Annotated in this window: 59 protein-coding genes (1 of these 59 running past the window's edge); 20 read left to right on the forward strand and 39 right to left on the reverse strand. The window is 64.6% G+C overall.

All coding sequences use genetic code 11. The features are described 5' to 3' along the window. Both XH87_RS25900 and XH87_RS25905 read right to left on the reverse strand, forming a co-directional pair. Positions 1-350: the 5' portion of a DUF1007 family protein gene (locus XH87_RS25900; RefSeq protein WP_035707032.1), read on the reverse strand. 289 nt of this gene lie to the left of the window's left edge; only the first 350 of its 639 coding nucleotides appear in the window; the start codon lies at positions 348-350; its stop codon lies beyond the left edge, outside the window. Then, on the reverse strand, positions 350-2,431 hold the full coding sequence (locus tag XH87_RS25905) for a M3 family metallopeptidase (RefSeq protein WP_271589422.1): 2,082 nt from the start codon (positions 2,429-2,431) through the stop codon (positions 350-352). Before XH87_RS25905 ends, XH87_RS25900 begins: the two co-directional genes overlap by 1 nt. A 136-nt stretch (positions 2,432-2,567) precedes the next feature. On the opposite strand from XH87_RS25905, the gene XH87_RS25910 reads away from it, so the two are divergent. From XH87_RS25910 to XH87_RS25930, 5 genes are all read left to right on the forward strand, one after another. Further along, positions 2,568-2,822: a hypothetical protein gene (locus XH87_RS25910; protein ID WP_035707037.1), complete on the forward strand. Its 255-nt coding sequence runs from the start codon at positions 2,568-2,570 to the stop codon at positions 2,820-2,822. A gap of 688 nt (positions 2,823-3,510) precedes the next feature. Next, positions 3,511-4,653, forward strand: coding sequence for a type III PLP-dependent enzyme (locus tag XH87_RS25915; RefSeq protein ID WP_271589423.1), 1,143 nt, complete (start codon positions 3,511-3,513; stop codon positions 4,651-4,653). Positions 4,654-4,785: 132 nt separating this feature from the next. Further along, on the forward strand, positions 4,786-5,373 hold the full coding sequence (locus tag XH87_RS25920; RefSeq protein WP_271589424.1) for a GNAT family N-acetyltransferase: 588 nt from the start codon (positions 4,786-4,788) through the stop codon (positions 5,371-5,373). Between the two features lie 142 nt (positions 5,374-5,515). Continuing rightward, positions 5,516-5,905 carry a RidA family protein gene (locus XH87_RS25925; protein ID WP_271589752.1) on the forward strand — a complete coding sequence of 130 codons (390 nt, stop codon included), beginning with the start codon at positions 5,516-5,518 and terminating at the stop codon, positions 5,903-5,905. Between the two features lie 86 nt (positions 5,906-5,991). After that, positions 5,992-7,434 (forward strand): homospermidine synthase, encoded by a 1,443-nt coding sequence (locus XH87_RS25930; RefSeq protein WP_271589425.1) that lies wholly within the window; start codon positions 5,992-5,994, stop codon positions 7,432-7,434. Positions 7,435-7,597: 163 nt separating this feature from the next. On the opposite strand, the gene XH87_RS25935 is transcribed toward XH87_RS25930, so the two are convergent. The 11 genes from XH87_RS25935 to XH87_RS25985 form a co-directional block, all read right to left on the reverse strand. Continuing rightward, positions 7,598-7,930 carry a hypothetical protein gene (locus XH87_RS25935; protein WP_271589426.1) on the reverse strand — a complete coding sequence of 111 codons (333 nt, stop codon included), beginning with the start codon at positions 7,928-7,930 and terminating at the stop codon, positions 7,598-7,600. A 100-nt stretch (positions 7,931-8,030) separates the two neighbouring features. Then, positions 8,031-8,747: an MgtC/SapB family protein gene (locus XH87_RS25940; protein WP_271589427.1), complete on the reverse strand. Its 717-nt coding sequence runs from the start codon at positions 8,745-8,747 to the stop codon at positions 8,031-8,033. Positions 8,748-8,777: 30 nt separating this feature from the next. Further along, positions 8,778-9,797 carry a WD40 repeat domain-containing protein gene (locus tag XH87_RS25945; protein WP_271589753.1) on the reverse strand — a complete coding sequence of 340 codons (1,020 nt, stop codon included), beginning with the start codon at positions 9,795-9,797 and terminating at the stop codon, positions 8,778-8,780. Further along, on the reverse strand, positions 9,797-10,846 hold the full coding sequence (locus XH87_RS25950; protein ID WP_271589428.1) for a CobW family GTP-binding protein: 1,050 nt from the start codon (positions 10,844-10,846) through the stop codon (positions 9,797-9,799). Before XH87_RS25950 ends, XH87_RS25945 begins: the two co-directional genes overlap by 1 nt. A gap of 56 nt (positions 10,847-10,902) precedes the next feature. Then, positions 10,903-11,766 (reverse strand): metal ABC transporter substrate-binding protein, encoded by an 864-nt coding sequence (locus XH87_RS25955; protein WP_271589429.1) that lies wholly within the window; start codon positions 11,764-11,766, stop codon positions 10,903-10,905. A gap of 2 nt (positions 11,767-11,768) precedes the next feature. Next, positions 11,769-12,638 (reverse strand): metal ABC transporter permease, encoded by an 870-nt coding sequence (locus XH87_RS25960; RefSeq protein ID WP_271589430.1) that lies wholly within the window; start codon positions 12,636-12,638, stop codon positions 11,769-11,771. A 6-nt stretch (positions 12,639-12,644) separates the two neighbouring features. Next, positions 12,645-13,400, reverse strand: coding sequence for a metal ABC transporter ATP-binding protein (locus tag XH87_RS25965; RefSeq protein WP_035707065.1), 756 nt, complete (start codon positions 13,398-13,400; stop codon positions 12,645-12,647). Between the two features lie 2 nt (positions 13,401-13,402). Then, complete coding sequence (locus tag XH87_RS25970; RefSeq protein WP_271589431.1) at positions 13,403-13,639, reverse strand: hypothetical protein; 237 nt, start codon at positions 13,637-13,639, stop codon at positions 13,403-13,405. Between the two features lie 154 nt (positions 13,640-13,793). Beyond that, positions 13,794-14,294 (reverse strand): hypothetical protein, encoded by a 501-nt coding sequence (locus XH87_RS25975; protein ID WP_035707069.1) that lies wholly within the window; start codon positions 14,292-14,294, stop codon positions 13,794-13,796. Beyond that, positions 14,291-14,902 (reverse strand): permease, encoded by a 612-nt coding sequence (locus tag XH87_RS25980; protein WP_035707071.1) that lies wholly within the window; start codon positions 14,900-14,902, stop codon positions 14,291-14,293. The genes XH87_RS25975 and XH87_RS25980 overlap by 4 nt, the downstream gene beginning before the upstream one ends. Positions 14,903-15,142: 240 nt before the next feature. Next, positions 15,143-15,739 (reverse strand): superoxide dismutase, encoded by a 597-nt coding sequence (locus tag XH87_RS25985; RefSeq protein ID WP_027573470.1) that lies wholly within the window; start codon positions 15,737-15,739, stop codon positions 15,143-15,145. Between the two features lie 245 nt (positions 15,740-15,984). On the opposite strand from XH87_RS25985, the gene XH87_RS25990 reads away from it, so the two are divergent. From XH87_RS25990 to XH87_RS26000, 3 genes are all read left to right on the forward strand, one after another. Then, on the forward strand, positions 15,985-16,512 hold the full coding sequence (locus tag XH87_RS25990) for a GNAT family N-acetyltransferase (RefSeq protein WP_035707073.1): 528 nt from the start codon (positions 15,985-15,987) through the stop codon (positions 16,510-16,512). Between the two features lie 82 nt (positions 16,513-16,594). Further along, entirely contained in the window at positions 16,595-17,980 is a 1,386-nt protein-coding gene (locus tag XH87_RS25995) for an MATE family efflux transporter (protein WP_271589432.1), read from the forward strand. A 106-nt stretch (positions 17,981-18,086) separates the two neighbouring features. Then, positions 18,087-18,521, forward strand: coding sequence for a DUF2147 domain-containing protein (locus XH87_RS26000; RefSeq protein WP_271589433.1), 435 nt, complete (start codon positions 18,087-18,089; stop codon positions 18,519-18,521). A 169-nt stretch (positions 18,522-18,690) separates the two neighbouring features. On the opposite strand, the gene XH87_RS26005 is transcribed toward XH87_RS26000, so the two are convergent. Next, entirely contained in the window at positions 18,691-19,836 is a 1,146-nt protein-coding gene (locus XH87_RS26005) for a DUF3095 domain-containing protein (RefSeq protein WP_271589434.1), read from the reverse strand. Between the two features lie 209 nt (positions 19,837-20,045). On the opposite strand from XH87_RS26005, the gene XH87_RS26010 reads away from it, so the two are divergent. Further along, positions 20,046-20,444, forward strand: a complete 399-nt coding sequence (locus XH87_RS26010; protein WP_271589435.1) for a hypothetical protein — start codon at positions 20,046-20,048, stop codon at positions 20,442-20,444. A gap of 4 nt (positions 20,445-20,448) precedes the next feature. Here the strand turns inward: XH87_RS26010 and XH87_RS26015 are convergent, their stop codons facing one another. From XH87_RS26015 to XH87_RS26040, 6 genes are all read right to left on the reverse strand, one after another. Further along, entirely contained in the window at positions 20,449-20,658 is a 210-nt protein-coding gene (locus XH87_RS26015) for a hypothetical protein (RefSeq protein ID WP_271589436.1), read from the reverse strand. 129 nt (positions 20,659-20,787) lie between these two features. Next, positions 20,788-21,510 (reverse strand): SDR family NAD(P)-dependent oxidoreductase, encoded by a 723-nt coding sequence (locus tag XH87_RS26020; protein ID WP_271589437.1) that lies wholly within the window; start codon positions 21,508-21,510, stop codon positions 20,788-20,790. Continuing rightward, the gene (locus XH87_RS26025; RefSeq protein ID WP_271589438.1) at positions 21,503-22,885 is read right to left on the reverse strand and encodes a class I adenylate-forming enzyme family protein; all 1,383 of its coding nucleotides are present in this window, start codon (positions 22,883-22,885) and stop codon (positions 21,503-21,505) included. The genes XH87_RS26020 and XH87_RS26025 overlap by 8 nt, the downstream gene beginning before the upstream one ends. Further along, a complete protein-coding gene (locus XH87_RS26030; RefSeq protein WP_008135396.1) occupies positions 22,872-23,117 on the reverse strand; it encodes an acyl carrier protein in 246 nt (81 codons plus the stop codon). Before XH87_RS26030 ends, XH87_RS26025 begins: the two co-directional genes overlap by 14 nt. A 143-nt stretch (positions 23,118-23,260) precedes the next feature. Then, a complete protein-coding gene (locus XH87_RS26035) occupies positions 23,261-25,075 on the reverse strand; it encodes a long-chain-acyl-CoA synthetase (RefSeq protein WP_271589439.1) in 1,815 nt (604 codons plus the stop codon). Between the two features lie 79 nt (positions 25,076-25,154). Beyond that, complete coding sequence (locus tag XH87_RS26040; RefSeq protein WP_271589440.1) at positions 25,155-25,340, reverse strand: hypothetical protein; 186 nt, start codon at positions 25,338-25,340, stop codon at positions 25,155-25,157. Positions 25,341-25,444: 104 nt separating this feature from the next. On the opposite strand from XH87_RS26040, the gene XH87_RS26045 reads away from it, so the two are divergent. Continuing rightward, positions 25,445-26,212, forward strand: a complete 768-nt coding sequence (locus tag XH87_RS26045; RefSeq protein ID WP_271589441.1) for an SGNH/GDSL hydrolase family protein — start codon at positions 25,445-25,447, stop codon at positions 26,210-26,212. Here XH87_RS26045 and XH87_RS26050 read toward each other — a convergent pair. The 6 genes from XH87_RS26050 to XH87_RS26075 form a co-directional block, all read right to left on the reverse strand. Beyond that, positions 26,209-26,451: a DUF3551 domain-containing protein gene (locus XH87_RS26050; RefSeq protein ID WP_271589442.1), complete on the reverse strand. Its 243-nt coding sequence runs from the start codon at positions 26,449-26,451 to the stop codon at positions 26,209-26,211. The genes XH87_RS26045 and XH87_RS26050 overlap by 4 nt on opposite strands. Positions 26,452-26,508: 57 nt before the next feature. After that, positions 26,509-26,790, reverse strand: a complete 282-nt coding sequence (locus XH87_RS26055) for a DUF3551 domain-containing protein (RefSeq protein WP_271523076.1) — start codon at positions 26,788-26,790, stop codon at positions 26,509-26,511. Between the two features lie 128 nt (positions 26,791-26,918). Beyond that, positions 26,919-28,796 carry a molecular chaperone HtpG gene (htpG, locus tag XH87_RS26060; protein WP_271589443.1) on the reverse strand — a complete coding sequence of 626 codons (1,878 nt, stop codon included), beginning with the start codon at positions 28,794-28,796 and terminating at the stop codon, positions 26,919-26,921. Positions 28,797-28,909: 113 nt separating this feature from the next. Continuing rightward, the gene (locus XH87_RS26065) at positions 28,910-29,317 is read right to left on the reverse strand and encodes a hypothetical protein (protein ID WP_271589444.1); all 408 of its coding nucleotides are present in this window, start codon (positions 29,315-29,317) and stop codon (positions 28,910-28,912) included. Between the two features lie 1,006 nt (positions 29,318-30,323). Beyond that, positions 30,324-30,545, reverse strand: a complete 222-nt coding sequence (locus XH87_RS26070; RefSeq protein WP_271589445.1) for a hypothetical protein — start codon at positions 30,543-30,545, stop codon at positions 30,324-30,326. 55 nt (positions 30,546-30,600) lie between these two features. Then, complete coding sequence (locus XH87_RS26075) at positions 30,601-31,419, reverse strand: Crp/Fnr family transcriptional regulator (protein WP_271589446.1); 819 nt, start codon at positions 31,417-31,419, stop codon at positions 30,601-30,603. Between the two features lie 160 nt (positions 31,420-31,579). Between XH87_RS26075 and XH87_RS26080 the strand changes: the two genes are divergently transcribed. The 3 genes from XH87_RS26080 (at position 31,580) to XH87_RS26090 (ending at position 35,225) form a co-directional block, all read left to right on the forward strand. Next, positions 31,580-33,610, forward strand: a complete 2,031-nt coding sequence (locus XH87_RS26080; RefSeq protein WP_271589447.1) for a sensor histidine kinase — start codon at positions 31,580-31,582, stop codon at positions 33,608-33,610. Beyond that, a complete protein-coding gene (locus tag XH87_RS26085) occupies positions 33,607-34,269 on the forward strand; it encodes a response regulator (protein ID WP_271589448.1) in 663 nt (220 codons plus the stop codon). The genes XH87_RS26080 and XH87_RS26085 overlap by 4 nt, the downstream gene beginning before the upstream one ends. A 668-nt stretch (positions 34,270-34,937) precedes the next feature. Next, positions 34,938-35,225: a BA14K family protein gene (locus XH87_RS26090; protein ID WP_442868316.1), complete on the forward strand. Its 288-nt coding sequence runs from the start codon at positions 34,938-34,940 to the stop codon at positions 35,223-35,225. 158 nt (positions 35,226-35,383) lie between these two features. Here XH87_RS26090 and XH87_RS26095 read toward each other — a convergent pair whose 3' ends face one another. The 3 genes from XH87_RS26095 to XH87_RS26105 form a co-directional block, all read right to left on the reverse strand. After that, a complete protein-coding gene (locus XH87_RS26095; protein ID WP_271589449.1) occupies positions 35,384-35,569 on the reverse strand; it encodes a hypothetical protein in 186 nt (61 codons plus the stop codon). Between the two features lie 144 nt (positions 35,570-35,713). After that, complete coding sequence (locus XH87_RS26100) at positions 35,714-36,313, reverse strand: nuclear transport factor 2 family protein (protein WP_271589450.1); 600 nt, start codon at positions 36,311-36,313, stop codon at positions 35,714-35,716. 163 nt (positions 36,314-36,476) lie between these two features. Continuing rightward, the gene (locus XH87_RS26105) at positions 36,477-37,283 is read right to left on the reverse strand and encodes a response regulator (protein WP_199763028.1); all 807 of its coding nucleotides are present in this window, start codon (positions 37,281-37,283) and stop codon (positions 36,477-36,479) included. 228 nt (positions 37,284-37,511) lie between these two features. Here XH87_RS26105 and XH87_RS26110 point away from each other — a divergent pair, with 228 nt between their 5' ends. Further along, positions 37,512-37,745: a NepR family anti-sigma factor gene (locus XH87_RS26110; RefSeq protein WP_024337325.1), complete on the forward strand. Its 234-nt coding sequence runs from the start codon at positions 37,512-37,514 to the stop codon at positions 37,743-37,745. After that, positions 37,745-38,293, forward strand: coding sequence for a sigma-70 family RNA polymerase sigma factor (locus tag XH87_RS26115; RefSeq protein WP_018316216.1), 549 nt, complete (start codon positions 37,745-37,747; stop codon positions 38,291-38,293). Before XH87_RS26110 ends, XH87_RS26115 begins: the two co-directional genes overlap by 1 nt. An 89-nt stretch (positions 38,294-38,382) precedes the next feature. Here the strand turns inward: XH87_RS26115 and XH87_RS26120 are convergent, their stop codons facing one another. The 8 genes from XH87_RS26120 to XH87_RS26155 form a co-directional block, all read right to left on the reverse strand. Continuing rightward, a complete protein-coding gene (locus XH87_RS26120) occupies positions 38,383-39,096 on the reverse strand; it encodes a nitroreductase (protein ID WP_271589451.1) in 714 nt (237 codons plus the stop codon). A 112-nt stretch (positions 39,097-39,208) separates the two neighbouring features. Continuing rightward, positions 39,209-40,453, reverse strand: a complete 1,245-nt coding sequence (locus XH87_RS26125) for an acyl-CoA dehydrogenase (protein ID WP_035707115.1) — start codon at positions 40,451-40,453, stop codon at positions 39,209-39,211. Positions 40,454-40,589: 136 nt separating this feature from the next. Then, the gene (locus XH87_RS26130) at positions 40,590-41,837 is read right to left on the reverse strand and encodes an acyl-CoA dehydrogenase (protein ID WP_271589452.1); all 1,248 of its coding nucleotides are present in this window, start codon (positions 41,835-41,837) and stop codon (positions 40,590-40,592) included. Positions 41,838-41,951: 114 nt separating this feature from the next. Further along, positions 41,952-43,079 (reverse strand): acyl-CoA dehydrogenase family protein, encoded by a 1,128-nt coding sequence (locus tag XH87_RS26135; RefSeq protein ID WP_035707118.1) that lies wholly within the window; start codon positions 43,077-43,079, stop codon positions 41,952-41,954. Positions 43,080-43,178: 99 nt separating this feature from the next. Next, positions 43,179-45,050 (reverse strand): AMP-binding protein, encoded by a 1,872-nt coding sequence (locus XH87_RS26140; protein ID WP_271589453.1) that lies wholly within the window; start codon positions 45,048-45,050, stop codon positions 43,179-43,181. 45 nt (positions 45,051-45,095) lie between these two features. Next, entirely contained in the window at positions 45,096-45,902 is an 807-nt protein-coding gene (locus XH87_RS26145; protein WP_271589454.1) for an enoyl-CoA hydratase/isomerase family protein, read from the reverse strand. 188 nt (positions 45,903-46,090) lie between these two features. Beyond that, on the reverse strand, positions 46,091-46,849 hold the full coding sequence (locus XH87_RS26150) for an SDR family NAD(P)-dependent oxidoreductase (protein ID WP_025033612.1): 759 nt from the start codon (positions 46,847-46,849) through the stop codon (positions 46,091-46,093). Between the two features lie 67 nt (positions 46,850-46,916). After that, positions 46,917-47,519: a TetR family transcriptional regulator gene (locus XH87_RS26155; RefSeq protein WP_271589755.1), complete on the reverse strand. Its 603-nt coding sequence runs from the start codon at positions 47,517-47,519 to the stop codon at positions 46,917-46,919. A gap of 210 nt (positions 47,520-47,729) precedes the next feature. On the opposite strand from XH87_RS26155, the gene XH87_RS26160 reads away from it, so the two are divergent. Together XH87_RS26160 and XH87_RS26165 are read left to right on the forward strand one after the other, a co-directional pair. Then, positions 47,730-48,902, forward strand: coding sequence for an acetyl-CoA C-acetyltransferase (locus XH87_RS26160; RefSeq protein ID WP_271589455.1), 1,173 nt, complete (start codon positions 47,730-47,732; stop codon positions 48,900-48,902). 120 nt (positions 48,903-49,022) lie between these two features. Beyond that, entirely contained in the window at positions 49,023-50,567 is a 1,545-nt protein-coding gene (locus tag XH87_RS26165; protein WP_271589456.1) for an acyl-CoA synthetase, read from the forward strand. Positions 50,568-50,705: 138 nt separating this feature from the next. Here the strand turns inward: XH87_RS26165 and XH87_RS26170 are convergent, their stop codons facing one another. Next, positions 50,706-51,248 (reverse strand): methylated-DNA--[protein]-cysteine S-methyltransferase, encoded by a 543-nt coding sequence (locus tag XH87_RS26170; protein WP_158669311.1) that lies wholly within the window; start codon positions 51,246-51,248, stop codon positions 50,706-50,708. A gap of 133 nt (positions 51,249-51,381) precedes the next feature. On the opposite strand from XH87_RS26170, the gene XH87_RS26175 reads away from it, so the two are divergent. Further along, positions 51,382-52,200 carry an alpha/beta fold hydrolase gene (locus XH87_RS26175; protein WP_271589457.1) on the forward strand — a complete coding sequence of 273 codons (819 nt, stop codon included), beginning with the start codon at positions 51,382-51,384 and terminating at the stop codon, positions 52,198-52,200. Positions 52,201-52,203: 3 nt separating this feature from the next. Further along, entirely contained in the window at positions 52,204-53,016 is an 813-nt protein-coding gene (locus XH87_RS26180; RefSeq protein WP_271589458.1) for an alpha/beta fold hydrolase, read from the forward strand. Between the two features lie 67 nt (positions 53,017-53,083). On the opposite strand, the gene XH87_RS26185 is transcribed toward XH87_RS26180, so the two are convergent. Continuing rightward, on the reverse strand, positions 53,084-53,539 hold the full coding sequence (locus XH87_RS26185; RefSeq protein ID WP_271589756.1) for a carboxymuconolactone decarboxylase family protein: 456 nt from the start codon (positions 53,537-53,539) through the stop codon (positions 53,084-53,086). A 99-nt stretch (positions 53,540-53,638) separates the two neighbouring features. Between XH87_RS26185 and XH87_RS26190 the strand changes: the two genes are divergently transcribed. Further along, the gene (locus tag XH87_RS26190; protein WP_271589459.1) at positions 53,639-54,496 is read left to right on the forward strand and encodes a sigma-70 family RNA polymerase sigma factor; all 858 of its coding nucleotides are present in this window, start codon (positions 53,639-53,641) and stop codon (positions 54,494-54,496) included. Positions 54,497-54,545 lie beyond the last annotated feature (49 nt).

Below are 54,545 nucleotides of genomic sequence, written 5' to 3' on the forward strand. Positions count from 1 at the left end.
TAGTCGAGGAAGTAGTCGACCGGCTCCTGGAATCGCTCCTTCTTGCCGTCGGCTCGCGCGAAGGTGAAGTAGGCATATTCCTTCAGCGACTCGACATTGGTCTGCGCCAGCGGCGTCAGCTCCTCGCGCGTATAGGCGCCCTTGGTCTTGCTCTCGAGCCCCTGCACCGCATAGGCCGAGAACATGTCGTCGAAGGTCCAGGCATGGCGCACGCCGGTAATGGTTCCGTCAGCGGCGTAAAGAAGTTCGCTGGTCGCGGTGATCCAGACATGCGGATGCGCGCTCGCCGCCCCCCCTGCGAGCGTCATCGCGGCGACGAACAGCCATCCGAACGGAGTGCGCATGCCCATCAGGCCGCCTTGGCGTCGTCGAGCAGGCCGCGACGGCGCAGCAGCGCGTCGGGCTCGGGCGGGCGGCCGCGGAAGGCCTCGTAGGCAGCTTCGGGATCGACCGATCCGCCGCTCGAATAGATGTCGTCGTGCAGGCGCTTGGCGACGGCGGGATCGAAAATGTCGCCGGCCTCCTCGAATGCGCCGAAGGCGTCGGCGTCCATCACCTCCGACCACATGTAGCTGTAATAGCCCGCGGCATAGTGATCGCCGGTGAAGATATGGCCGAACTGCGTGGGCCGGTGACGCAGCGCGATCTCCTCGGGCATGCCGATCTTCTCCAGCTCGCGTCTCTCGAAGGCGCGGACGTCCTGCGCGGCCGCGGCCGGCTGGGTGTGGAATTCGAGGTCGATCAGGGCCGAGGAGACGAACTCGACCGTGGCAAAGCCCTGGTTGAATTTCCGCGCGGCAAGGAAGCGCTGGAGCAGGTCGTCCGGCAGCGGCTCACCGGTCTGGTAGTGGCGGGCGAACTTCTGGAGCACCTCGGGCCGCTCCTGCCAGTGCTCGTAGAGCTGCGAGGGCAGCTCGACGAAGTCGGTGAACACCGAGGTGCCCGACAGCGAAGGATAGGTCACGTTGGAGAGCATGCCGTGCAGGCCGTGGCCGAACTCGTGGAACAGGGTGCGGGCATCGTCGGGCGACAGCAAAGAAGGCTCGCCGCCGGCGCCCTTGGCAAAATTGCAGATGTTGAGAACGAGCGGCGCAACGTCGCCGTCGAGCTTCTGCTGGTCGCGCAGCGAGGTCATCCAGGCGCCGGAGCGCTTCGACGGGCGGGCGAAGTAGTCGCCATAGAACAGCGCCTTATGCTTGCCGTCCGGCCCCTTCACCTCCCAGACCCTGACGTCCGGGTGCCAGACTGGAACGTCCTTGCGCTCCTCGAAAGCGATGCCGAATAGGCGCGTGGCGCAGTCGAAGGCAGCAGCAATCATGTGGTCGAGCGAGAGATAGGGCTTGATCGCAGCGTCGTCGAAATTGGCCCGCTCAAGGCGCAGCTTCTCGGCATAGAAGCGCCAGTCCCAGGGCGCGAGCTTGAAATTGCCGCCCTCGGCCGTAATCAGCGCCTGCATCTCGTCGCGGTCGGCGAGCGCGCGTGCCCGCGCCGGCTTCCAGACCCGCTCCAAAAGGCCCCGCACCGCTTCCGGCGTCCTGGCCATGGAGTCCTCGAGCCGGTAGGCGGCGAAAGTCGGGTAGCCCAAAAGCTTGGCGCTCTCCTCGCGCAGCTTCAGGATCTCGACAATGGTTCCGTTATTGTCATTGGCGTTGCCGTTGTCGCCGCGCGCGATGAAGGCCTTGTAGACCTTCTCGCGCAGGTCGCGCCGGGCCGAGCTCTTCAGGAACTGTTCGACCGAGGAGCGCGACAGCGTGACGATGGCCTTGCCCTGCATGCCGCGCTCTTCTGCCGCGGCCTTGGCGCCGGCGACAAAGCTCTCCGGCAGGCCCTGGCAGTCGGCCTCCCCCAACTCCATGACCCAGTCCTGCTCGTCCCCGAGCAGATGGTGGCTGAAGCTGGTGCCGAGCTGGGCGAGCCGCTCGTTGATCTCGGCCATCCGCGCCTTGGCATCCTCGGAGAGACCGGCACCGGAGCGGTGGAAGCGGGTGTAGGTGCGCTCCAGCAGGCGAAGCTGCTCGGGAGCGAGCCCGAGATTGGCGCGGTTCTCGTGCAGCTGGGCGATGCGGCCGAACAGCACGGCGTTCATCATGATCGGATTCCAGTGCCGCGCCATCCGCAAGGAGACCTCCTTGTCGATCTCCAGGATGACCGGATTGGAATGCGCCGAAACGAGGTCGTAGAAGACCGCCGCGACCTTGCTCAGCAGCTTGCCCGAGCGCTCCAGCGCCGTGACGGTGTTCGCGAAGTCGGGCGCCGCCGGATCGTTGGTGATCGCCGCGATCTCGGCGGAATGGTCCGCGAAAGCCTGCTCGAAGGCGGGCAGGAAGTGCTCCGGCTTGATCTCGTCGAAGGGCGGGGTCGCGAACGGCGTCACCCAGGCTTTCAGCAGCGGGTTGGCCTCGGCTTCCGTATTTTGGCGGGTTTCTGACATCACAAGTCCCGAATTCGTGGCTCGATTGTTGCGGCCAGCTATAGCACGCGATGGGGCTTTTTTGGGCCGTTTGCCCTTGCTCCCGGCCGGCTTTTCGGGGAGATTGCGGCCCTCGCAGACCACGGACCCTGAGCTCATGAACGCGTCTTCCTCGTCTTCCCGTCAGATCGTCTGGCCGAGCGTCATCACCGTCATCAGCGCCGCCATCCTGATCGGCGCGGAGGTGTTCGGCGCGGCCTTTGCCGGCGGCTGGGCGCTCGCGATCCTGTTCGGGCTCGGCGACCAGGGCGCCCACATCCTCCAGGCCGTGCTGTTCGCACTCGGCGTGCTGGTGATGACCGCGTTCATCCGCGGAGCGCAGCGCGTCGAGCCGTTCACGAAGCGCGGCTGAAGCTCGCGCGCGACGGACGCGCGCGCTGCATGGAAAAGCTTAACGCGCGTTCATCTTCCGCGTCGCTCGCGCAACACTGCGCAAGCGGATGTTAGGCAATTCCGTTCTCAGCCTAAAAAAATTCTTGCGAAGCAGAGTCAAAACGCTTATGTGCGCTCTTGCCCAATTTCGCACGTGCCTGTGGTCGTGTGTCAGTCGGTAGGTATCCGGACAAGAGGCCGGACAGCCGCCAAGGGGTGAAGAAGCCGAGGGGCTCTTCGGAAGTGCAGAAATCGGAAGACCGAAAGTCGCAAGACATGAAGGTCAGACGATGAAGCAAACCCGAAGCGCCCAGCATCTCTCTCAAAGAGATGCCATGTCGAAGGTGACTTTGCTCCTTGCAACCGTGACTGGCAGCCGGAGGCGAACCGGCGCACCCCGCTCTCAACGGGGGACGCGACTTAAAGCAACGACGGATCGGGCTTTTTTGGTCTCTACCGGCAGTCCAACGCCGGCGCGGGCTACTGAAAAGGCTTGTCCTTCATTGCCAGGTGTGCGGGCGGGAAAATTCCCAACCAATCCACGGCAGCACAATTCGGTCTAGGGTTCTTGGCCCTGTCGCGTCTCCATCGTGCGGCAGCGCCATTGCACCCTCGTCCGAGAACCACTTTGAACGAGCTCCGTCGCTGGGGCCGCTTTGGAGAGTGCTATGACCGAACGAATCCAGGAATTCCTGCGCAACCGCCGCAAGGATGGCCTCGACACCGAGCCGTGCCTCGTCGTCGACCTCGAGGTCGTGCGCGACAATTACCAGAGCTTCGCCAAGGCACTGCCCGACAGCCGCGTGTTCTATGCCGTCAAGGCGAACCCGGCGCCGGAAGTGCTGGCCCTGCTCGCCTCCATGGGCTCCTGCTTCGACACCGCGACCGTCGCCGAGATCGAGATGGCGCTGGCTGCTGGTGCGACGCCCGACCGCATCTCCTTCGGCAACACGATCAAGAAGGAGCGCGACATCGCGCGCGCCTTCGCGCTCGGCATTCGGCTGTTCGCGGTCGACTGCGCCGCCGAGGTCGAGAAGGTCGCCCGTGCCGCCCCCGGCGCCAAGGTGTTCTGCCGCATCCTCTATGACTGCGCCGGCGCCGAGTGGCCGCTGTCGCGCAAGTTCGGCTGCGACCCGGAGATGGCGGTCGAGGTGCTCGACCTCGCCAAGCGCCTTCGCCTGGAGCCGTACGGCATCTCCTTCCATGTCGGCTCGCAGCAGCGCAAGGTGAAGGCGTGGGACCGTGCGCTGGCAATGGCCTCGCAGGTGTTCCGCGACTGCGCCGAGCGCGGCATCAACCTGTCCATGGTCAACATGGGCGGCGGCTTTCCGACCAAGTACCTGAAGGACGTGCCGCCGGTCGTGACCTACGGCCGCTCGATCTTCCGCGCGCTGCGCAAGCACTTCGGCAACCGGATCCCGGAGACCATCATCGAGCCGGGCCGCGGCATGGTGGGCAACGCCGGCATTATCGAATCCGAGGTCGTGCTCATCTCGAAGAAGAGCGACGAGGACGAGGTGCGCTGGGTCTATCTTGACATCGGCAAGTTCGGCGGTCTCGCCGAGACCATGGACGAGTCGATCCGCTACGCCATCCGCACCCGTCACGACGGCGCGGACATGACGCCGTGCGTGCTCGCGGGTCCGACCTGCGACAGCGCCGACGTGCTGTACGAGAAGGCCCCGTATCCGCTTCCCGTCACGCTCGAGATCGGCGACAAGGTGCTGATCGAAGGCACCGGGGCCTATACGTCGACCTACTCGTCGGTGGCGTTCAACGGCATCCCGCCGCTGAAGACGTATCACATCTGATCGCCTCCTGCTTCTGAGGCCTGACGAACCCGGGAGCCGGCCTGCCGGCTCCCTTCCAGAAATCCCAATTTTGACGACGTCTTGAACGGACGTGCCTTCCGGCGCGTCCGTCCAAGCGGGGACTGACGCGCCATGACTGCTTTTCGGAAGCCACAAGTCACCCTCACTTCGAAAGCCGCTCCGTTCGCGATCCGCGCGGAGCGTGCTGCCGACGTCGCGATGCGTGAAGCGCTGCTGGATGCCTGCTTTGGCGAGAACCGCCATGGCCGCACCTGCCAGCGCCTGCGCGACGGACGCGCACCTGCCGCCGGCCTCGCGCTGGCCGCCGTGCGCGAGGGCAAGCTCGTGGGAACCGTGCGGCTGTGGCACGTCAGCGCCGGAGGCAGGCCCGCTCTGGTCCTCGGACCGCTGGCGGTCGACCCTGCCTGCCGCGAGCTCGGGATCGGCGCCGCGCTGATGCATCAAGCGCTGGCCGCCGCCCGGGCGCGCGGGCATGCCGCCGTGATCCTGCTCGGCGACGCGCCTTATTACGCCCGCTTCGGCTTCTCGGCGGAGAAGACCGGCGAGCTCTCGCTGCCCGGCCCGTTCGAGCGTGACCGCCTGCTGGCGGTCGAATTCACCGATGGCGCGCTCGATGGCGCCGAAGGGCCGATCGTCCCGACCCGCGCGGCCCTGCCCAAACGGAGGGCGGTTCGCGCACCTGTGGCGCACGCGGCCTAGGAGATCGCCTTCATAGCGAAGAGCGAAGCCGCACTGAGCGGCGGCGTCCAAACGCGCCTGCGCTGGCTTCCTTTGGGGTTGCGCAGCCGCAAGAAACGCCCTTTAACCCCGCGAAACGTCCCTTCCGTCGAGGCCCATGACCATGTCCCGTCGCCTGATCTCCACCGGCTCTCCCCTCGAAAAGACCGTCGGCTACAGCCGCGCCGTGATCGACGGCGAGTTCGCCTTCGTCGCGGGAACCACCGGCTATGACTACACCACGATGACGATGCCGGCCGATGTCACGAGCCAGTCACGCAACTGCTTCAAGACCATCGAAGCCGCCCTGCAAGAGGGCGGATTCGAGATGGCCGATATCGTCCGTGCGACCTACTACGTCACCGATGCCGGCTACATCGATGCCCACTTTGCCGTCTGCGGCGAGGTTCTCGGTGACATCAGGCCGGCCGCGACGTTGCTGGTCGTCACCGCTCTCGCCAAGCCCGAGATGAAGGTCGAGATCGAAGTCACCGCCAAGCGCCGCGGCGTCTAAAAAGCGCCGCAGCATCTGACAAGCGCCGCAGCGCCTGATCCACCCATCACCCCTTGTCCGCCAGCACGTTCCGGAGAAACCATCCCATGAGCCCCGCCTCGCAGATCTACGCGAAGATCACCGGTCCCATCGTCATGGTCGGCTTCGGCTCCATCGGCAAAGGCACATTGCCGGTGATCGAGCGGCATCTCGACTACGACAAGTCGCGCATCACCGTGCTCGATCCCAAGGACGAGGGCCGCAAGGCGCTTTGCGAGAAGCACAATGTCCGCTTCATCCAGAAGGGCCTGACCAAGGACAATTATCGCGAGGTGCTGACCCCGCTGCTCACTGAAGGCGGCGGTCAGGGTTTTTGCGTCAATCTCTCGGTCGACACCGGCTCGACTGACATCATGGAGCTCTGCAACGAGCTCGGCGCTCTCTATATCGACACCGTCAACGAGCCCTGGCTCGGCTTCTACTTCGATGCGTCGAAGGGCCCGGAGGCGCGCTCCAACTACGCGCTCCGCGAAGTGACGCTCGCCGCCAAGAAAGCGCGGCCCAAGGGCTCGACGACGGCCGTCTCCTGCTGCGGCGCCAATCCCGGCATGGTCTCCTTTTTCGTCAAGCAGGCGCTGCTCAATGTTGCCGCCGACCTGAAGCTCAACGCCCCCAGGCCGAAGACCAAGGCCGAATGGGCAGACCTGATGCGGCAGGCCGGTATCAAGGGCATCCACATCGCCGAACGCGACACCCAGCGCTCCAGGAAGCCGAAAGAGCCTGACGTCTTCGTCAACACCTGGTCGGTGGAAGGTTTCCTGTCGGAAGGCGTGCAGCCCTCCGAACTCGGTTGGGGCACCCATGAAAAATGGATGCCCGAGAATGCGCATACCCACGAAGCCGGCTGCGGCGCCGCTATCTATCTGATGCAGCCCGGCGCCAACACGCGCGTGCGCACCTGGTGCCCGACCCGCGGGGCGCAATATGGCTTCCTCGTCACCCACAACGAGTCGATCTCGATCGCCGACTACTTCACGGTGCGCGACGCCTCGGGCAAGGCGATCTACCGGCCGACCTGCCACTACGCCTACCATCCGGCTGACGATGCCGTGCTGTCGCTGCATGAAATGTTCGGCCGCGCCGGGAAGATGCAGGAGAAGCACCACATCCTCGACGAGAACGAGATCGTCGATGGCATCGACGAGCTCGGCGTGCTGCTGTTCGGCCATGACAAGAACGCCTACTGGTACGGCTCGCAGCTCTCCATCGAGGAGACCCGCAAGCTCGCGCCCTATCAGAACGCCACGGGCCTGCAAGTGACCTCCGCCGTGCTCGGCGGCATGGTATGGGCGTTGGAGAATCCCAACGAAGGCATCGTCGAAGCCGACGAGATGGATTTCGATCGCCTCTTGGAAATCCAGCTGCCGTATCTCGGCCCGGTGAATGGCTTCTACACCGACTGGACGCCGCTGACCGATCGTCCGGGACTGTTCCCGGAAGACATCGACACGAGCGATCCCTGGCAGTTCCGGAATATTCTGGTGCGGTGAGGGGCGACACGTCTCGCCTCACCCACCGCCGTCATGCCCCGCGCAGGCGGGGCATCCAGTACGCCGCGGCTTATCCGTATCCACGCTCCGTCTCTAGAACACTGGATCCCCCGCCTGCGCGGGGGATGACACCGAGTGCGCGGCCAGAAGCGCGGCCGCCAGCTTACTTCCTCTCGATCGGCGGCGCGATCTTCTCGGCTGGCGCCGCCGGCAGCGCCGGCTTCGTGGCCGCGCCCTGAGTCTGCGATTCGGGGCGCGCGGGCTCCGGCGCCGGCGTGGTCGGCCGGTCGCCGCCGGGCTTCGCCTCCGCCGGCGTCTTGCCCTGGTCGTCGGACGGCGTGCCCTGGAGCGGCTGCGTCGCCTGCGCCAGTTCCGACCGGCCCTGCGCGCGGATTTGCGCCAGCGACAGGCCCGACACCACCACGCCTGCCGCGAACAGCGACCCGGCGATCATCAGATCGAGCTTCAGTCTGCGCTTGTCATCTTGGCCGGGCATATCGATCACCGCCTTTGTCCGCGGAATCAACGAAACCGAGGCGCGCCGGTTCCGGACCGAAGACGCGGGAACCCATCCCTTGCGCGCCAAAACGGCGCGCTCACTCGGTCGTGCTGACTTCCCACGTGGCGTGGCGCACGCCCGGCAGATGCTGAAGGTCGGTCGCCAGCGTGTTCAGTTCGTTCGGATCGACAGCGGTCGCCACCAGCTTTGCGGCAATCTCCAGAATGTCGTCACCGATTTCGACCACATCGATATCGGCCACCGAATATTTCGCAGTCTCGAGCTTCTCGACCAGCCGGTCGCGCATATCCGGAAGAGCGTCGGCCGCAACCGCCAGCTTGAAATAATAGGTCGCCTCCAGTGCCTTCTCGTTCAGGGGAATGCGGTTGATGGCATTGACCAGCGGGCGCAGCATGGTGTTGCCGGCGATGACGAACACAGTCAGCGCGGCGGCCTGCGCGATCATGTCGGCCCCGGCACAGGAGCCAACCGCAGCCGAGGCCCACAGCGTCGCGGCGGTGTTGAGCCCGCGCACGTCCATGCCCTGCTTCATGATGACGCCGGCCCCCAGGAAGCCGATGCCAGACACGACGTAGGCGATCACACGCACCGCACCGTCCGCGTCTGCCAAATTCATGGCGAGATCGACGAAGGCGGCGGCACCGACCGCGACCAGCACGTTGGTGCGCAGGCCCGCAGTGCGCTGACGGTATTGCCGCTCGGCGCCGATCAGCGTGCCCAGCACGAAGGCCGTGGTCAGGCTGACCAGCGTGTCGGCGAAATCCGCAAGCTGGAAGGTCGTCAGAAACCGCATGGCTCCCTATACGGCCGGAACCATGACAGATTAAAGCTCCAGCAGACCGCCGTCCCCATTTTCATCGGCAAAGGCCAGCAGCGTGCCCTTGGCGTTCCAGCCGAGCGCGGCCACGGCCGGAGTGCCGTTACGGCGCACCAGGATCTCCGCGCCGTCCTCCAGCCGCACCATCAGCACAGTGCCGTCGCTGTAACCGGCGGCGAGGATGTCGTTCTTCGGATGGCAGGCGACGACCGACACGCGGGCCTGGAGCGGCGCCAGCATCGCGGGCTCCTTGCCCATCGGACCGTCCTTGCTGCCGAACGGCCAGATGATGACGGTGTCGGCGCCTGAGGTGGCGAGGCCCTTGCCGCCCGCGCTCCAGGACATCGAGCGGACACGGCCGGGATAGCCGGTCATGCGCATGTGCCTGTTGTCGGCCAGCCGCCAGCCATGCAGCGCCGGCTCGTGCATCGCGGTGACCAGAAACTTGTTGTCCGGGCTGAAGCTGACGCCATGATGCGAACCGGCCCAGGGCAGGAATTCGGCCGATCCCGCCATGTTCGGAAACCACAGCGTCACGCCGTTGTAATGCGCGATCGCGAGCCGCAGGCCCTTCGGCGCGAACGCAAGTCCACCGACGGTCGAGGGCGCCTCGATCGACTTCTCCTCGGCCTTGCCGCTCTTGACGGTGGCCGTCTTGCCGGCCGACCAGGCGAAGGCGCCGTCGGCGTGCAGCGCCACCGCATCGATCCAGCGCCGCTTCGGGTCGGTGGCGAGCAGCGTCACCTCGCCCTTGGCATCGAGCGACACGACCTTGCCGTCGTCGCCGCCCGTCACGAGGCGCTTGCCGTCGGAAGCGGCGGAAAGAATGCCGCCGCCATGCACGGCGACGGTGGCGGTCTCGCCCTTGCCATCGACAAACGCGACGTTTTCCTCGCCACCGACGAAAGCAGCGCGGGAGCCAAGGAAATGCACCGAGGTCACGGCCATGCCGAGCGCAACAGGCTTGACGCGGTCGGTGACGGAGACGATCGAGGCGGAATCGGGAGGCGGCGTAAACTCTTTCATCACGAGACGATGCAGCTCTCGAAACCCTTGCGGATCGCCTCTTCCGGCAATTCGCGGCCGATGAACACGAGACGACTCTCGCGCGGCTCACCCTCCTTCCACTTCCGCTGGTGATTGCCCTCCAGCATCATGTGGACGCCCTGGAAGACGTAGCGGTCGTCGTCATCGTGGAAGGCGAGGATGCCCTTGGAGCGCAGGATCTTGCCGCCCTCGACCTGCACCAGATTCTGGAGCCAGGGCATGAACACGTTCGGATCGAGCGGCTTGTCGGACTTGAGCGAGAGCGACTGCATCTCCTCGTCGTGATAGTGCTTCAGGCCGTGGCCGTGATCATGGTGATGATGGTCGTGGCCGTGATGGTGGTGATGATCATGGTCGTGGTCATGATCGTCGGCCTCCAGGAAATCCGGCTCGATGTCGAGGATGCGGTCGAGATCGAACGCGCCGCGATCGAGCACGTCGGTCAGCGCCACCGAACAGCGCTCAGTGCGGTGGAGTTTCGCATAGGGGTTGATGCCGCGGATCCGGGCCTCGACCTCGGCGAGTTCGCCCTTGTTGACGAGATCGGTCTTGTTCAGAACGATGACGTCGGCGAAGGCGATCTGGTTCTTGGCCTCGGGTGCATCCTTCAAACGGTCGGACAGCCACTTTGCGTCGGCCACCGTGACCACCGCATCGAGGCGTGCGTTCTTCTGCACGTCCTCGTCGACGAAGAAGGTCTGCGCGACGGGCGCCGGATCGGCGAGGCCGGTGGTCTCGACGATGATGGCGTCGAACTTGCCCTTGCGCTTCATCAGGCCGTCCATGATGCGGACGAGGTCGCCGCGCACGGTGCAGCAGATGCAGCCATTGTTCATCTCGAAGACTTCCTCATCGGCGCCGATGATGAGGTCGTTGTCGATGCCGATCTCGCCGAATTCGTTGACGATGACGGCGTACTTCTTGCCGTGGTTTTCGGACAGGATGCGGTTCAGGAGCGTGGTTTTGCCGGCACCGAGATAGCCGGTCAGGACAGTCACGGGAATCTTTTGGGAGGTCGCTTCAGACATAACAACTCCGAACTTTAAGGCTTATTCGCGCGACGCGAGGCGGGGTGGCCCCTGCCCTATTGGTCAAGCGCGCTGGTCAGGGCCTTTATATTGTGCCTGACCATGTCAATGTAAGTGGGTGCAGTCCCCTTTTCGCCGGTCAAACTGTCCGAAATCAGGGTGCCGCCGACCCTTGCCCCGGTCTCGGCCGCGATCCGCCGGATCAGCCGGTCGTCGCTGATATTTTCCAGGAATACGGCCGGGATCTTCTGGGCCTTGATCTGGCCGATGATGGCCGCAATGTCGCGCGCGCTGGGTTCGGTTTCCGTGGAGACGCCCAGGGGAGCGATGAAGCGGATACCGTATTCGGCTGCGAAATAGCCGAAGGCGTCGTGGGTGGAGATCACCTTGCGCCGCTCCGGCGGGATTTTCGCCACGGCGTCGCGGACCTCGCGGTCCAGCGTTTCGAGCTTTTCCAGATAGGCCTCGGCTTGGGTGCGGAAGTAGTCCGCCTCACTCGGGACGGCGCCGGCCAACGCTTTGGCAATGTCGGTCACGTAGATCTTGGCGTTGGGGATGGACTGCCAGGCGTGGGGATCGGCCCCTGAGCCGAGTTTCAACGTCGCAATGCCGGCGCTTGCCGTGATCACCTGCGCCTTGCTGCCCGCGGACTGCACGAGGCGCGGCAGCCAGCCCTCGAGCCCGAGCCCGTTGACGATGACGAGCTTTGCATCGGCGATCCGCTTCGCATCGGCCGGCGCCGGCGTATAGACGTGGACGTCGCTGTCGGGGCCGACCAGCGTCGTCAGATTGACGCGGTCACCGCCAACGTTGCGGACGAAATCGCCGAGAATCGAGAAGCTTGCGACGACGTTGAGCCGTTCCGCGGCATGCAGCGGCGGGGCGATCAGCAACAGCGCACAAAGAAGGATGAGCCGCATCGTCACGCTTCCAGATGCCGGCCGGGAAACAATTGCCGGACGATACCGCCGATGCGGCCGAACAGGACGGAGACGATGTAGAGCACCGTCGCCACGAGAATGATCGCGGGACCTGACGGCACACGGGTCTGGAACGACAGCACGAGGCCTGCATAGCCCGAGACCGCAGCAGCAACGACGGCGATGCAGATCATCGCGGTGAGATCGCGCGACCAGAACCGGGCAATGCCCGCGGGCAGGATCATGAGGCCGACCGCAAGCAGCGTGCCGAGCGCCTGAAAGCCGTTGACGAGGTTGATCACGACGAGCGCGAGGAAGGCGAGATGCGCAGGGCCCCCGGCGCGGCTCACCGTGCGCAGGAACAGCGGATCGACGCTCTCGATCACCAGCGGACGGTAGATCACCGCGAGCACCAGTAGCGTGATTGTGGCGTTGAAGGCCACCACCAGCAACGTCTGGTCGTCCATCGCGAGGATATTGCCGAACAGCACGTGCAGCAGGTCGATATTGGTGCCCTTGATCGAGACGATGGTGACGCCGAGCGCCAGCGAGGCCAGATAGAAGGTCGCCAGCGAAGCATCCTCCTTCAGCCCGGTCGACCGAGCGACCACACCAGCGAGGATCGCGACGGCAAAGCCGGCGATCAGGCCGCCCGCCGTCATCGCGAACAGATTGAGGCCCGACAGCAGGAATCCGACGGCCGCACCGGGCAGGATCGCGTGCGCCATGGCATCGCCGACGAGGCTCATCCGCCGCAGCATCAGGAATACGCCGATCGGCGCGCCCGCCAGCGCCAGCGCGATCACGGCGGCGAGCGCCCGCCGCATGAACTCGAATTCGGTGAACGGGCCGATCAGTGCGTCATGGATCATCGGATATCAGGCCGCCCGCGAGCCGATGTCATCGGCCGCGCAGGCCGCGGCGGTGTCGTCGAAGGCCTCGCACATCCGCATCGCAACGATCAGATTTTCCGGCGTAAGCACCTCCGCCGTGGGCCCCCACGCCACCGGACCGCGCGCCAGCACCAGCGTCTCGCTGAAATGGTTGCGCACCATCTCCATGTCGTGCAGCGCGGCGAGCACGGTGCGGCCCTCGGCGTGCCAGCGCTTCACCAGCGCGAGCAGATCGGCCGTGGTCTTGCTGTCGATGGCGTTGAAGGGCTCGTCGAGCACGATCAGGCTAGCGTCCTGAAGCAGCACACGCGCGAACAGTACGCGCTGCATCTGACCGCCCGAGAGCGTGCCGATCGGGCGGTTCTCGAATCCATTGAGGCCAACGGAGGCGATCGCACGGAGTATCCTTTCGCGAGCGGCCTTGCCGATGCCGCCGAACAGGCCGGCACCGCGCCACAGCCCGGTGCCGACGAAGTCGAACACCGAGATCGGAAAGCTGCGGTCGATCTCCGCGCTCTGCGGCAGATAGGCGATGTCTCTGCTGTCGAGCCCGCCGAGATGGATGCTGCCGTCGAGCGGCTTCAGGATGCCGACGATGCCGCGCAGCAGCGTCGACTTGCCGGCGCCGTTCGGGCCGATCACAGCGACCAGCGCCCCTCGCGTGATCTCGCCGTTGAGATGATGCACGGCCGGATGCCGGTCATAGCCCAGCGTGACGTTGTGGAAATGCAGCGCCGCCATGGTCACCTCATCGCCAGGAAGACGATTCCCCAGAGCACGGCGCAGACGGCGAGCGCGGCCGCGAGACGGCCCGCCATGGTCATGCGCAAAATCGACCAGGGCGCCGCCTGGGCCGGATGCGGCGAGGCCGCATCGTGGACATGGGCGTGGGTGTGGTCGTGCCCATGCGAATGCCCGTGGCCATGGGAGTGGCCGTGGGCATGGTCGTGCTGAGGGGCGTGGGTCGCGGTGGGAACCATCCCGAAACGTTATATTATAACATTACGCATGTCCACGCCGGGTAACGTCATCCCGAGGCGATACGCAGCATCGAACTGCGGTGCACAGTTGCGCACCTGAGAATCTCCAGATTCCGGGTTCGGCTTCGCCGCCCCGGAATAACGGTCCCCCGCCTTACGGCTTCCCGATCACCATCGCGATGGCGGCCGCCACGAACGGAAACGGCACCGAAACGGCGCAGCGGAACCAGACGAAACGGGCCGGCATGAACGGGATCTCCCACAAGATCACCCGCTGGAAGGCGAACAGTGCCCAGGCAACGACATAGGCCACCACCTGAGGCACGCCCCCGCCGGACTTGAGCGCCACGGTGCCAATGGAGAAGCCGATCACGGGTCCTCCGGGCGTGGCGGCGCCGGCGATCACGGCGCTGGCAACCCCGAGCCAGCCGCTGTCCGGGCCGAGCCAGCCAGTGATCACCTCCTGCGGGATGATCGCGGCGATGTAGCCGGAGCCGATCACGCCGAGCGCAATCCGAGGCACGATGTTGATGAAGTCCATCGAACCTTCGCGCAGGGATGCCTTGAACACGGGAGGGCCGCGACGGAACGCGATCAGGCCGACGCCGAGTACCGAGCTCCATAACAGGATGTCGATGAGAAGTGCGGCGCTCAATTCTCGTCGTCCCTCGCGAACGGCTTCGGATAGAGCCTGACATAAACGAAGCGGCCGAGGGCGCCTGCGAGCACCGGCAGCGGCAGCGAGATCACGATCCGCCACAACGTGAAATCGGTGCCCATGATCGGGATTTCCCAGGCGACCGCCCGGCCGTAGCCGATCAGGGTCCAGCTCACGACCATGGCGATGGTGGCGCCGAAATCGGCGCCAACCGCGAGCAGCGCGCTCGCCACCGGATAGGCGGTGAAGGGACCGCCGGGAAGGATCGCACCGAAGGCAGTGCCGATCAGAAGGCCCATCAGGCCGGATTTCGGCCCGAGCGAGCGCGAGACCCTTTCGTGCGGCAGGATCTCGGAGATGAAGGCCCCGAGCAGGCAGCCGGCCAGCACACGCGGCAGGATGCCGCCGAACAACGAGAGATCGTGGGTGAGAATGGCGAGAACGCCGTCGGCGCCGTCACGCCGCCAGACCAGACCTGCGCTCACCGCCACCAGGACCGCAATGATGATGGTCGACCAGCCGATCGGCTTGCGCACGCGCCCCGGCCGCGGCTCGGACTCCGCGTCCTCGGCAGGCGCCGGGTCTTTCGGGGAAGGTTCTGACAACGGGTGTGGAGCGGCTCGAGGGGGTGCTTGATCTGATTAAGGGCGCCGCCCGGGCGATGCAAACGGAACGATGACAGGCCGATACGCGCGCCGCGCAGGGCAATTCCGCACAGCAAAAAAGGCGGCCGCTGATGCGACCGCCTTTTTTACGTCCGTCATTCCGGGGCAGCGCAGCCGATCCCGGAAACTCGAGATCCCGGGATCGATGTTGCGCATCGCCCCGGGATGACGGAGCAAGCCTCAGGCCTTCTCGAACAGGGACTCGACGTATTCCCAGTTCACGAGGTTCTCGACGAACGCCTTGAGATAGTCGGGGCGGCGGTTGCGATAGTCGATGTAGTAGGAGTGCTCCCAGACGTCGCAGCCGAGGATCGGGGTGGCGCCGTGCACCAGCGGATTCTCGCCGTTCGGGGTCTTGGAGATCTCGAGCTTGCCGTTCTTGACTTGGAGCCAGCACCAGCCGGAGCCGAACTGGCCGACGCCGGCCGCCTGGAAGTCGGTCTTGAACTTCTCGAAACCGCCGAGGTCCTCGTTGATCTTCTTCTCGAGCTTGCCCGGCAGCTTGGTGCCGCCGCCATTGGGCTTCATCCAGCTCCAGAAGTGGATGTGGTTGTAATGCTGGCCGGCATTGTTGAACACCGCGGGGTTCTTGCCGAACGAGCCCTTGACGATCTCTTCAAGGGACTTGCCTTCCCATTCGGTCCCCTTGAGCGCGTTGTTGCCGTTGGTGACGTAGGCCTGATGATGCTTGTCGTGGTGATATTCCAGCGTCTCCTTCGACATGTACTGGCCGAGGGCGTCATAGGCGTAAGGGAGTGGGGGCAGCGTAAAGGTCATGGGTTCTTGTCCGCAACTGGTGGGGAACGAGTTCTAACGGTTACCCCTTATAGAAGGTTCCGCCGCCGTTAAATACCTCAGAATCTCGAAAACCCGTGATGGGGACGCTTGGCACGATTGCATAAAGTCGTCGCAGCACGCGGACAACCGCGCGGTCATGGTAGGTTGATGCAAAATATCGTTGCCTTTGAGGTGCTTATGGCAGAACGAATTCCCTGCGCACCGACGTTGCGAAAGGCAAGGCAATGAGCATCGAAATCGACATTTTGAACGGCGACGCTTCGTGGCCGATTGCGGAGCCGCTGCATCAGGCGGTCTGGGGACCGCATATGGTCGCGAACAAGCCTTGGGCTCACATCAAATGGGAAAACGCCCATCTTCGTGTGCTGCTCGAAACGCCCGAGGACGGCCTCGTCTGCCATGTCGGCATCTACTTCCGGACCGTCAGCTGGAACGGACAGAAGGTCCACATTGGCGGTATCGGCGGCGTCTGCACGCGTGAGGACCGGCGCGGCCGCGGCTACGCGACGATCGCGATCGACGCGGCGGTGCATACCATGCGCGCCAACGAGGCGGTCCGCTTCGGGCTGCTGTTCTGCGAGCCGCACAATTTCGCGTTTTACGAGGCCCGCAAATGGCAGCCCTTCAGGGGCGAGGTCTATTGCGAGCAGCCGCAGGGGCGGATCCGCTTCGACTCCATGACGCCGTACGTCTTCGACATCGTCCGCGCGCCGACGCTGGGCACGATCGACCTATGCGGCCTGCCCTGGTGAGCCCTGCGTGAGCAAGGGCTGCGCCGGCCCGTCTCACGCCCTATGATATGTCGGTCATCATTCAATATTCCGTCCGGTGAACATGACGATCGACGCCCCTGCAGACGCCGTCCCGCCGGTCGCGCCGGTCGCGTCCCCCATCACCAGCCTCCTGACGGCGCCAATCCTGCCGACATTGCTGCGGCTCGCGGTCCCCAACATGATCGCGATGGTCGGCAGCACGCTGGTTGCGGTGGCCGAGACCTCCTATATCGGCCGGCTCGGCACCATCCCGCTCGCCGCGATCGCGCTGGTGTTCCCGTTCGCGATGCTGACGCAGATGATGAGCGCGGGCGCGATGGGCGGCGGCGTCTCCTCCGCAATCAGCCGCGCGCTCGGTGCGGGGAATCGCGACCGCGCCGCGACGCTGGCGCTGCATGCCGCCATCATCGGACTCTGCGGCGGGCTGTTCTTCACGGGGATGATGCTCGTCTTCGGTCGGTCGTTCTTCGCACTGCTCGGCGGCCGCGAGCGCGTGCTGGAAGAAGCCAGCGGCTATTCGCAGGTGCTGTTCTCCGGCGCAGTCGCGATCTGGCTCGTCAACACGCTGGCCTCGGTGATCCGCGGCACCGGCGACATGCGCCTGCCCTCGATGACGCTGATCGGAGCGAGCGTGCTCCAGATCACGCTCGGCGGCACGCTTGGGCTCGGCCTGTTCGGAGCGCCGCAATTCGGCATGCCGGGCGTCGCGAGCGGCCAGCTGATCGCGTTCAGCTGCGCGGCGATCTTCTTCCTCTGGTATCTGTTGTCCGGGCGCAGCCGGCTGCCGCTCGATTTCCGCGCGTTTCATTTCGAGCGCGCGATGTTCCTGGACATCCTCAAAGTCGGCGCGGTGGCCTGTTTGTCGCCGCTCCAGACCGTGCTCACCATCCTGATCTTCACAAAAATTCTCGCGACCTTCGGCACCGAGATGCTGGCAGGCTACGGCATCGGATCGCGGCTGGAATTTCTGCTGATCCCGATCACCTTCGCCTTCGGCATCGCCTCGGTGCCGATGGTCGGCATGGCGATCGGCGCCGGACATGTGAAGCGCGCGCGGCGTGTGGCCTGGACTGCGGCTGCAGCCTCCGGACTCACGGTCGGCCTGATCGGCCTCACTGTTGAGCTCGCTCCGTCGCTGTGGGTCGGGCTCTTCACGCGGGATCCCGGCGTCACCGCCGCCGCGCACAGCTATTTCCACTGGGCAGGTCCGGCCTTCGTGTTCTTCGGCATGGGCGTGTCGTTATACTTCTCGTCGCAGGGCGCGGCGCGTGTCGGCGGACCCGTGCTCGCCTCCACGGCGCGGCTCCTGATCGTCGCGATCGGCGGCGTCGCACTCATGACCGCGCAAGCTCCGGCCTGGACCCTGTTCGCGCTGGTTGGCGGCGCCATGGTCGTGTTCGGTCTGTCGACCGCGGCCTCGGTCGCCTTCGTGCGATGGGGCAAATGATCGCAGGCGAATATTCAAGCAGGTTAACGCAGGAATGTGATTCCAGCCAGCGTTGCACTATCCTGCCGGGCTGCTATGGAGGCGCTCCATTTTCAGGGCCTTCTCCATGACTTCCAGATTCGCAACTCTCGTCGTCCTCCTCGCCGCACTGCTCGGCGCATCTGCCGCTCGTGCGCAGGAGGCCGACGGGACCTGGCTGACCCAGGCGGGTGATGCACGCGTCAAGATCAGCAAATGCGGCGGCGGCATCTGCGGTCATATCGTCTGGCTGCGGGAGCCCTATGACACCTCGACCGGCCAGCCAGCCACCGACAGCAAGAATCCCAATCCCGCACTCGCCAGGCGTCCGATGATCGGCTTGCCATTGTTCAGCGGCATGGAGCCCGCGGGACCGAACAAATGGGCGGGCCAGATCTACAATGCCGACGACGGCAGCACCTATGCCAGCAACATCAGCCTGACTGGCGCGGACTCGCTGCGGGTCGAAGGCTGCGTCGGCGCGCTCTGCGGCGGCGAAACCTGGACACGCGCGGGACGCTAAGATCGACCAACTCTCGTGCCCCGGATGCAGCGCATCACAAAGTGATGCGCTGCAGAGCCGTGGCCCATCGCAATGTGGGTCCCGGCTCTGCGCAGCGTCACCATAGCGCGTCGAAGACGCGCGTGAACGCGCTTTCGGTGCCGCAGCGCGTCCGGGACACGAAAATCTTTCACGCGGCCATCGCCTTCAACGCCGTCGCCGCCGAGGCATAGCCGCCCTGCGCGCCGTCGATAAAGTGCACGTGGTCGCTGCGCAGTAGCGACGGCGTGAAGCAGGTCATCATGGCGGCGTCCTGCCGGTGGAGGCCGTAGCGCACGATGCCCTCGCGCGCGGCCGCCTCAAGACGATCGCTGAGGGCGCGTTCGAGATCCGGCGTGCAGTCGAGGATCATGCGCAATCCATCGTCGTATTTCCTGAAGTCCGAGTTCTCCACCACCTGACGCCTGTAGACGTTTGGCGCGAAGCGGCCGACATTGATGTCGAAGCGCATGATCAGATAAGCGAACAAGGTGTAGGCCAGGACGGCGGCGCGGCGCGCAAGCAGCGGACCGCCGCGCCTGGTGCGGGCTTCGAATTCCAGCCCCTGCGGCGGCCATTTCAGCGGCGGCCCCTGCGGCGGCACCGGGCGGCTGCCCTCCGGGCTGCGCTCGACGAGATGGATGATGTCCTCGATCACCTTGCGGAAGGCGTGCGGATCGCCGCCGCGCGCGGGCATCGCCAGCACCGACAGGATCAATCCACGGGAGGCTGGAATCACCTCGAAGCGGCAGGACAGGCCGGAGAGATCCGGCTGCGTGCCGGCGGGCGCCTCCGTGACCGCAAACTCGCCGCGCTTCATCGCAGCGTCGGCCCAGGCGAGTCCGCCACCCGAGAACATCGCATAGGACAGGTTTGCCGACGGCCCAAAGCGGGCGACGCGCACGTCAAGGCCCTGAGCGCGAATGACGCTGACCGGCACCAGGGCGACGCGCATGGTCAGATCGAGATATTCCCGCACCCAGGTCGCGGTCGCGGCCAGCGCCTCGCGGGCAAGTTCGACATCGTCCGGCGCCACCGCGAAGCTTGCGCCGTCGCCGCCGAACACGAAGGGGAATTCACGTCCCGCCAACGCGTTCGTCACCGATGCGATCACGGCGGCACCGGCCATGTTGACCGCCTTGTAGCGCTGCGCCGCGATCGCCTTGGTCGAATCGACGATGTCGGCAACACCGATGCTCCAGTCGTCCGGCAGCGGCGAATAGAGCGTGGGATCCATCAGGCTGGTGAAGCCTCGGAAGACGGGAATGCCGCCATAGAAGGATGGGCCTGAGGTCATCGGGGACGCCGGATGGTTGGAATGCGAAATAAATACGTGGCAGGATCGATCCGGGTTCGCTGGCCGGCGCCCTCGTTCAATCATTGGCCGAAACGGCCCCGGACGACAAGATGCGGCCGCGTTGCAATGCCGCGGCGGGTCATTGATCGGCATCAAACGACCGCCGCGGAAGAGCGGCTATCGTCGGTTAGCTCCAAGGGTTGCATGGGATGATCGAGGTGCCCGACTTCGGCAGCAGGGACTCCACTTCTCCGGTCCGCCGGCGCACGGGCATCGACCCGATCAGCGCGGTGAAGATGCCCGAAAGACTGACGGCAGCCGTCGATGCCTGGGCTGAAGCTCATCACATGACCCGCGCGGATGCGATCTGCAAGCTGATCGAGCTCGGCCTCGACATCGCGCCCCCGGCCCTCACATCGGTGCACCCGATCACATCGGACGCCACCAGGAGCGAAGAGATCGCAGTCCACGAGATCGAGACGCTGCTCGATCCCGCATTGCCGGTGGACGAACGTGAGCGCCGCATCCGCCGCCTCACCGAAGGGCCGCCGGAATTTTCGCACGAACGCATCGACCTGCCGAAGGACTTGCCGAAACAGCGGACGTGAGCGGCTAGTGCAGCTTCTCGTCTTGACGCTTGCGCAAGGTATCGAGAGAGGCATCATGGCAGCCGATCAGGCGGACGAATTGCTGCGGGTACATTTCATGCCCGTGACTGCCGGAATTCTGGTGCGTCATTGGCGTGCAGCGGACATCATCCGGGTTCGCACGGGAGTGCTTCGTGTGACCCTGATTTGAAGCCGTCATGCTTGGCGCGGTCATGGACTGCTCCCTGTCGATTAGGGATTAGGGCAGATCGATTGACGTAACCCAATCGTGGGACATCTTACGACCAAATCCGGCTGAATGTCATTGTGCCGGATCAACGGGACCATGACGGCAGAGTTCCGCTTATGCCGTATTCCCCGCGTCGACAGTGAACACCGTCCCGGTGACGTTGCGGCCGCCTTCCCCCAGCAGATATTCCACCATGCGCGCGACGTCGTCCGTCTCCGGCAGGCGACGCAGCGCGCTGCGGCCGGCGATGCGCTTGCGTCCCTCGTCGGAAAGATTGTGCGTAAGCTCGGTGTCGATGAAGCCCGGTGCGATCGCGTTCACGGTGATGCCGAGCCTGCCGACCTCGCGCGCAAGAGAGCGGGTGAAGCCGGTGGCGGCCGCCTTGGTTGCGCCGTAGACCGACAGGCCGTTGTAGCCCGTGGTCGCGATGATCGAGGAGATGTTGATGATGCGGCCGGCGCCATCGGCCATCATCTGCCGCGCCACATATTTGGTGAGGATGATCGGCGACAGCACGTTGAGCTGCACCAGCGCCGCGATCTCGGAATTGTGCATGGTGGCGAGCAGGCCTTCGGTGCCGAGGCCGGCATTGTTGACGAGGCCGTAGATCGGTCCGAATTCGTCGCGCACGAGTTTTGCGAAGGCCGGGATCGCATCGATCACGGCGAGATCGCAGGCGCGGAAATGCAGGCGCCCCCCGGATTCGGCAATCGCCGCCTCGAGTTCATCGCTCTCGCGCCGCGCCGCCGCGATCACGTTGAAGCCACCGCCGACGAGGCGCTTCGCGATCGCGAGGCCGATACCGCGGCTGCCGCCGGTCACCAGAACGTTACGCATCGGTGCGCGCCAGCTTGCCGGCCGGGGTGACGTCGAGCGTCTCGACGAAGCGGATCACTGCCGGCACCTTGTGGGATGCGAGCTGGGCGCGGCACTGATCCAGGATCTGGTCGCGAATCTCTTTCGCGCGCGCCGGATCGGTGCCCTCAGTGAGGATCGCGTCGGCGACGACGATGCCGCCGGTGATCGGGCTGCGGCGCGACTTGGCTCGCGACATCCGCACGTCGGGATGGCGGTTGATCACTGCCTCGATCTCCTCGGGGTGAACCTTCAGCCCGCCGATATTGATGATACCGCCGCGACGGCCGACAAAATAGTAGCGGTCACCGCGCAGCTCGACGATGTCGCCGCTGTCGACAAAGCCGTCGGCGTCGGTGAGCGCCGCCGCGCTGCGGCCGACATAGGCATGGGCCGTGCGCGCCGAGCGGATCCGCAACGAGCCGTCGACGACCTTCATCTCGACGCCGTTGCGATTGCCGAGATAGTCGGCCGGAAAGCCCTCCAGCCCGTCATTCACGGCGAAGCCGACGCCGGCTTCGGTCGAGGCATAGGCATGACCGACGGAAGCATTCGGGAAGGCCGCCTTCAGGCCGTCGAGCACGGCCTGGTCGGCGATCTCGCCGGAGAGACGGACGTAAGCCGGGGCGAATTGCGCGGCCGAGCCGCTCATCAGGAGCTTGCGCCAATGCGAAGGCGTGCCGGAAATATGCGAGACGCCGCGCGCGTTCAGCCGCGCGACGTGATCAGCGAGCGCCTCGTGGGGATCGGACAGCACCATCGAGCCGCCGGAGAGGATGGCGCGGAGGAAGATTTGCAGGCCACCGTAGCGGCGAATGTCGTAAAACGTCGCCCAGACCGGCGCCTGACCGCGCGTTGGACCTTCGGCAACGATCGCTCCGGTCAGCGCCTCCAGCGTATGGCCGACAATCTTTGGCACGCCCGAGGTGCCCGAAGTCAGCATCAGCCATTCTGTGGCGCGTTCGCTTGTGGCGGGCGCAGTCATTTGAGGCGGCAATTGCGCGGTGACGACCAGCGGCACGCCGGTGCCGGCCCAGCGACCCGGCTCGTCCGTCACGACGGTATCGATGCCGGCATCCGCGATCAGCGCGTCGAGATGCGCCGGATTGAGATCAGGCGGACACAGCAGCATCCGACGGGCGATGCCGTCGAGCTCGATCATGGCAAGGCCCGACCGGAGCTGGTCGGACAGCTTGAGCAGCACGGCGCGGCCCGACAGCTCGTGCAGGCGGCCGCCCAGAACCGTGTGCCGCAGGACGTCGGTCAGCGACACGACATCCTGCGCATCGGAGATCGTGCGGCCCTTCAGCTCCGCGCCGAGATGGTCGCGAAGCGCAAAGACCTCACGCGGGGACATTTTCGTAGGCCCGCACGAAATCACCCACCGTGGCCGGGAACGCGGCATCCTCGGAAATGGTGAAAGGATCGACGCCGGTCTCGTCCTCGAGGCGCGCCACGAGAATGGCGAAGGCGAGCGAGTCGAAGCCCGTCTCGTGCAGGGACAGATCGTCCGACAGTGCGGGAAGCGTGACGTGCTGCTCTCTGGCGATCTGCTGGATCGCTTCAATGACCTTTGACCTTACCGACATGGCTGGCTCGCTTTTCGTTATCGTTCATGTTGCGGCGGCTCTTGATGACCGCCTCCCCGTGGCCGTCTGCTTACCCGACAGAGGTAAATGGCTTCTTGGACAATTCAGATAAAATTGGACGCATCTCGCGGATTTTTGTGCCGCTACAGCCGGATCGTACCCTCGACGATCTCGACAAATGTACTGGAATCGAGCGCGACATAGGCACCTGACTTCGGCTCGAGCATGAACAGCGGATCGGAGATCGCGCCCGGATCAAATCCCTCGCGCCCGAGTTCGCTCTTTTTCTGCTTGAAGGTTTCGGTAGCATCGAGCTCGCGCGCGATGCGGATGAAGACCGGGCGGGCATAGGCCGGCAGGCGCTGCACGAGATGAGCGGGCAGAGCGGTGATGTCAAACCCCTCGTTCACCACGATCGCGCTCATGCCGGCGCGGCCGTCGGTACCGGGAATGCTGACGCCGTAGGTGGTGGCGTCGACCACGCCGGTGAAATCGCGCACGGCGTCGTTGACCTCCGAGGTCGCGACATTCTCGCCCTTCCAGCGGAAGGTGTCGCCGATACGGTCGACGAAATGGAAAAAGCCCTTGTCGTCGATCCGCATCAGATCGCCGGTGCGGAACCAGGCATCACCTTTGGCGAAGACGTCGCGCAAAATCTTCTTCTCGGTTTCACCGGCATCGGTGTAGCCCTCGAAGCGACCGCCGCCTTCGTTCGCGGTGCCGATACGGCCGATGGCTTCGCCGGGCTCGCCGCGGCCGCAAGCGATGCAGAAGCCCTCGTCGTTGCGCAGCGGCATGCCGCTGTCGGGGTCGAGCTTCACGAGGCCGGCAGGAAAACGGTGCGCGAGCAGCGGCGGGACGCGGCCGATCGCGCCCGGTTGCCCCTCGACATTGAACAGCGAGAAATTGCCTTCCGTCGCCGCGTAGAATTCGAGGATGCGCGGAATGGCGAAGCGCGCCTGGAAGTCCTCCCAGATGTCGCCACGCAGGCCGTTGCCGCAGGCGAGCCGCAGGCGGTGCCGGCTTTCGTATTCCGACGGCGCCGCCTTCAGCAGGTAGCGGCAGAGTTCGCCAATGTATTGGAACAGCGTGCAGTCATGCCGAACGATGTCGGACCAGAAATGCGAGGCCGAAAACCTTTCCGCAATCACCACCGAGCCGCCGGCAGCCAGCATGCTGCACGGCGCGACGATGCCGCCGACCGAATGAAATAGCGGCAAGCAGTCGTAGAGCCGGTCCTGGGGCGTCGCGCCGGCGAGGCCGGCGAACCAGAAGCCCCAATTGAGGATGCGGCGGTGGCTGATGCTCGCCGCTTTCGGCAGACCGGTGGTACCTGAGGTGTAGATCAGCAGCGCCCGGTCGTCGATGGTAACGTCGCCACGTTCCTCCGGCGAGAGCGGGCTGTCGTCGAGGACGGCAAGAGCGACGTCGATCGCGCGTTCGCTGCGGGAATCGCCGTGAGTCCATACCTTGGGCTGCGTCTTCAGATGCGGCGTTGCGCTGTCCAGCATCTCCGTCAGCTCATGCGCGACGATGATGTGAGTGGGCCTTGCAACGTCGATGCAATGCGCGAGCGACTGTCCCACCAGCCTGGTATTGAGCAGCGCCACCACGCCGCCGACCCGACTGATGCCGAGCCAGGCCGCGACGTAGTCGATGCGGTTCGGCATGATGAGGGCCACGGTATCGCCCTTGGCTACGCCGACCGAGCGGGCCCAGCGCGCGTAGCGATTGGTGCGCTTCGACAGGCCTTCATAGTCGACACTCGTGTCAGCCGTGACCAGCGCGACGCGGCCGGGCTCGCGTTGCGCCCAATCGTCGATGACGTTCGCGAACAGACGTCCCGGCAACGCCTCGATCCGCGCAGTGAGCTCGATCGCCTTCAGCCAGATCTTCGAAGCCGACGGCGCGCGCATGGCTTTCGGCTGCTCGATGACGCCGGTGGTCATATTGTTCACTCTTTCGGGCCGCCTGCTGGTTTCCCGCAGCTTAGCTCGCACGCCCTGCCCAGGTGTTAAGAGACAAGGTAAAACCCGGTTAGTGCGCGATTAACTCTAGTGATCCTTTACCAAGCCGCAGATCGATGCCGCCCTGCCGGACGCCGAGATCAGAGCCCGCATCGCCGAACTCGGCGCGATCCCGCTGCACGGCAACACCCATGAGTTCGGCAGCATGCCGACGGCGGAACCGATCGTGGCGCAAGTTGATCGACCTGTCGGCCATGAGGAAGGAGTAGCGGAGGCGCACGCCGCGCTAGGCGACCTTCGCCAAACAGGATATTCTCTGCTCTACCTTGCGTTGTTCTGACTACGACAGGTAGGCAACCCGTGGCACTCGACCCCTCGCAGATTCCCGTCAACGCAACACCATTCGGGCAACCGCTCACCAACTTTGCCAACCGGCTGAAGGGCGGACAGGTCAAGGTGGTTGCGATCGGCTCGTCGACGACGGCGGGCGAAGGGGGTATCGCGCCCTATCCGCAACGGCTGCTGGCGGACCTCCGGATACAATTCCCGAAAGCCACGATCGATGTCGTCAACCGGGGCGTCGGAGGCGAGGAGGCTCCCCAAGAACTCAAGCGATTCAAGCATGATGTCTTCGCCCAGCATCCGGATCTCGTGATCTGGCAGGTCGGCACGAATGCGGTTTGGCAGTCGAATCCGCCGTCCTTCAAGGACACCACGAAGGCCATCTCCGCCGGCGTCGATCAGTTGCTGGCCACCGGACGGATCGACGTGATCCTGATGGATCTGCAATATGTGCCGGCGCTGCTGACACCGGCCAAGCTCGAAAAGGCGAATGCCATGGTGGCGGCGATCAGCGAGATCGCACATGCGAAAGGCGTCAACGTCTTCCGTCGTTTCGAGTTGATGCAGGGTTGGCACGATATCGCGAAGATCCCGTTCGACCGGATGGTCGACCCCGGCGATGATGCCAGGCTGCACGCAAGCGACTGGACGACGGACAAGATGACCTGGCAATTGACCGCCGCAATCAACGAGGCGGTCAACAAGGCGCAGCGATCCCGAGGCACACACGGCAACTCAGCCCGCACGCTCCACCGGATTGGCGGCCGGCGATCCCCCCGACGCTAACCGCTTCGCCTGTGGCGCCGGTGCGGCGGTGCGTTGACCGGATAATACGGATTGAGATCGCAGGTCGCGGCACGGCCCGACGCGGTGGCGCGGCACTGCGGCAGCGAGGTGAAGGAGCAGTCGTACCAATCCCCGCCACCGCCATTCGCACCGGAATAGACGTGCATGCAGACGGGATAGCTGGGATCGAAGGTTTGCCCATGCGACGGCGCCGAGGCGAGCAAGACACCGACGGCCATGGTCAGGCCGAGCGAACGGCGCGACGCGAATATCCGAGGAGACCACATCGCGGACCGCTAGTGCTGTTTCTTGTGGCGCCGGCGCGGCTGCGACGGCGGTTGGTCGAAGGCGTAATAGGGGTTGAGGTCGCAGCTCGCCGAGCGGCCCGACGCGGTCGCGCGGCACTGTGGCAGCGAGGTGAAGGAGCAGTCGTAATAGTCACCGCCGCCACCGCCGAAGCCGCCGGGCGTATAGACATGCATGCACACCGGATAGCGCGGATCATAGGTCTGGGCGCTGGCATCTGCCGCCACGAACAGCGCGGCAATCGCGGTGAGGGTCAAGATCGGCAAGCGCATGGACGCATCCTCGAGTCAATGGCCGCCGGCGGATCGGGGGCCGGCGGCTCCATATGGCACAACACCGCGGCGGACGCGACTATTCCTGGAGATAGATGACGGCAAGGTGAGCACGGTGGGCTGCGGCGCTACGCGCCGAGCCCCTGCAGCACGAGCCGATTCAGCCTCGCCGCGAACGCCGCCGGATCTTCCGGCAATTCGCCGTCCAGGATCTGCGCCTGCTCGAGCAGCAGCAGGCTGAGATCGTCGACGGTCTTGGAGCCCGCTTGCGCCTTGGTGACCGCGGTGACCAGCGGATGGCGCAAATTTATCTCGAGGATCGGCTTGGTCTTCATGCCGCGGTTCTGCTGCGACAAGATGCGCTCGAGCTCGCGGCTGGGGCCCTGGCTGTCGGCGACGAGGCAGGAGGCCGAGCTGGTGAGGCGCGTCGAGGCCTTGACGTCGCTGACACGCTCGCCGAGCGCGGCCTTGATCACAGCGATGGTCGCGGCTTCATCCGCGGCCGGCTCGTCCTTCTTTGCCTCGTCCGCCTCGTCGACGCGCGGAATCAGGTCGAGATTGAGATCGCCCTGGCTCAGCGACTTCAGCGGCTTGCCTTCGAACTCCGACGGCATCGAGGTCCAGAAGGCATCGACGGGATCGGACAGCAGCAGCACCTCGATGCCGCGCGCAGTCGCCGCCTCGAGCCGCGGATTGGACTTCAGCCGTTCGATGCTGTCGCCGACCAGATAATAGATCTCGGTCTGGTTCGGCTTGAAATCGGCGATCACCTGCTTCAGCGACCGCTTCTCGCCCGACGTGGTGGTGAAGCGCGACAGCGCGAGCAGCTTTTCGCGCCGCTCGAAATCCTCGTAGATGCCTTCCTTCAGCACCGCGCCGAAGGCGTCCCAGATCTTGGCGAAATTCTCCGGATCCTTGTCGGCAAGGCTTTCGAGCTCGGATACGACCCGGGTCGCCACGGCTTTGCGGATCTGCGCAAGCTGCGGATTGTTCTGGAGCATCTCGCGCGAGAGGTTGAGCGGGAGATCCTCGCTGTCGACGACGCCACGGATGAAGCGCAGATAGCCCGGCAACAGATCGGCATCATCGGTGATGAAGACGCGCCGGACGTAGAGCTTCACCCGCCCCTTGCGGTTCGGCTCGAACAGGTCGAACGGCTTGGTCGAGGGCGCGAACAGCAGCACTGCATAGGAGTAGCGGCCCTCGGCGCGGTAGTGCAGTGTCATCGCGGGATCGTCGAAGGCGGAGGCGATCTGCTGATAGGCTTTCTTGTAATCCTCTGCCGTCAGCTCGGATTTCGCGCGCTGCCAAAGCGCGCTGGCCGAATTGATCTGGCGTGGCTCGCCCTCTTCGGGCACGAGCTCGATGGGGAACAGGATGTTGTCGGAATAGGCCGTGACGATGCGCTCGATCTCGTAGGGCTCGAGATATTTCTTGGCGTCGTCCTTCAGATGCAGGACGATCTCGGTGCCGCGCGTCACGCGCGCCGCTTCCTCCCCGCTGGCCCGGGCGATCTCGAAGCCGGAGCCCCCGGAGGAGGTCCAGGTCCAGACATCGCTCTCGCCGGCGCGGCGGCTGATGACCACGATCTTCTCGGCGACCATGAAGGCGGAATAGAAGCCGACGCCGAACTGGCCGATCAGGCCGAGACCGTCCTTGGCCTCCTTCAGCTTGGACACGAACGCCTTGGTACCGGATCGGGCGATGGTGCCGAGATGGTCGATCAGCTCCTGCCGCTCCATGCCGATGCCGTTGTCGGCGACCGTGAGGGTCGAGGCCTGCTTGTTCGGAATGATGCGGATCTTGAGCGCGTCGCCCTCGCCCAGCAGAGAGGGGCTGGCGATCGCCTCGTAGCGCAGCTTGTCGCAGGCATCGGAGGCATTGGAGATCAGTTCGCGGAGAAAGATGTCGGTTTCCGAATAGACGGAGTGCACCATCAAGTGCAGCAGTTCGGAAACTTCGGCCTGGAAAGGCTGCGTATGCACAGCCGTATCTGACGTCGTCATGCGCTTACCCGGTCAAAACAAAGGGAAGGAACCCGGATATAGCGCGAGGCAGCGGCGGATCAAGAGGATGTGAAGCATCCGTCCGGAGAGCCACCGCCGCAAAAAGGCGCGGATCAGGTCACGCAGCGGCCGGGCTGGAGCAGCCTTGCGACCTCGGTCAGGGAGCTGACCATCGGCTCGCAGGCGATCGTCGGCTTGCTGCGAACCTTCTTCTGGTTCTGGAGCAGCAGTCGCGGTTTGGCGTTGCCGGTCTCAACCACCGCGGGAACCCGCAGCAGCACTGACGTATCGGCGAGGTCGTTCAGCCGCATCGACACCGTGCGGGTGGGGACCGGCGCCGGCCTGATTTCGGCGAGCCGGTCCGCCTTGGCGGCGCGATTGACGTTGTGGCCCGGCTTGTCAGCCTTGTCGGCGACCGCTTGCCAGCGGTCGGCCAGATCGTGCCCGGAGGCCAATTGCACGGCACCGAGCGTCGCGACAATCGCGACGGCACTCAAAAATACCCTCTGAACCTGTGACATGGCTGCCGATCCCTCGCCCCATGGCGATCGCGGGAACAACGCCGCCAGAGGATCGGGGGTTCTCAGCCGTTACGATCACTTAACCGTGTGCGAAAAATGCCGCAGACCCGCAAAATATTTCGTGCCTGTTGGAACGACTTTCGCAGGCAGGAGTCGTCTCAGCAGCCGGCTATTCCCCCCTGCCCCATAAGCCGGCGACGTAGGGCGCGACTGTGGTGATGCCGGTCGCGCCTTACTTTTGTCCGCACAGACCCCCCCCCCACGAGATTCCATTGAAAGCCGCGGAGCGCGCTCGGCGGGAAGCCGGCATCGCGCTCATTCGTTGCGCCGTCGCGACGTCGGGAATTTCCTGACTGCCCGGGGAGTCAACCCGACTGGTCCCGAAGTCATTTGAACTCCAGCTTTACTGAGCACCGCTGCCATCCCGGGAGACTGGATATGACAATGTTCGTGCGATCGACAATCGGCAGCAGCCCATCTACCGGCCGAAGTGACGGCCCCGGCGTTTTGTTGCCAGGACCGGGAGGCCCCCGGCCCGCGCGCAAGATCCCGGCGCGTGCCGGGAAATCATGGCGTCGGACGGCTATCTTCCAAACCATTCTCGACCGGGTTTGGGAAGCGGTTCTGGCGAGCTACGTGTCATCCCGCACATCGGAGGCACGAGAATGATCGGAATTGTCGTCGCCTGCATGATGTTCTTCAGCGTCAGCATTCTTGTGGCGCACCTGATCGACGCCATCAACGATCCGGCCGAGGATTCCTCTTAGGCGTCACCGCCTCGTATCGCTACGTGGCGGCACGCGATCAAGTACGAGGAGCACGGCAAGCCGACGTCGGACCAACCGAGGTACCGCTCACGAACTTCTTGCGGTGGGGCGAAACTGCATCCTGGCCGGATCCGCGATCAAGAGGCAGGTCCTTCCCAGAAAGAAGTAGCCTGCCGCGCAAAGCGTGTTCGGTCGCCTCATTCCGCAATATGCTGAGTGGATCGACGGCGCAAAGTCGGTCAGACGACCGCTTTCAATCGTGCACGCAGCTTCAGCCGCTCCGCGGCCCGCGCGACAGCCGGATCATAAATTATGAACTCGATCATATTCAGGAGCTCACGCTGCTCGAACCTGCATGTCGGGCCGGCAGCTCCGGCCGACGCAATGAGGCGCTTGGTCTCCTCGAGTGCCTCCAGAAGAATTTCCGTATCAGACTGCAATTTGCTCTTTCCAACGATCATGCCAAACTCATGCCGCATGACTCCTTTTGCAGGAGCCCCACGCAAAACCCTGAGGTCAAGGATGCGCGACGCGCAACGCGATCGGTCCCAACAGAGAATTCTCGTGGGCAGATCGAATGACGCGGAAGCAGTCGCAGGATGCCTGCTCCAGGCGGGCCTCATCGACGATCACCGTTCGCCCGCGGCTCCGCCGGATCAGACCGTTTGCCTCCATGTCCCCCACCGCGGTCGTGATGCCGGCACGGCGTACGCCGAGCGCTTGCGCCATGCATTTGTGAGTCAAGGCAACCTCGTTCTCTCCGATCCGGTCGCGCGCGACCAGCAGCCATCGGGCCAGCCGCTGGGACAGATTGTGCCGCGAGTTGCATGCGACCAGCTGAGCGCTGTGTATCAGCGTTGCCTGGACGTAGCGCAGCAACAGCTTTTCCACCTCTGTGTCCGTCTTGATCAACGCGATCAACGCGTCGGTTTGGATCCGCAGCGCCTTTCCAGGGACGTGAACAGTGCACCGGTGCGGAGAGACCCGCATTCCCAGCACCAGGGGGACGCCGACGAAGTCCTTTTTCCCCAGGGTATGGATTTCGACAGGCGGGCAATCTCCGGCCCGGGTCGTGAGCGACGCCGCGCCGGACTCGATGAAGTATGCGAATTGCAGGGGAAGACCTCGTTCCTGCAGCACCTGTCTTGCCGTCAAGCCGATCGAATCGCAGCGGTCCAGAAGCAATCGACGCGACCGAGGCGAGAGATGCGCGATGAGATCGTTGCCCAAGGAGGGAGACGATGCGTCGCGCGCCTGGGGAGCGATCCCCGACACGATCGGCGAAGCAGTCCCCGAGTTTCGCGCGTCTATCTTTGCGAGATCCAATTCCAGCATGTGCCATCTCTCGGTTGCCGTTTGACCAATCATGGGGAGCGGGTCACGTTTGGCCCAGTCGGGCTGAAGGACGGTTCCCGTCAGGAAAAGCCTGACAAGCGGGCTTCGGCGGGTTGCGGCGGTTTTCGAACCGCGTCTATGCTGGCGTGAGGCACCGAGAGTGAAAGCAGTTGTCCAACCAAGCTCGGCGCGGGCCGCGCAACGTCCGCTGATCCTGCTCGTCATGGCAGCGGCCATTCCGCTCGTTCTGTTCGCGGGCTGGGTCGTTTTCCTGAATGCCCGCCAAGAGCGGACCGACTCGCGCCTTGCCGCCCTCGAAACGCTCGACCGTGTCGTGACGCGAATCTCTTCGGATTTGGCGCTTCAGGTCCAGATCGCGGAGACGCTTGCTGCCTCAGCCAGCCTTGATACTTCGGATCTCGCATCGTTTTATGTCGAGGCTCTGCGCGTCAAGGAAACCAGGCCTCTCTGGGAAACGATCGAGCTGGTCGATCCCAAGGGCAATCAAGTGCTCAATCTGCTACGCCCCATCGGAGCCGATCTCGGGGCAACTGCAGATCGGGAGAATTTCGAGAGAATCCTGACGACCCGCAAGGCGGCGATCGGGGGAATTGGACCTCTGGGTCCGATTTCGGGTAAACGCCTCGTCGCCTTGCGAGCACCCGTCGAACGGAATGGCGACCTCAGATTCGTCCTGACTGTCGCGCTGGTACCCGACGCGGTCAGCCAGATTCTGAAGAGCGCAGGGGCGCCGCCTGGATGGGTCGGCGTCGTCGTCGATGGCAAGGGCAACATCGTCGCGCGGACCGTCGCCGAGCAATTTGAGCTCGGCCGTCCAGCCAGCGCATCCGTGCGGGAAGCAATCGCCGAGGGGTCCCAGGGCAGCTATGTCGGTACGACGCTCGAAGGAGCCAAGGCCGACTCCATCTATAAGGAACTGCCAGGCACAGGCGGTTGGTCGGTTCACCTCGGTATCCCGACAGACCAACTCGATGCCCCGGTCCGCCGGTCGGCGATTTTTCTCGCCAGTGGAGGCGCCGTGAGCTTGGCCCTCGGGCTCGCACTCGTCTGGTTCACGGCGCGTGACATATCGCAGCGACGCGTCGAGCAGGAGGCCCAGGCCGCGCTGGCCCTGAGACAGAGCGAGGAAAGACGACGGCTCATGGTCGATGCAGCGGATCTCGGAGTATTCAGCTGGAACGTATCGACTGGCGAAGTCATCGCCTCGCAACGGGCCCTGGACATGCTCAAGATCACCAAGAGCGTCGCCACCGGCGACGTGAGCCTGCCCTTCGAGATGCTCCTGACCGGCATCGATCCGGCAGACCGCGCCCGGTTCGAGAGAATATTGCTGCAATCCCGCAAGAGCGACACCGTCGCCGCAGAGTTCCGCACCGCTCCTCCGGACGGCCGCTGGCTGCGCGCCAGCGGGCGCAGCTCGCGGATCGACGGGCACAACGCCGAAGTCGTCATCGGCGTGCTCCTGGACATTGACGAGATGAAGCGGGCGGAGTTCGATCGCCAGCGCCTGCTGCGGCGGCTCGGCGACGCAGAGGAGAACGAACGCCGGCGAATCTCCCGTGAATTGCACGATCAGATCGGTCAGACGGTGACCGGGCTGCTGCTGGGGTTGAAGAATCTCGAGCAATCGCTCGCGACGACATCCTCCGATCCGGCTCAGGTCGATAAGTTGCACTGGCTGCAGGGGCTCGCCAGTGGGATCGGACGAGACATTCACGAGATCGCTGCAGACCTTCGTCCTACGGCCCTCGACGATCTTGGACTGCACAGAGCCATCGAAGCGTTCTGTGCGGAGTGGACCCGGCGCTTCGGAATCAGTACCGACGTCCAGTTGATCGGACCGGCAGATCGTCTCCCGCTCGAAGTCGAGATCGCTCTTTACCGTGCGATTCAGGAAGCTCTCAACAATGTGGCCAAGCATGGCAATGCGCGCAACGTCAGTCTCGTCTTCGACCGGCGAAAGGACGAACTTCGCGTCATCGTCGAAGACGACGGGACCGGCTTCGATCCGTCGAAACTGTCGGGCCTCAACGCTTCCAGACTCGGCCTTTCCGTCATGGAGGAGCGGCTGTCGCTGCTCGGCGGATCGCTTACCGTCGAATCCGCGCCCAACATCGGGACGACACTCTTCATGACGATACCTCTTTCCGGACAGGACGCAGGCTCGTGAAACCGATCCGAATCACGCTGGCTGATGATCATCCACTTGTTCTTGCAGGCATGAAGGCCTTGCTCGAGCCCGTTCAGGACATCTCCATCGTTGGCGAGGCGACCGACGGGCAGAACGCGATCGACGTCATCGGCAGGGAGCGACCGGATATTGCCGTGCTCGATATCTCGCTTCCGATCGTTGGCGGCATCGAACTGGCGCAACGAATTGCGATCGAGTTCCCCAACGTTCGACTGCTGGCGCTCACGGTGCACGAGGATCGCGCTTACGTTCAGCCGATGTTGCAGGCCGGCGCACGCGGATATCTGCTCAAGCGATCCGCAGCGGATGAGCTGGTGCGTGCCATCCGAGCGATCGCCGAGGGCGGGATCTATCTGGACCCGGCGATCGCGGAGAAAGCGCTGCCATCTCCACCGGGCGATCACGCACCTTCCGAGAGCGCAACTCAGCTCGAGCTCACGCCGCGCGAAGCCGAGGTCCTGCGCTTCATTGCCCAGGGATTTAGCAATAAGGAAATCGCTGCGCGTCTGGACGTCAGCATCAAGACCATCGAAACCCATAAATCGCGAGCCGTCGAGAAACTGGGGCTGCATAAGCGGGCCGACATCGTACGCTACGGCGTCTCGCAAGGCTGGCTCGATCATCTATCCAAGGAATGACGACGTGACGATGCCGTGGCAGTCCTCGTCCGCGGCAACGTCGCGGCGCTCGCTCGCATGTCGAAGGGCGCAGCAAAGACCCCGGCTCGGGGGCTGAGCCGGGGTCCCTGCAGCAATCGAGGCCGACACCGGACCTGGGATCCAGTATCAAGTCGATTGTGATGCCCGGCTCCCCACTTTTCAATGCACGGCGGTACGCTTCCGCGCCGTGCTATCTGGTTCGGCACCGCACGCTGCGCTTCTTGCGGGGCAGACGTCGGCTGGGCGGCGGTTCAAGAAGAGAGGAGTAGGCGAGCTTTTCAGCCTTACGGGAAAACGGCTCCGGCATAAGCGCCGGAGCCGCACTCGCTTCTGGAAGTGATTCTGACGGCTCGAATTTTTGTCTTTCACCGCGACGACATCTTACGACGGCCCCTCGCAGATGTCAGTGCATATCGGCTCGGAACGTACGCTTCGGTACGCACTCTTGCCGGACCCGCGATGGACAGCTTGCTTCGGTACGTGTCTGTACCCGCCTTGACTGAACCTCAGGCTAGCCAATGAATTTACCTAGCGCAAAACGAAACCAACGGAGATTGAAAATGCGACATTTGCAGGGGCCAACTGCTGCAGGCGCGCTGCTTGCGGCCACTCTTTGCGTCAATGGTGCGATCGCCGCGCCTCTCGCGATGCAGAGCAGGCCCGGCGCGCCCTCCGACATCGTCGCCGTTCAATGGCGGGGAGGTTGGGATCATCGTTATCACCATCATGGATGGCGCTATGGGTATCCGCACCGCTACGGTTGGGGCCCGGCGCTAGGCGGATTCGCGGCCGGCGCCGCCATTGGGGGAGCAATCGCTAACAGCCGCGCCCAGGCTGCGGAGAACGCTGCATATTGCTCGCAACGCTTCAAATCCTACGATCCGGCTTCGGGCACGTATCTTGGATACGACGGGCAGCGGCATCCCTGTCCGTGATTTTGTGCCTCATGCGGGCGACGGACCTCGAGCAACCCTTCCTGATGCGCGCAACCCCGATCGGAACGTGGTGCTCGACGGGAACGGGATCGGTCGATCGGCGGTGTCCGTCGCCCTCTTGCCACGTCGACATTCGTGCGCATCGGCGCACGATCGTGTCAATCGAGAGAGAAAACGACCTGAGCCGTACCGATCGCGATGAACACAAGGATCAGGGGTGGATACAGGATGGATGCGGCCTCGAAACGTAGAAAACGCGGACTGCCACCCTGCCGGTCGGGCAGCCCGACGTAAATCAGCACCACGGCAATCACCAGCATAGCCAAGCCGATCGCGAGTCCCATGATCTCCTCCTCGACGGTCCCGGCTGAATTTTGCATGTCCTGACGTCCTGTCGTCAGTCAGGTAACCTCCATCCGATGTCGGGAAATGCCCGACCCGCATGCGTCGCATCCGGTTGCCAGGGATCGTAGCCGATCGTCCGACGCTCAGTTCGCTGTCCCCGCCAGCCAGTCCCGGCCTTCGCCATAGAGCTTCTCGACCTCAGGTCCGATCAGGCCCGGCATGTCGCGCTTGACCTTGTAGCCGATCAGTTCCTGCATGTAGGCGAGATGGCGATAGCCTTCAGGCAGCGCGGCGAGCGCCCTCTCGTCGAGTTGAACCGTCGCGGCGGGATCGACCGGGTCGATCCGGTCCTTCTCGTAGATCGGCTGGCGGCGGACGATGCCCCACTTCCCCTGCCGCTTCTCCAAGAAGTCGTAGAAGCGGCCGGTGCAGACGACGTCGCAGAGCACGCCGTGCACCGGAGCGCGCTGCGAGATCGTCATCTTGGTCTGCGCGATGGCCCGCTCGCCCGCGAGGTCGATGCTGGTGCCGCCGAGGAAATGCAGGATGCGCACGCCTTTCGCGAATCCCTCCTGGCTGACCCGCATGAAATCCCGCGCCGGTCCCTGAAACCAGGTGGCGGACATCCAGCCCTCGTCATGCCAGACCGTGGCAAAGCGCTCCCAGTCGCCGGCATCGCGCCAGACCGCCCAGTTCTCGACGAGGTCGCGAATGGCGAGGCGATCGAGCAGCGGCTGGTCCATGGGCACATCTCCGATTGGTGCGGCCACAGGCGCAGCCGCTGCATCAGGTATGGGCGGTGAATTCAACGGCCGTCAAGCATCGCAGCGGACATGAAAAATCCGGCGTGCCTTACGGCACGCCGGATCAGATTGCTTCGCCCATTGGCGGGCTATCAGGGCGTCATTACGCCGCCGGCGCCTTTGGCGCCCGATTGCGCGAGTTGCGCTGGAAGAACAGCGCCTGGCTCGCCACCGCCGACACCATCGCCGGCTGGAACGGCTTCGAGATCAGGAACGCCGGCTCGGGCCGCTCTCCGGTGAGGAAGCGCTCAGGGTAGGCCGTGATGAACACCACGGGCACCTCGAAGGTGCGCAGCAGTTCGTTGACCGCATCCAGGCCCGACGAGCCATCGGCGAGTTGAATGTCGGCGAGGATCAGGCCGGGCCGCCTGTTCTTGGCCAGCGCCACCGCATCGGCATGGGTGCGCGCAACGCCGACGACGTTGTGGCCGAGATTCTTCACCAGGCTCTCGAGGTCCATGGCAATGAAGGTCTCGTCCTCGATGATCAGCACGTCGGTCGCGATCTCGGCCGCCATCTCGCGTCCGGCAGCGTCCGCAAGCCGCCGCGTCTCCGCGACATCGGTGCCGAGGATGAAGGCGACTTCCTCTTCCGAAAAGCCCTCGAGCGAAAGCAGCAGGAAGGCCTGACGCGGCAGCGGCGTGATGTTCGACAGCCGCCGCTCCGGCGGCATCGGCAGGGTCGTCACTTCGGCATCGTCGTTGACAGAGACCGAATTCCAGATCTGGGTGAACAGCCGGAACAGGCCGGCCCGAGGCCCATGGCTCTCGTCGAGCACCGACGGATCTCCCAGCATGGCTTCCAACATGGCTGCGACATAGGCGTCACCGGAGGCCTGGCTGCCCGTCAGGGCGCGCGCGTACCGGCGCAACAACGGCAAGTGTTCAGCAACAAGCTGTGAACGGGACATCCCCACTCCATTCATCTTCGGGCCAACCTTGAGGTCCAATCCTGAGGTCAGGCATCGCGCGGGGGGCCCGGGTTCCCCTGGGCTGATTACGCATCAGGTCAAGAAAAGTTCCGCCGGGCTGGGAACTTTTTAGCGCACCTGGAATTGTGCCTATCCAGGGAACGGCTCCCGGTTGAGAAAACCTCTCGATTTTGCAGTCACTTAACTCGGGGAAACGTGGAACAGGTCATGAAAGATCTCAAGTCTCAAGCCAGCAGAAGCACGACCCCCGGCAAGGGAGGGCTCACTCCGGAAATCCAATCCCGGATCGGCCACCAGTTGCGCGCCATGTACGACGATGTGGTGCGACAAGGGGTTCCAGATCGGTTCGCAGAACTGATCAAGAAGCTTGATGCGCCGGGAGCGACACCCCACGTGGAAAATGAGGGCGGATCCAACGACAACAACAATGGGAGGGATTGATGCCTCTCACGGACTCGCTGCGTAACGACATCCTGGCGGCGGTGCCCAGCCTGCGCGCCTTCGCCATCTCGCTCAGCGGCAATGCGGACCGCGCCGACGATCTCGTCCAGGAGACCCTGCTCCGCGCGCTCGCCAACATCGACTCGTTCCAGCCCGGCTCCAACCTGCCGGCCTGGCTGTTCACGATTCTGCGCAACCTGTTCCGCTCCGACTATCGCAAGCGGCGGCGCGAGGTCGAGGATGCCGAAGGCAATTACGCCAAGACGCTGAAGACACAGCCTTCGCAGAACGCGCATCTCGAATTCGAGGAGTTTCGCACGGCGCTCGACAAGCTTCCGCAGGATCAGCGTGAAGCGTTGATCCTGGTCGGGGCGTCCGGTTTCTCCTATGAGGACGCGGCCTCGATCTGTGGCTGCGCGGTCGGCACGATCAAGAGCCGCGTAAACCGCGCGCGCTCCAAGCTCGCGGCGCTGCTCTATGTCGATGGCGCCGAGGATTTCGGGCCCGACGAGACCGTGCGCGCCGTGATCGGCGGCAGCGGCGGCTGACGGCCGGCGGCAGCAAGGCTCGGATAAAGCTGAAGGCGGCCGTTTCCACGGCCGTCTTCGCGTGTCTGCAGCATGGATGAAGCGCTCGATCACTCATCCACGAAGGTGACGGTATCGGCCACGCGCGCACGCGAGGTGCGGTAGCTGTTGACCTTGTGCGCGTGGTCAGCATAGCCGAACGAGATGCCGCAGACGACGCGGCGGTCGTCGGGCAGATTGAAATGCCGGCGGATCAGCCCGGAATGCCGCGCGAGCGCTGCCTGCGGAATCGTCCCGAGCCCGAGCGCCTGCGCGGCCAGCATGAAATTGCCGACATAAGCGCCGCAATCGATCGCACCGTAGATGCCGAGCGGCTCGTCGGTGTGGATGATGGCGACATGCGGCGCGCCGAAGAAATTGTAGTTCTCCAGCGCCTGCCTGGCGTACGCGGCCTTGTCGCCGCGGGCGATGCCGAGCGTGTTGTAGAGCTGAAAGCCGCTCTCGCGGCGGCGTTCCAGATAGACCCCGGCATATTCGCGCGGCGGCGTGAAGTCATAATCGTCGCCGAGGCCCTTCGAGGCCTCCGCATAGATCGCCTTGCGAAAGCGCTGCTTGGCCTCGCCACTGGCGATGATGACCTGCCAGGGCTGGCTGTTGCACCATGACGCGGTGCGCTGCGCGGTGGTCAGCACATGCTCGATGGTCGCGCGATCGACTTCCTTCGGAAGAAACGCGCGGACGGAGTAGCGCTCGTTGAGGAGCTCTTCGAGCACGCCGATGCGGTCCTGGGTGGAGTATTTGGCGTTGGGCACTTTGGCGTCCATGATTTGCCTCGTTTTCGCGCCCCGGACGCAGCGCTTCTTCAGCGCTGCCGAGCCGGGGCCCATTGCAGCTTTTGGGTACCGGCTCTGCGGCGCGTCCGGGACACGACAATCATCACCGCCCTTTGGTCGGGATCTTGTTGTACGGCACGTCCTTGTCGACGCGGATGTCGCCGGGAAGGCCCAGCACGCGCTCGGCGATGATGTTGCGCAGGATCTCGTCGGTGCCGCCGGCGATGCGCATCGAGGGCGAGGACAGCAGCATCTGCTGGAACTGGCCCTGCACCGTCTCCTCGTCGTTGCCTGTGAGAACACCGGCCGCGCCTTGCAGGTCCATGGCGTAGGTCGCGATGTCCTGCAGCATCATGCCCGACACCAGCTTGCCGATCGAGTTCTCCGGACCTGGCCGCTCGCCCTTCGACAGCGCCGAGATCGTGCGGTAGCTGGTATATTTCAGCCCGCTCGACTTCGCCGCCCAGCTCGCGAGCTTCGAGCGCACGGCGGGATCGTCGATCGCGAGCCCGTCTTCCAGCATCAAATTGGAGCAGAACTCGAACATCTCAGGCACGCCGGTCGCAAGGCGCGCGCCGATCGACATGCGCTCGTTCATCAGCGTGGTCAGCGAGACGCTCCAGCCCTCGCCGACGGCCCCCAGCCGCTGGCTGTCGGGGATCACGACGTCGGTGAAATAGACCTCGTTGAACTCCTGCATGCCGTTGGCCTGCCTGATCGGGCGAACCTCGACCCCCTCGCTCTTCATGTCCAGGAAGAACATGGTGAGGCCCTTGTGCTTGGGCACGTTCGGATCGGTGCGCGCGATCAAAAGGCCGTAGTCGGAATAGTGCGCGCCCGAGGTCCAGATCTTCTGTCCGTTCACGACCCAATTGTCGCCCTTCTTTTCGGCGCGGGTGCGCAAGCCCGCGACGTCGGAGCCGGCCGATGGCTCGGAGAACAGCTGGCACCAGATCTCCTCGCCCGAAGCGAGCTTCGGCAAATAGCGGCGCTTGGCGTCCTCGCTGCCGAAGGCCATCACGGTCGGGCCACACATGCCCTCGCCGATCTGGAACGGCTGCGTCAGCTTGCCGTAAACGCCCTCCTCCTGCTGCCAGATCACCTTCTCGATCGGCGTCGCACCGCGGCCGCCATATTCCTTCGGCCAGTGCAGGCAGGCCCAATTGCCCTCGAACTTCTTCTTCTGCCAGGCCTTGCCGACATCGACGATGTCGTGGTGAGCGAGCCGGATCCGGCCGAGCGAGGATTTCGACAGCTCGGCATGCAGCTCCTTCGGCGCATTGGTCTCGATCCATTCGCGAGCGGTTTCGCGGAATGCGGCTTCCTGTGGCGTATCGTCGAAATTCATCTTCGAACTCTCCTCTCTCGTGCCCCGGACGCTGCGCAGCGCGAAGCGGTGCGCTGCAGAGCCGGGGCCCATTGCGGCCTCTGGGTCCCCGGCTCTGCGGAGCGGTACTTCGTACCGCACCGCGTCCGGGACACGATCAGCCTCTTCCCTTGGTCGGGATCTTGTTGAACGGCACGTCCTTGTCGACACGGATGTCACCGGGCAGGCCCAGCACCCTCTCGGCGATGATGTTGCGCATGATCTCGTCGGTACCGCCCTCGACGCGGGTGCCCGGCGCGCGCAGCAGCATGGCCTGGAAGCGACCGGCGACTTCGGCGTCTTCCGGGCCGCTGACCACACCGGCCGCGCCTTGCAGATCCAGCGCGTAGGTCGCGACATCCTGGATCATCGAGCCCGCCACCAGCTTGCCTATCGAGTTCTCCGGTCCCGGCCGCTCGCCTTTCGACAGCGCCGAGATCGCACGCATGCTGGTGTAGCGCAGGCCGCTCGCCTTCACCGCCCAGTTCGCCAGCTTGGAGCGCACCGCGCGGTCCTCGATCGCAGGACCATCCTCCAGCATCAGGCTGGAGCAATAGTCGAACAGTTCCGGAAAGCCGGTCGCAACACCCGCGCCGATCGACATGCGCTCGTTCATCAGGGTGGTCAGCGACACGTTCCAGCCGTCACCGACCCCGCCGAGGCGCTGATGATCGGGAATGCGGACATTGGTGAAATAGACCTCGTTGAAGTCGGAAGCGCCGCTCGCCTGCTTGATCGGCCTGACCTCGACGCCCGGGCTCTTCATGTCCAGGAAGAACATGGTGAGCCCCTTGTGCTTGGGCACGGTCGGATCGGTGCGGGTCAAGAGGATGCCGTAGTCGGAATAATGCGCGCCCGACGTCCAGATCTTCTGACCGTTGATGACCCATTCGTCGCCATCCTTCTCGGCACGCGTGCGCAGTCCCGCGACGTCGGAGCCGCCGGCGGGCTCGGAAAACAGCTGACACCAGACCTTCTCGCCGGACGCGAGCGGCGGCAGATATTTGCGCTTATGCTCCTCGCGCGCGAACGCCATCATGGTCGGCCCGCACATGCCATGGCCGATGATGAACATGTGCGAGAGCTTTCCGAACGGGCCCTCCTCCTGCTGCCAGATCACACGCTCGATCGGCGACGACCCACGGCCACCATATTCCTTCGGCCAGTGCAGACAGGCCCAGCCGGCATCGGCTTTCTTCTTCTGCCAGGCTTTTGCGACCTCCAGAATATTGGCGTTCTTGAGCTGCGTGCGGCCGAGTGAGGATTTGCGCAGCTCGTCCTCGTATTGCTTCGGCGCGTTCGCGGCGATCCAGGCGCGTGCCGTGGCGCGAAATTCGGCTTCCTGCGGGGTATCGTCGAAGTTCATGGTCTTTTCTTTCCGTCATTCCGGGGCGATGCGAAGCGTCGAACCCGGAATCTAGAGGTTATCCACTCATCTCGAGATTCCGGGTTCGCCGCTGTGCGGCGCCCCGGAATGACATCACGCCGCGTTCTTCTTCCTCATCCGGTCGATCAACTGGTCTTCCCAATAGGACAGGCTGCCGAGCCCCAGCGCCATCGCATTCGCGCGGCGATAGTACATGTGGCAATCGAACTCCCAGGTGAATCCCATGCCGCCGTGAACCTGGATGTTGTTCTTGGCGCAGTGCTGGAATGCCTGCGTCGCGCTGATGCGCGCGGCGGCGGCGGCTTCCGGCAGCTCGGCCGCATTGGTCGAGAGCGCCCAGGCGCCGTAATAGCTGTTGGAGCGCGCCAGCGTCGCCGAGACGTACATGTCCGCGAGCATGTGCTTCACCGCCTGGAACGAGCCGATCTGCCGGCCAAAGGCGATGCGGTCGAGCGCGTAATCCCTGCCCATCTCCAGCGCGCGATCGGCACCGCCGACCTGCTCGAAGGCGCACAGCACCGCGGCGCGGTCGAGCACCCGGGTGAGGATGCTCCAGCCTTCGCCCGCCGCGCCGAGCGGCTCGGCCTTGGCGTCCTTGAAGGTGATTTCGGCCTGGCCGCGGGTCGGATCGAGATTGGTGAGGCCTTTGACCTCGACGCCGCCTGCCTTGAGATCGACCAGGAACAGCGAGATGTCATTGTCGCGCCCGCTCGATCCCGTGCGTGCTGCGACCACCGCGAAATCGGCGATGGCGCCGTCGGCGACCGGCTTCTTGACGCCGTTGAGCACGCCGTTCGCAGCCGTCAGCTTGACATTCTTCGGCGCCGGATTGCCCTTGCCCTCGAACAGCGCAAGCGTGCCGATCGCCTCGCCCGAGGCGATCGCCGGCAGCCATTTCTTCTTCTGCGCGTCGCTACCTGCGATCAGCAGCGCTTCGGCGGCAAGGTACACGGTCGAGGAGAACGGCACCGGCGCGTTGGCCCGGCCCATTTCTTCCGCGATCACGCAGAGCTCGAGATGACCGGCGCCGGCGCCGCCGAACTCCTCGGGGATTGCGACGCCGAGGAAGCCCATCTCGGCGAGGCCCTTCCAGAGCTCCTTGTCGTAAGGCGCCTTGCCGTCGAGCACGATGCGCACTGCCTTGGGCGCGCATTTTTCGGCGAGGAACTTGCGCGCCTGGTCGCGGAGCTGCTTCTGGTCGTCGGAGAAGTCGAAGTTCATGGCGGGCTACCTTCTTATTCATTCATTGTCGTTGAGACCGTCATTCCGGGGCGCGACGAAGTCGCGAGCCCGGAATGACGAGTTGAGAGAGTTGCGCACTCATCGCAGCACGATCACATCCTGATCCGGCGTGTCCGCATAAAGCCGCTCGACCAGCGCCGCGCGACGCTCGAGGCCGGCGCGCTGGTTGATGTAGCCCTTGTCGGTAAGCTCGTTGCCGTCGATCGAGGGCGGCTCGACCATCAGCATGGCGCGGGCGATGATGCGGCTGCTGGCGCCCTCGCACTCCCTGTTGTGAGCTTCCAGCCCGCGCCTGAAGCAGGCGATCACCTCAGGGTGCTTCACGGCTTCAGCGAAGCTGAGATCGGGATTGCCGACGAGTTGGCGGCAGGCATGCAAATTGGGCCAGGCCAAGAGGCCGATGCAGGCACGGTCCTGTCCCGCGACCAGCGCGTCATGCACCACAGGCGTCGCCGCCGCAATCGTATCGGTGCGCAGCGAGCCGACATGCACGAAGGTGCCGGTAGTGAGCTTGAAGTCCTCCACCACGCGGCCAGCGAAGATGATGCCTTGCACCGGATCGGAATCGTCGACGAAAATGCCGGCATCGCCGATGCAGTAAAATCCTTCCTCGTCGAACATCTTCCTGGTCAGCTCCGGCTGGCCGAAATAGCCGGGCGTGACGTTGACGCCGCGCAGGCGCAGTTCGTATTTCGAGCCGCACGGCACCATCTTCAATTCGACGCCGGGGAACGGCAGGCCGATCAGGCCGACGCGCTCGGTATCCCAATAGGTGCCGGTCGAGGTCGGCGCGGTCTCGGTCGAGCCCCAGCCGGTATAGAACACGATGCGCTCGCCGGTGGTCTTCACCGCGAGAGCCTGCATGCGCTCATAGAGATCGTCCGGCAGCCGCGCGCCGCCATAGGCCATGATCGAAAGGTTCTTGAAGAAGGATCGGCAGAGCGCGTCGTCCTTCTCCATGGCGGCGGCGAGCGCGGCGTAGCCGGCCGGCACGTTGGCGTAATAGGTCGGCGATATCTCGCGCAGGTTCCGCAGCGTCTCGTCGAACTGGCCCGGCATCGGCCGGCCGTCGTCGATATAGAGCGTACCGCCGTCGACCAGGATCGGGTGAAACGCCGCGTTGCCGCCCATGGTGTGATTCCACGGCATCCAGTCCAGCATGGTCGAGATTGGACCGCTCGGGGCGCGCGGACGAACCTGCATCATCATCGCCGCATTGGCGCACATCATCTCCTGCGTATTGATGACGGCCTTCGGCATGCCGGTCGAGCCTGACGTGAACAGCAGCTTGCCGACGGTCTGCGGCACGACCTGTGCAATCGACGCTTCGACATTGGCCGTCGCCGGCGTTGCCGCGAGCTCGGCAAAGCTGACGCTCTTGATGTCGTCGCAAGGCCGCGCGACGTGAACCACGGTGACGCCGCTGAGATCGAGTGCGTTCAGCGCCTTCTCGAAGGTCGGACCGTCCTGCACCATCACGACAGCCGGCTGGATCAGGTCGAACAGGTACTTCAGCTTGACGTGATCGTGGCTCATCAGGGAATAGGCCGGCGACACGGGAGCCGCGGGCGAGAGCGCTTGCATCGCGGCCTGCGTCATCAGCGCGTGCTCGATCGAATTGCCTGAGAGAATCGCGACAGGCCGGCCGGCGAGCCCGAGATTGAGCAGGCCTTGCGTCAGCGCATCCACGGTGCGCTTGGCTTCGCCATAAGACACCTTGCGCCATTCGCGGTTGGGACCGCCGCGTTGCGCCAGCCAGGTGCGCTCGGGTGCTTCCTTCGCCCATTTCGCCAGCGAGGCCGGAATGTGCTTCTCGTAGGGCTGCAGCGGAATGCGCGACTTCAGCACCACCGTGCCGTCGCCGCGGCGTTCGACGTCGATATCACGCTTGAGCCATTGGACCTTGCGAAAGGCGGGCTTCGTCATCACCGCCGCCGCGTTGCCACTCATTTTTGCGTCTCCCGGAATTACTTGTCCTTTGCGGATCTTCGTCGTTCAGCGCTTGATATAGACAGGCTTTCGCTTCTCAAGGAAGGCCCTGATGCCTTCCGAAAACTCTTCCGAGCGGCTGCACAGGACCTGGTTGCGATCCTCCATCGCGATCGCAGCTTCCAGCGATCCGGCATCGATGCTCATGTTGAGACATTCCTTGGACAGTCGCAGGCCGACTGGCGATGCCGTCATCATCGCCTCGACATAAGGCGCAGCCGCGTCATCCAGACTGTCCTCCTCGACGATTTCCGAGACGAGCCCGACCGCGAGCGCTCGCTCGGCGCCGATGAAGCGTCCCGTGAGGATCAGTTCGGATGCCACGGATACGCCGACGAGCCGCGGCAGAAAATAACTGGTGCCGATGTCGCAGCCGCCGAGGCCGAGCTTGATGAAGGCGCAGTTCATTCGCGTCGACCGCGTCGCGATGCGGATGTCGGAGGCAAGCGCCAGTGCAAAGCCGCCGCCGGCTGCCGCGCCCTGCACCAGCGCCAGGATCGGTTGCGGGCAGCGCCGCATCAGCATCACGATGTCGGCGATGCGGCGCTGCGAATCCAGCGACTCCGTGACGCCGGGCGGCTCCTGTTGCCCGGCGCGGCGTGCCATCGCGGCCTTGAGGTCGAGACCCGCGCAAAAGTTCTTGCCGGCGCCCCGGAGCACCACGACGCGCGTGTCGCGATTGCGCTGCAGGCCCTGGAAATAGACGTTGAGCGCATCGATCAGCGCCGGATCGAGCGCGTTGAGGTGCTCGGGCCGGTTCAGCATCACCCGGTCGACGCCGTCGTCGTGCTCGATCAGCAGCGGTTGGGACATGGGGGCCTCATGCATCGGTCGTGAGCCGGACTGCCACCCTCCCCTGGAGGGGGAGGGTCGATCGCGCGCAGCGCGAGCGGGGTGGGGTGACGGTCTCTCCCACCGAACAGTGCCCGAGTGGAGAGATCACCCCACCCCGACGCTTCGCGCCGACCCTCCCCCTCCAGGGAGGGTAAGAGATGCACCGCCTAGCGCGGCGCCATGCGGATGGCGCCGTCGAGGCGGATGGTTTCGCCATTCAGCATCGGGTTCTCGACGATGTGCACGGCGAGCATGCCGTATTCGTTGGCGTCGCCGAGACGCGAGGGGTGCGGCACCTGGGCGCCCAGGCTCTTGCGCGCCTCTTCGTTCAAACCCATCAGCAGCGGCGTGAAGAACAGGCCTGGCGCGATGGTGTTGACGCGGATCTTCTGGCTGGCGAGATCGCGCGCGGCCGGCAGGGTCAGGCCGACGACACCGCCCTTCGAGGCCGAATAGGCAATCTGGCCGATCTGGCCTTCGTAAGCAGCCACCGAAGCGGTGTTGATGATGACGCCCCGCTCCTCGCCGACCGGCTCCGCAGTGACGAGACGTTCGGCGAACAGGCGCAGGCAGTTGAAGGTGCCGATCAGATTGACGTTGATGATGCGCGCGAACTTTTCCAAGGGATAAACGCCGTCGCGGCCGACGATGCGCTGCGAGCCGCCGATGCCGGCGCAGTTCATCAGCACGCGCGCGACGCCATGCGCGGCTTCCGCCTTGGCGATCGCGGCCTTGATCTGCTCTTCGCTGGTGACGTCCGCATGGAGCGCGACGCCCTTCACTTCGGCGGCGACCTTCTCGGCGTTTTCCTTGCTCTGGTCGATCACGCCGATCTTGGCGCCCTTGGCGGCCATGGCGCGGGCGGTCGCAGCGCCAAGGCCGGAGCCACCGCCGGTGATGAGAACGGCTACGTCTTTCAACTGCATCGCTTGTACCTTTCCTTGGGCGTTTCTTCTCTGGATTTGTCTTCTCTAGACTTGGGAGTTCGGCGGATTATCCGGCAGCCGCAGCTTTCTCGGCTTGCGTGAGGATGCCGCCGCAGATCAGCGTTTCCATGTGCTTGATATAGTGCCGGCAGACGTCGTCGGTGACCGGGCCGACGCCGGTCGCGCGGGACATCGCGTGCCGGCCGAAGAACAGATGATCGCAGGCCCCGATCAGGCTGGTGTAGAACAGCACCGGATCGGTCGGGCGGAATTCGCCGCGGCTGACGCCTTCGGTCAGCAGGCGGCGGTGGAAATCCAGCAGCGGCGCAACGAAGAATTTCGAGACTTCATCGGCGGAGCCCGCGCTGGTCTCGTGCAGCAGATAATGGATCAGCCGGTTCATGTAAGGGAATCGGTGATAGGCGCGGATGATGCCGGCGATATGCAGCTTCAGCTTCGCCGTCGACGTGATCGGCTGCGCCAGCAGATATTCGAGATTCGACATCTCGGTCGCAGCATCCCGTGCGAGCAGCGCCAGCAAGAGGCCGTCCTTGTTGCCGAAGTGATATTTGACCAGCGCGGCGTTGGCGCCGGACTTCTGCGCGATATCGGAGAGCGAGATCTCGATCGAGGAGCGTTCGATCATCAGCTCGCTCGCGGCCACCAGCAATTTCTCTGCCGTGGAATTTTTCCCGCCGGGGAGCCTGTTCGGTACGCTGATAGCCACGGAGATCCCTGTTTTCGCCGCTTGAAGCGGGCGCAGATAAGCCCAAGCGGCGCCTCATCACAAGAGTTAATTGATCGATTGACTAAACGATCTTCCGTCCCTTAAATCCGATCCCGACAACCAACCCCGTCAAAAATTCAGGGAGAGACCGACATGGCCGAGGCTTATATCGTCGCCGCTGCGCGTACTGCGGGCGGGCGCAAGGGGGGCCGTCTCGCCGGCTGGCATCCGGCCGATCTCGCCGCGAAGGTGCTGGACGAGCTGGTCGATCGCACCAAGGTCGACCCCGCCCTGGTCGAGGACGTGATCATGGGCTGCGTGATGCAGGTCGGCGAGCAGTCCAACAACGTCGCGCGCAACGCAGTCATGGCGTCGAAGCTCCCTGAAAGCGTGCCGGGCACCTCGATCGACCGCCAGTGCGGCTCCTCGCAGCAGGCGCTGCACTTCGCCGCGCAGGCGGTGATGTCGGGGGCGATGGACGTGGTGATCGCGGCCGGCGTGGAATCGATGACGCGGGTTCCGATGGGCCTGTCGTCGCAGCTTCCGGCCAAGAACGGCTTTGGCAACTACAAGAGCCCGGGCATCGAGAAGAAGTATCCGAACATCGTGTTCAGCCAGTTCACCGGCGCGGAGATGATGGCCGAGAAGTACGGCCTCTCGAAGGACGAGCTCGACGAGTACTCCTACAACAGCCACCAGCGCGCGATCGCGGCGACGCAGGCCGGTCACTTCAAGAAGGAGATCGTGCCGCTCGAGATCACCCGCGCCGACGGCAGCAAGGACACCCACCACATCGACGAAGGCATCCGCTTCGACGTCAGCCTCGACGGCATCAAGGGCGTCAAGCTGATCGCCGAGAACGGCAGGCTCTCCGCCGCCAGCGCCAGCCAGATCTGCGACGGCGCTTCCGGCGTGATGGTCGTGAACGAGCGCGGCCTGAAGCAACTCGGCGTCAAGCCGCTCGCGCGCGTCCACCACATGACCATGACCGGCGGCGACCCCGTCATCATGCTGGACGCGCCGCTGCACGCCACCAGGCGCGCGCTGGAGAAGGCCGGCATGAAGATCGGCGACATCGACCTGTTCGAGGTCAACGAGGCCTTCGCTTCGGTGCCGACGGCGTGGCTGAAGACCACCGGCGCCGATCCGGAGCGCCTCAACGTCAACGGCGGCGCCATCGCGCTCGGTCATCCGCTCGGCGGCTCCGGCACCAAGCTGATGACGACGCTGGTCCACGCCCTGCACCAGCGCGGCAAGCGCTATGGCCTGCAGACCATGTGCGAAGGCGGCGGCATGGCCAACGTGACGATCGTCGAGCGGCTGTAAGAAAAAACAAAAGCGAGTAGTGAGTGGCGAGTAGCGAATGGTGAGTAGGCGAAGAGCGGTTCTGGCCCTTCTTCCCTATTCGCCATTGGCTACTCGCCATTCGCGTTTTGAGGAAACGCCATGACCCACCCCTCCATCCACGCCCGCACCACGCCCGACAAGATCGCCTATCAGATGGCCGGGACCGGCAAGGCGATCACCTATCGCGAGCTCGACGAGCTCTCGAACCAGGGCGCGCAGCTGTTCCGCTCGCTCGGCTTGAGGGCCGGCGACCACATCGCACTTCTGATGGAAAACCGCCTCGCCTTCATGGAAATCTGCTGGGCGGCGCAACGCAGCGGGCTCTATTACACCGCGATCAGCCGCTATCTGAAGCAGGACGAGATCGACTACATCATCGCCGATTGCGGCGCCAAGGTCGTCATCACCACGCCGAAATGCGCCGACCAGATCAAGGGCCTGATCAAGGGTGCGGCAGGCGAGCCGATCTTCTACATGATGGACGAGCCGTTGCCCGGCTTCCGTTCCTACGACAAGGAAGCGGGCGCGCAGCCGACCACGTCGACCGCGGACGAGGTCGCCGGCTACGACATGCTGTATTCGTCGGGCACGACCGGCCGGCCCAAAGGCATCAAGAAGGCCTTCGAGGGAAACAGGATTGACGTGCCGAACGCCTTCCTGCGCGTGCTCTGCGCCGACATGTGCGGCATGAACGCGGAGAGCACCTATCTGTCGCCGGCGCCGCTGTATCACGCGGCTCCCCTGCGCTTCAACATGATGGCGATCGTGCTCGGCGGTACCTCCATCATCATGGAGCACTTCGATGCCGAAGAGTTCCTGAAGCTGGTCGAGAAATACAAGGTCACCCAATCGCAGCTGGTCCCTACCATGTTCGTCCGCATGCTGAAGCTGCCGGACGATGTGCGCACCAAGTACGACGTCTCCACGCTGAAGGGCGCGATCCACGCCGCCGCGCCCTGCCCCATCGACGTCAAGGCCAGGATGATCGAATGGTGGGGACCGATCCTGATCGAGTATTACGCGGGCTCGGAAGGCAACGGCGTCACCGTCTGCAACTCGCAGCAATGGTTGGAGCATCGCGGCAGCGTCGGCCGCGCCGTGGTCGGCAAGATCAAGATTCTGGACGAGAACGACGAGGAGCAGCCGACGGGCGAGATCGGCACGGTCTACTTCGCCGACGCGCCCGCCTTCACCTATCACAACGACCCCGAGAAGACGAAGAAGGCCTACAACGCCAAGGGATGGTCGACGCTCGGCGATGTCGGCTATCTCGACACGGACGGCTTCCTCTATCTCACCGACCGCAAGTCCTACATGATCATCTCGGGCGGGGTGAACATCTACCCGCAGGAGACCGAGGACGTGCTGATCACGCACCCTGACGTCGCCGACGTCGCGGTGTTCGGCGTGCCGAACGAGGAGATGGGTGAGGAAGTGAAGGCGGTGGTGCAGCCGCACGACATGACGCGCGCCGGCAAGGCGCTCGAGGCCGATTTGATCGCCTATTGCAAGGGCCGCCTCTCCGCGATCAAATGCCCACGCTCGATCGATTTCGAAGCCGAGCTGCCGCGCACGCCCACGGGAAAGCTGGTGAAGCGGCATCTGCGCGACAAATACTGGCCGAAGACCGCGGCGAAGATTTAGAGGTCTCGTGTCCCGGACGCGGCGCAGCGCGCAGCGGTGCGCCGCAGAGCCGGGACCCACCTCGCTTGAGTTCTGGGCCCCGGCTCTGCAGTGCGTCACTACGTGCCGCACTGCGTCCGGGGCACGAGACCGTTGGCCTCAATCGAACAAACTCGGCGTGTGGTTTACCAGCGCGCCTTCGATCTCGAGCATCTTCAGCTTCGTCACCACGCCGCCATTTGCCGAGAAGCCGCCGGGCTTGTTGCCGGCCGCCAGCACACGATGGCACGGCACCACGATCGGGCACGGGTTGCGGCCGAGCGCCTGGCCGACGTCGCGCGACAGCTGGACGCCGCCGAGCTGCTTGGCGATGTCGCCATAGGTGATGGTCTTGCCCGGCGGAATCGCGCGGGCGATCTCGTAGACGCCGCGATTGAACTCGGGCACCCCGTCGAGATCGAGCGGGATGTCGGTGAGGTCGTCCGGCTCGCCCGCGAGCAGTTTTGTCATGCGGTCGATCGCCTGCTGCACCTCGGCGGTCGGCTCAGCCTCGCTGGCATCAGCGTGGCGCTGGTGGATGCGGGTGCGGATCTTCTGCTCGCCGCCCATCGGCAATTGCGTGCCGTTGATGCCGCGCGGGCCCCAGACGATCGCGCACAGGCCGATCCGGGTGTCGAACAGGGCAAAATGCTGGTCGGTCATGGCTAGGTTCCTGGCTCGCTTCCGTTGCAGGCCCCCAATTTGATTTCCTCCCAAATCTAGGCTTGGAAATAGTTGCGATCCACCCGGTTTCCGGGAATCTTGCACAGGAGTTCCAATTCCTCGCGAGCCCTGAATGCAAAGCCTCCACGTCAACGGATACGACATGCCCTATCTCGACGTGGGCGAAGACAGAGCCCGTCCGCCGCTGGTCTGCGTGCACGGCTCGCTCAACGACTTCCGCGTCTGGGGCTGTGTGCTCGGCCCGCTCTCGCAGCGGCATCGGGTGATCGCCGTCAGCCTGCGGCACTTCTTCCCGGAGCGCTGGGACGGCCTCGGTGAAACCTATTCAATCGCCCAGCACGTCGAGGACGTCATCGCCTTCATCGACGAGCTCGATCTCGGCCCCGTCGATCTGATGGGCCATTCGCGCGGCGGGCACATCTGTTTTCGCGTCGCTCAGCAGCGCCCCGATTTGTTGCGCCGGCTCGTTCTGGCCGAGCCCGGCGGCGAGCTCGATGCGAGCCTCGACCCTGATTATGTCGGCGGTCCCTCGCCGCTGCTGGCGCGCTTCACCGCATCGGCCGAGAAGATCGCGGCGGGCGACGTCGACGGCGGCCTTGCCGTCTTCGTCGACACGCTGGAGGGCGCCGGCACCTGGCCGCGGCTGCCGGCGATGGTGAAGCAGAACCTGCGCGACAACGCCATGACACTGATCGGCCAGGTCCGCGACGACCGCCCGCCGTTCTCGAAGGCGGATGCGGAGGCGATCAGGATGCCGACCCTGTTCATCCTGGGCGCGCGGACCAAGGGCCTGCTGCCGAAAGTGTTGCACGCGCTGGCGGCGCATGTGCCTTATTCGAAGACGGCGATCATCCCGAATGCGACGCATCCGATGTTCGAGCAGGCGCCGCAGAAATATTCCGAAGTGGTGCTGGATTTCCTGGCGAGCTGATCAATGCAGAGCTTCCGCGTCAACGGCTACGACATGGCCTATCTCGAAGTCGGAGCAGGCCAACCGCTGGTCTGCGTGCACGGCACGCTCGGAGATTTCCGCACCTGGTATCCGGTGCTCGGTCCGCTGTCGAAATCCCATCGGGTGATCTCGGTGAGCCTGCGGCATTTCTTCCCCGAGCATTGGAATGCCCTCGGCGACGACTACAAGATGGCGCAGCACGTCTCGGATGTGATCGCCTTTCTCGAACAGGTCCGGCCCGGATCGGTCGATCTGATGGGCCATTCGCGCGGCGGGCACATCGCCTTTCGCGTGGCCCAGGCGCGGCCGGATCTGCTGCGCAAACTGGTGCTGGCCGAGCCGGGCGGCGATCTTGATCCCAGCCTGCCGGTCCCCGAAGGCACGCCCGCGCATCCGCCGCTGGCGGCCCGCACCGCGCGATCGGTCGAGATGATCCGCGGCGGTGACATCGAGGGCGCGCTGCAAAATTTCTACGAAGGCATCGAAGGCGACGGCTCCTGGCGGCGCGTGCCCGCCGCGGCGAAGCAGCAACTCCGCGACAACGCACTCACCTTCATCGGTCAGATCAACGAGCAGCGCCGGCCCTACACGCTCAGCGATGCGCAGGCGATCAGGACGCCGACGCTGCTGATCGGCGGCGGCGCCACCACCGGCAGCCTGTCGGTGATGTGGCGCGTGTTGGCCGCGCATATCGCAGGCAGCAGGACGGCGGTGATCCCGAATGCAGGTCACTGGATGTTCGAGCAAGCGCCGCTGGAATTCGGCGAGGCGGTGAACAGGTTCTTGGCGGAGTAGGCGCGTCTTCGCCTCTCTCCGCAAGCGGGGCGAGGGAGTACGCGGCCGGAGCCTCCCTCGCGTGGCCTCACACCTTCCACACGCCGACCGGCATCTTGATCGTCGCGTTCAGCCTGTTCCACACGTTGATCGTCGCGATCGCGAGGATCAGCGTTGCGAGTTCGTGCTCGTCGAAATGCTTGTCGGCTTCGTTCCAGGTCGCATCCGGCACCGGGTCCTCGCGATCGGCGAGGCGCGTGACCGCCTCGGTCAAGGCCAGCGCGGCGCGCTCGGCGTCGGTGAAATAGGGCGCATCGCGCCAGGCCGACACGGCGAACAGGCGCTCGTCGGTTTCACCCGCCTTGCGGGCGACCTTCGGATGCATATCGACGCAGACGCTGCAGCCATTGATCTGGCTGGCGCGCAGGTGCACCAGTTCCAGGAGCTTTTCCGGCAGGCCCTGCTTGGTCAGGTTGCCGAGGGACTGAAGGACATTCATGGCCTCAGGCAGGACCATGACCGGGTGATTCATGCGAGCGTGCATCATTTTCGTCTCCATCTGTCGAATTTCGAAGGTTCCGGTCACATCAGCCGGATTGGCTTCGTCAATGGCATGACGGATCGCGAAGCGGGAATGTGACCGATGACCGAACAAAATTTTCTCACCCAACAGTTCGAGGCCAGCAGGGACCATTTGCGCGCGGTCGCCTACCGCATGCTGGGATCCCGCACCGAGGTCGACGATGCCGTTCAGGAGGCGTGGCTGCGGGTCAGCCGCTACGACATGTCCGACGTCGCGAATTTGCGCGGCTGGCTGACCACCGTGGTCGCACGCATCTGCCTCGACATGTTGCGCGCGCGAAAGTCGCACAAGGAGGAGCCGATGGGTCCGCATGTGCCGGAGCCGGTCGACGAGACGCGGGAGCGCGAAGCGGAGATGGCCGACTCCGTCGGCGCGGCGCTGCTCGTCGTGCTGGAAACGCTGCAGCCGGCGGAGCGGCTCGCCTTCGTGCTGCACGACATGTTCGCCGTGCCCTTCGAGGAGATCGCGCCGATCGTCGGCCGCTCGGTGGACGCCTCGCGGCAGCTCGCGAGCCGGGCGCGGCGGCGCGTGCAGGGCGCGCCGGTGCCCGAAACCGACCTGTCACGCCAGCGCGGAATCGTCGATGCCTTCCTCAAGGCGTCGCGCGAAGGCGATTTCGAGGGATTGCTGGCCGTGCTCGATCCCGACGTCGTATTCCGCGCCGATCAGGCCGCGGTGCGGCTCGGCGCGCTGGCGGAGATCCGCGGCGCGGATGCGGTCGCGCAGCTCTACAAGGGCCGCGCCCAGGCCGCGCGGGCGGCGCTGGTCGATGGCGAGATCGGCGTTGCCGTCATCCTCGGCGGGAAGCTGCGCATCGCGCTGCGGGTGGCGTTCACAGGCGACCGTATTGCCGGGATCGAGGCGCTGGCCGATGCAGAGCGGATCGCAACGCTCGACGTGGAAGTGCTGGAGCACTGAGGTCCAGAGACAAATATCGCGAAAACAACCCCATGCACAGTAGACAGGC

Source organism: Bradyrhizobium sp. CCBAU 53415 (genome assembly GCF_028128735.1).
Taxonomy (GTDB): Bacteria; Pseudomonadota; Alphaproteobacteria; order Rhizobiales; family Xanthobacteraceae; genus Bradyrhizobium.

What these genes read in the sequence shown, in the direction of transcription:
- XH87_RS25905 (WP_271589422.1), bottom strand. Translation starts at nt 2,431, where the DNA reads ATGTCAGAAACCCGCCAAAATACGGAAGCCGAGGCCAACCCGCTGCTG.
- XH87_RS25910 (WP_035707037.1), top strand. Translation starts at nt 2,568, where the DNA reads ATGAACGCGTCTTCCTCGTCTTCCCGTCAGATCGTCTGGCCGAGCGTC.
- XH87_RS25915 (WP_271589423.1), top strand. Translation starts at nt 3,511, where the DNA reads ATGACCGAACGAATCCAGGAATTCCTGCGCAACCGCCGCAAGGATGGC.
- XH87_RS25920 (WP_271589424.1), top strand. Translation starts at nt 4,786, where the DNA reads ATGACTGCTTTTCGGAAGCCACAAGTCACCCTCACTTCGAAAGCCGCT.
- XH87_RS25925 (WP_271589752.1), top strand. Translation starts at nt 5,516, where the DNA reads ATGTCCCGTCGCCTGATCTCCACCGGCTCTCCCCTCGAAAAGACCGTC.
- XH87_RS25930 (WP_271589425.1), top strand. Translation starts at nt 5,992, where the DNA reads ATGAGCCCCGCCTCGCAGATCTACGCGAAGATCACCGGTCCCATCGTC.
- XH87_RS25935 (WP_271589426.1), bottom strand. Translation starts at nt 7,930, where the DNA reads ATGCCCGGCCAAGATGACAAGCGCAGACTGAAGCTCGATCTGATGATC.
- XH87_RS25940 (WP_271589427.1), bottom strand. Translation starts at nt 8,747, where the DNA reads ATGCGGTTTCTGACGACCTTCCAGCTTGCGGATTTCGCCGACACGCTG.
- XH87_RS25945 (WP_271589753.1), bottom strand. Translation starts at nt 9,797, where the DNA reads ATGAAAGAGTTTACGCCGCCTCCCGATTCCGCCTCGATCGTCTCCGTC.
- XH87_RS25950 (WP_271589428.1), bottom strand. Translation starts at nt 10,846, where the DNA reads ATGTCTGAAGCGACCTCCCAAAAGATTCCCGTGACTGTCCTGACCGGC.
- XH87_RS25955 (WP_271589429.1), bottom strand. Translation starts at nt 11,766, where the DNA reads ATGCGGCTCATCCTTCTTTGTGCGCTGTTGCTGATCGCCCCGCCGCTG.
- XH87_RS25960 (WP_271589430.1), bottom strand. Translation starts at nt 12,638, where the DNA reads ATGATCCATGACGCACTGATCGGCCCGTTCACCGAATTCGAGTTCATG.
- XH87_RS25965 (WP_035707065.1), bottom strand. Translation starts at nt 13,400, where the DNA reads ATGGCGGCGCTGCATTTCCACAACGTCACGCTGGGCTATGACCGGCAT.
- XH87_RS25970 (WP_271589431.1), bottom strand. Translation starts at nt 13,639, where the DNA reads ATGGTTCCCACCGCGACCCACGCCCCTCAGCACGACCATGCCCACGGC.
- XH87_RS25985 (WP_027573470.1), bottom strand. Translation starts at nt 15,739, where the DNA reads ATGACCTTTACGCTGCCCCCACTCCCTTACGCCTATGACGCCCTCGGC.
- XH87_RS25990 (WP_035707073.1), top strand. Translation starts at nt 15,985, where the DNA reads ATGAGCATCGAAATCGACATTTTGAACGGCGACGCTTCGTGGCCGATT.
- XH87_RS25995 (WP_271589432.1), top strand. Translation starts at nt 16,595, where the DNA reads ATGACGATCGACGCCCCTGCAGACGCCGTCCCGCCGGTCGCGCCGGTC.
- XH87_RS26000 (WP_271589433.1), top strand. Translation starts at nt 18,087, where the DNA reads ATGACTTCCAGATTCGCAACTCTCGTCGTCCTCCTCGCCGCACTGCTC.
- XH87_RS26005 (WP_271589434.1), bottom strand. Translation starts at nt 19,836, where the DNA reads ATGACCTCAGGCCCATCCTTCTATGGCGGCATTCCCGTCTTCCGAGGC.
- XH87_RS26010 (WP_271589435.1), top strand. Translation starts at nt 20,046, where the DNA reads ATGATCGAGGTGCCCGACTTCGGCAGCAGGGACTCCACTTCTCCGGTC.
- XH87_RS26015 (WP_271589436.1), bottom strand. Translation starts at nt 20,658, where the DNA reads ATGACCGCGCCAAGCATGACGGCTTCAAATCAGGGTCACACGAAGCAC.
- XH87_RS26020 (WP_271589437.1), bottom strand. Translation starts at nt 21,510, where the DNA reads ATGCGTAACGTTCTGGTGACCGGCGGCAGCCGCGGTATCGGCCTCGCG.
- XH87_RS26025 (WP_271589438.1), bottom strand. Translation starts at nt 22,885, where the DNA reads ATGTCCCCGCGTGAGGTCTTTGCGCTTCGCGACCATCTCGGCGCGGAG.
- XH87_RS26030 (WP_008135396.1), bottom strand. Translation starts at nt 23,117, where the DNA reads ATGTCGGTAAGGTCAAAGGTCATTGAAGCGATCCAGCAGATCGCCAGA.
- XH87_RS26040 (WP_271589440.1), bottom strand. Translation starts at nt 25,340, where the DNA reads ATGGCCGACAGGTCGATCAACTTGCGCCACGATCGGTTCCGCCGTCGG.
- XH87_RS26050 (WP_271589442.1), bottom strand. Translation starts at nt 26,451, where the DNA reads ATGGCCGTCGGTGTCTTGCTCGCCTCGGCGCCGTCGCATGGGCAAACC.
- XH87_RS26055 (WP_271523076.1), bottom strand. Translation starts at nt 26,790, where the DNA reads ATGCGCTTGCCGATCTTGACCCTCACCGCGATTGCCGCGCTGTTCGTG.
- htpG (WP_271589443.1), bottom strand. Translation starts at nt 28,796, where the DNA reads ATGACGACGTCAGATACGGCTGTGCATACGCAGCCTTTCCAGGCCGAA.
- XH87_RS26065 (WP_271589444.1), bottom strand. Translation starts at nt 29,317, where the DNA reads ATGTCACAGGTTCAGAGGGTATTTTTGAGTGCCGTCGCGATTGTCGCG.
- XH87_RS26070 (WP_271589445.1), bottom strand. Translation starts at nt 30,545, where the DNA reads ATGATCGTTGGAAAGAGCAAATTGCAGTCTGATACGGAAATTCTTCTG.
- XH87_RS26075 (WP_271589446.1), bottom strand. Translation starts at nt 31,419, where the DNA reads ATGCTGGAATTGGATCTCGCAAAGATAGACGCGCGAAACTCGGGGACT.
- XH87_RS26090 (WP_442868316.1), top strand. Translation starts at nt 34,938, where the DNA reads ATGCAGAGCAGGCCCGGCGCGCCCTCCGACATCGTCGCCGTTCAATGG.
- XH87_RS26095 (WP_271589449.1), bottom strand. Translation starts at nt 35,569, where the DNA reads ATGGGACTCGCGATCGGCTTGGCTATGCTGGTGATTGCCGTGGTGCTG.
- XH87_RS26100 (WP_271589450.1), bottom strand. Translation starts at nt 36,313, where the DNA reads ATGGACCAGCCGCTGCTCGATCGCCTCGCCATTCGCGACCTCGTCGAG.
- XH87_RS26105 (WP_199763028.1), bottom strand. Translation starts at nt 37,283, where the DNA reads ATGTCCCGTTCACAGCTTGTTGCTGAACACTTGCCGTTGTTGCGCCGG.
- XH87_RS26110 (WP_024337325.1), top strand. Translation starts at nt 37,512, where the DNA reads ATGAAAGATCTCAAGTCTCAAGCCAGCAGAAGCACGACCCCCGGCAAG.
- XH87_RS26115 (WP_018316216.1), top strand. Translation starts at nt 37,745, where the DNA reads ATGCCTCTCACGGACTCGCTGCGTAACGACATCCTGGCGGCGGTGCCC.
- XH87_RS26120 (WP_271589451.1), bottom strand. Translation starts at nt 39,096, where the DNA reads ATGGACGCCAAAGTGCCCAACGCCAAATACTCCACCCAGGACCGCATC.
- XH87_RS26125 (WP_035707115.1), bottom strand. Translation starts at nt 40,453, where the DNA reads ATGAATTTCGACGATACGCCACAGGAAGCCGCATTCCGCGAAACCGCT.
- XH87_RS26130 (WP_271589452.1), bottom strand. Translation starts at nt 41,837, where the DNA reads ATGAACTTCGACGATACCCCGCAGGAAGCCGAATTTCGCGCCACGGCA.
- XH87_RS26135 (WP_035707118.1), bottom strand. Translation starts at nt 43,079, where the DNA reads ATGAACTTCGACTTCTCCGACGACCAGAAGCAGCTCCGCGACCAGGCG.
- XH87_RS26140 (WP_271589453.1), bottom strand. Translation starts at nt 45,050, where the DNA reads ATGAGTGGCAACGCGGCGGCGGTGATGACGAAGCCCGCCTTTCGCAAG.
- XH87_RS26145 (WP_271589454.1), bottom strand. Translation starts at nt 45,902, where the DNA reads ATGTCCCAACCGCTGCTGATCGAGCACGACGACGGCGTCGACCGGGTG.
- XH87_RS26150 (WP_025033612.1), bottom strand. Translation starts at nt 46,849, where the DNA reads ATGCAGTTGAAAGACGTAGCCGTTCTCATCACCGGCGGTGGCTCCGGC.
- XH87_RS26160 (WP_271589455.1), top strand. Translation starts at nt 47,730, where the DNA reads ATGGCCGAGGCTTATATCGTCGCCGCTGCGCGTACTGCGGGCGGGCGC.
- XH87_RS26165 (WP_271589456.1), top strand. Translation starts at nt 49,023, where the DNA reads ATGACCCACCCCTCCATCCACGCCCGCACCACGCCCGACAAGATCGCC.
- XH87_RS26170 (WP_158669311.1), bottom strand. Translation starts at nt 51,248, where the DNA reads ATGACCGACCAGCATTTTGCCCTGTTCGACACCCGGATCGGCCTGTGC.
- XH87_RS26175 (WP_271589457.1), top strand. Translation starts at nt 51,382, where the DNA reads ATGCAAAGCCTCCACGTCAACGGATACGACATGCCCTATCTCGACGTG.
- XH87_RS26180 (WP_271589458.1), top strand. Translation starts at nt 52,204, where the DNA reads ATGCAGAGCTTCCGCGTCAACGGCTACGACATGGCCTATCTCGAAGTC.
- XH87_RS26185 (WP_271589756.1), bottom strand. Translation starts at nt 53,539, where the DNA reads ATGCACGCTCGCATGAATCACCCGGTCATGGTCCTGCCTGAGGCCATG.
- XH87_RS26190 (WP_271589459.1), top strand. Translation starts at nt 53,639, where the DNA reads ATGACCGAACAAAATTTTCTCACCCAACAGTTCGAGGCCAGCAGGGAC.